Genomic DNA, 57,671 nt, shown 5'->3' on the forward strand with positions numbered 1-57,671 from the left:
CGAGCGTCAGCCGCTCCGCAGCACGTATCGTGGCTATGAAATTATCACCGTCGCTCCGCCGAGTTCAGGCGGAGTCGCCCTCATCGAGATGCTTAACATGCTGGAAGGCTACAATCTGGCCGAACTGGGGCATAACTCGTCAGCCTATCTCCACCTCCTGGTGGAGGTCATGCGCCGGGCTTTCGCCGATCGCGCTCAGTTTTTGGGTGATCCTGATTTCTCGCGCATTCCTGTAGCGGGACTCACCTCACGTCGCTATGCCGAACAACTGAGAAAAACAATTGACCTCACGCGGGCTACCCCAAGCGCATCCCTCCGTCATGGCGATCCGTTCCCGTACGAATCTGACCATACCACCCATTTCACCGTCGTTGACCGAGCGGGCAATATCGTCACCAATACCTACACGCTCAACGGCAGCTATGGCAGCGGTGTGACGGTCACCGGCGCCGGATTTCTTCTCAACAACGAGATGGATGATTTCACTTCCAAGCCAGGCGTGCCCAACATGTTTGGGCTCATTCAGAGCGAAGCCAACGCCATCGGCCCGCGGAAACGCCCTCTCTCGGCCATGACGCCGACCATAGTGCTCAAGGACGGCAAGCCGTTCTTTGCCCTGGGCAGTCCTGGTGGGCCGACCATCATCAACACGGTTCTTCAGGTCATCCTCAACGTGATTGATTTCAAGATGAATATCCAGCAGGCGGTTGACATGCCCCGCATTCATCACCAGTGGCTGCCGGATGAGATCGTCTACGAACCCTTCGGCCTCTCCCGCGATACGATCGAGGCCCTGCGCGCTCGCGGTCATCGGTTCACCGAGCGACCGAGGCTGCTCGGCGACGTGCAGGCGATCATGATCGAACCGGAGACAGGCGTACGATTGGGGGCGTCCGATGCGCGGATGGACGGTAAGCCCGTAGGGTATTGAGAGTTGCTTCCTTCTTGACTTCAAGGGCGAGATCGCTATAGTTTTCCGCCCATGAAAGGTCCAGGCAAGAGAATAGGTCTCGCCGTCATCGGCCTGCTTTGCGTAGGCAGTGTCGTCTCACCCTTGCCGATGCGGCACGCCGCTGCGGAGGCAGTAATCTATCGGGACGAGTTCGGCATCCCCCATATCTTCGCCGACACACTCGAAGCCGCCGCCTATGCTGTTGGTTACGCTCAGGCCGAGGATCGTCTCGAAGAACTGCTGAAGAATTATCGTCGGGCCACCGGAACGATGGCCGAAGTTTTCGGTCCCGAGTATTTCAGTTCAGATTACACGCAGCGCGTCTGGCGGCACGCCGAGGTGAGCCGTCAACGCTACGAGCAGGTCAGTCCAAAGATGCGGGCGGTCATCGAAGCCTTTATCGAGGGCGTCAAAGCCTTCATGAAGGAGCACCCGGAAAAAGTTCCTCAATGGGCCCAGGAGATTCACCCCTGGAATGTCATCGCTCTCTCGCGCTTCATCATTTTCGGCTGGCCGCTTGGCGAAGCGGCAGGTGACTTGCGCCGGGCGGGAATCCCCGTCCAGCCGCCGACTTATCGGGGATCGAACGAAGTGCTCATTGCTCCGCAGCGCACGGCCATGCGCGCTCCCATCGCCATCATTGATCCTCACCTCAGTTGGTACGGCGAGTTTCGTTTCTATCAAGTCCGCATCTATGCTGGCGATTTCAAAGTCTCCGGCGTGTCCATCCTCGGCGTTCCGATTCCGGCACTCGGCCACAGTCAGTACTGTTCGGTCGCCATGACGACTGGAGGTCCCGATACATCCGATGTCTACGAGGAGGAGATCAACCCGGAAAATCCTCGCCAGTATCGCTACGACGGGAAATGGCGCGATATGACCGTCCGCAAGGAACGCATCGGTGTGAAGAAGGGGGACCAGATTGACTGGGTGGACGTGGAAATCGAGTACACTCACCACGGACCGGTCGTTGCCCGGAAGGATGGAAAGGCTTATGCCATGGCGGTTCCTTACGCCGAGGAGGTGGGCCTCTCGGATCAGGTCTATGAGATGATGACGGCGCGGAATCTGGAGGAGATGAAGAAGGCCCTCGGCCGTCTCCAGCTTATGGCCCAGAACATCATGGTCGGCTGCGTGCAGGGCGATATTTATTACCTGCGCACCGGGCGCGTGCCGATCCGACCGAAAGGCGTTGATCCGAGCCGTCCAATTCCCGGCAATACCTCGGCCACCGAATGGCAGGGGATTCATCCGCTCAGCGATCTCGTGCAGATCACGAATCCCCCGTCGGGCTACATGCATAACTGCAACGTCACGCCCTTCGCCATGATGAAGGATAGTCCGCTCACGCCGGAGAAGTATGCTGCCTATCCTTATATCTACAATGCCAGTCGCACGGCACCGCGCCATCAGCGCGGCGAGATGATGACCGAACTTCTCGACGCTGCCACGAATGTCACCGACGAACAGGCCATAGAGATCGCTTTTAATACGCAAGTGTGGTACGCCGAATTGTGGCAGGCGCGATTGAAAGAGGCGTGGACGCGAACGCCCGATACCGACAAAACCGAGGACATGACGGTCGTCTACTCTCTCATTCAGGGGTGGAACCGGCGCAGCGATCCTGATTCTGAAGGAGCGTTGGCTTATTACGCTTTCAAAAAGGGATTGGGGCCGACGCTGGCGCCGCTGGTTGATCCTCCGGCGTCGGTGACGGATCAGGAATTGGTTCAGGCCGTAGCTCGTGCGGCTGAATGGCTGAAGACGACGTTTGGCTCGCTGCGCGTCCCCTACGGGTGCTATTTCCGGGTCGGACGGCAGGGCGGCAAACGAACCTGGCCCGTCGGGGGAGGCTCGCTCAACAGCGGTCCGAACAACGTCGGAATGGCGACGATTCGCGCTATCGGATTTTCGCCCGTCGGTAATGAGATGGTCGGTCGTAGCGGACAAACGTCAACCCAGATCGTCATCCTCACCAATCCTCCTCGATCATATTCAGTGGTCCCGCTCGGTCACAGCGATGATCCCAACAGCCCTCACTGGGACGATCAGGCGGAGAAACTCTTCAGTCGGGGCCGCGCCGCTCCCACCTATTTCATGCGGCGGGACGAGTTGCTCAAGCACGTCACCGCGCGAAAAGTCCTCCGCTATCAGGCGAAGTAACGACCACCCGCGCGGCTTATGGCTTCGGGCGCGGATGCGAAGCCTGCGACGGATTTGGTGCATATCGCGCGTCTCGCTTTGACAGCTGGAGGGGAGACGCTGTATAGTCCCATCTTGTTTTTTGATCTTTGACAGCTTTCTTTGCGCAGAGGGTGAACGGGAAGTGTGGTGAAAATCCACCGCTGCCCTCGCAACTGTGAGCGGCTACGAAATCCTCACAGCCACTGTCGGGAGATGGTCTCTTCAAGCTCTGAAGAGGCTGGCCCGGTGGGAAGGCCAGGAGAGTAGGCTCGATGCCGCAAGCCAGGAGACCGGCCCGCTGCGTTCCAAATTAACCTCCGTCTTACGGGGGTCGAGACAAGGAGGGATTATGATGAAACGTCTGATCGGTTACTCGCTCAGTCTATCCTGTTTCCTCTTCTCAGTCATTCCACTGCTTCACCCTGCCGTTGCTTTGTCCGCACCCTTTGCCCCGGGCCTCCGGGTGCGCGTCCTCGATCCGGCGGGCGATTCAATTCGAGGCGCGCGCGTTCGGCTCTTCTCGCGCGACGGATTGCAATGGACTGCTGTGACCGACGACAGCGGCATCTGCGAATTTGCCCGCGTCCGCTCCGGGGACTATCTTCTCGACATCGAAGCTCCGGGCTTCCGCCAACAGGTGATGACCCTGAGAGTGACCGGGGCTGAGGATCAAACGGTCGAGGTGACGCTATCGGCGGCCGGTGTGCGCGAGGAGCTGGTTGTCACGCCCAGCGGAACTCCACAATCGGTGGACGAGGCCGCCAAGTCTATCTCGGTTGTCAGCGCGGACGAGATCGAGCGACGAAACGAATACTCGCTCATCGAGTCGTTGCGTCCGGCAGCCGGAGTCCGGACGGTTCAGCTCGGCGGGCCCGGTGGGTTCTCGAAGATTTTTGTCCGGGGACTCCGCGTGGCTGACACGTCGCTTCTCCTGGACGGCCTGCGCGTGCGCGATGCCGCCGATTTCCGCGGTAGCGCCAATCCGCTTCTCGAGGACATTCTCGTCACGAATGTCGAGCGGATTGAAGTATTGCGCGGTTCCGGTAGCTCCCTCTACGGGAGTCATGCTGTCGGTGGCGTCATTAATATCGTCCCGGCGGGAGGAGGAGGTCCCTTCGGATTTGACCTCGGCTTCGAGGGGGGAAGCATGGGATTTTTCCGCGAGCACGCTCAGCTCAGCGGAGGTACGACGAACCTCGACTATAGCGTCGCCGCTACCCGGCTCGATGTGACTCATGGCGTTCACGGTCAGGACGTCTTTCGGACGACGAGCCTCGGCGGACGCATTCATTACACCATCGCTCCGAGTGCACATCTGCGCGGAACCGTTCATTTCAGCGATGGGATGAAACGGCTCAGCGAAAGCCCGTTCCCCATCGGACCGCCCGGCAATGAATTCGGATTTGCGACGGGTAATGGTCCGGTCGCCGGATGGGTCGAAAATCAGCCCGATCCGGATAGCTTCCGCGACGGCCGTATGTTTGTGGGCTCCGTCGTCTTCTCCGGACAGGTTGGTGGTTTCTATGGCTACTCGGCTTCATTCCAATCCGTTGTAACTGATCGGATATTCGACGACGGTCCGGCTCAGAGTGCGAGGGCGAAGGATCTCGGTCTCTTTGAGTTTCCCTCGATCTTTCGCAGCGATGGGCGGATCGAAACGTTCAACGTCACCAACACGATTCGCGCGGGCAGGACTCATCTTGTGAGCCTGGGCATCGAAGTCGAAAGGGAATCATACACGCAGGAATTTCAATCGCCGGGATTCTCCACGCCCGCGACGACTGACCGCCAGCGATCGCTCGCCTTCTTTGCTCAGAATCAGGCGAGGTTTTTCGATGGGCGGTTTCAGGTTGCCACCTCGTTTCGCACGCAGAGTTTCTCACTTCGCAATCCGCAGAGCGTGCCGGAAGTTCAGAATATCCCCATCCCTCGGGCCTATGTCGGCGACGGTTCGATCGCCTATTCCGTCGCCCGAACGGGAACGAAGTTCCGCGCCCATGTGGGGAATAGCTTTCGTGCGCCGAGCCTGAGCGAACGATTCTCCACCTTCCGGGGTCAACGGGTCGGAAATCCCTTCTTGCGGCCCGAACGTGCCCTCTCGCTAGATGGCGGCCTGGATCAAATCCTCTGGGGAGGGAAAGTGCGCGCGTCGGCGACCTACTTTTATACCCGATTGCAGGAAGTGATCGTCTCGACCGCGCTCTTTCGCACGGTGAATGCGCGAGGGGCGCTGGCTCGCGGGTTTGAATTCAGCCTGGAAGCGTCGCCCTCGAGCGGACTCGTTGTCAATGCTGCCTACACCTATGCGAACTCGGCTCAGGTGCTCCCCGGCACGACGTTGCTCGCCGATAATCGGCGACTTCCCTCAGGTGCAAGCCTTCAGTCTTTCAGCATCCCGCGTCACACCTTCAGCCTCGAGGTCAATCGCAGTTTCCGGCGCGGTTTGAACATCACCTTCGATTTCATTTCGGTCAGCCGCCATAACTTCCCGTTGTTTGATCCGCTCTTCTTCTCGCAGGTGATCTTCCCGTTCGACGGTTACTTTAAAGCCGATCTGGGCGCGAGCTTCACGAGGGCCGTCGGCGAGCGGTGGCGTGTGACCCTTTACGGCAAGGTGGATAATCTCTTTGACCGGAGGATTATCGAGGAAGGATTCCGTGCGCCGGGTGCTGTCGGAATCGGCGGCATCAAGTTCCAGTTCTAGGCGCAGGTGATCATCGCCGAGCGCGAGATACCCATCACCGCCGGTGGGCGGCGAAAGGCCCCACGAGGGCTGCCGCCGCCCCCGGCTGTCATCTTCCCTACGCGCGCTTAAGTCGTAGCCGCGTGCACGACCGGGGAGGTAACGACCCTGCGGAGTCAGGGACCCGGCCTATCAAAATCTACGGAAGAGGAAAACCGAACCAGGGAAATTTCATCCCTCCGGTCAGTGTTGCTTGGACGACGGGGACTTGAAAATGCGATCTCCTGCAAACGCATTGAGCGCGTTGTGGCGCAGCCGTGTGGCCGTTCGGATGGCGTCGCTCACGTCTCCGCTCTGACTCAGGGGAATGAGCCGCTCGATCTGTTCGAGCGTGCGAATCTGTTTACGAACTTCGAGATCGAAATCTCGGTAGGCGGATTTACGACGGCTCGGTTTGGGCGAAATCGTCTCGATGAGCGAGTAGGCGTAGGTGACGAGCACCTTGTACTCGTGACTGATCCGGCTGATTTCGCCGTATTCTTCGCGCAGAGCATGCTGGCGAATGAGGTCCAGTCGTTGCGCGGCGAACTTCAGCAGGAGCTTCATGCGCTTGCCGATATTGGACTGGCGACTGAGTTCTGCGCGCTCGCTCGGTGCGAGCAAAGCCTGAACCGTCTGCTCGTCCGGGGCAGTTTGACCTGTGACCTCCGACCCCTGCCGAAGCGAGATCGTGGACTCCATCCGCTCGCGTCCCGGCGCGGCCGGAGAGGAGGCCCCCGCAGGCCGAATCGGGAGGAATAAGTTTGCGACGATGCTCCAGACGAGAAAGCACGCAATCATGAAACGCCCCCCGTGATGTCCTCGCCGAGCGATCATCTCTTTGACTCCTTGCGTCGTCTCTTTGCTTCCTCAATGAGGCGTTTGAGCGCCGGGATGCGCAGACGCGCGTTCTCGATCTCGTTCTTGTGTTTGAGTGGATCCGCCAGAGCGATGAATTTCTCGTAAAGGGTCATGGCCGGCTCGTACTGCCCTAATCGGTCGTTGCAGATGGCGAGGAAATAATAGGCGACGGGTTGCTGCGGCTGTCGCTCAACAATCCAGCCGAAATGATGGGATGCTTGCGCATAGTCTTTCAGCTCGTAGAACGCCGTGCCCAGGCCGGCGTGGGCATGGGCATTCTCAGGGTCGCGGGCGAGCACTGCCCGGAATTGCTCGAGGGCATCGGTAAAACGCCGGCTCTTGAGAAGTGCCGATCCATAGTTAGCGCGAAACACAAGGTTGCTCGGCTCCAGCGCGACCGCGCGCCCGTAGGCGCGAACGGCTTCCTCCGCATCGGTGGAGAGGAGCAGTTCCCCTAACCGGCCCCAGGCGGTCGCATCAGTGGGGAAAAGTTCCGTTGCTCGCCTGGCTTCGGCGAGAGCGTCTGCGATCCGTCCCGATTTCGCCAGCCAGGCTATTAATCGCTCGCGGGCCGGACGATTCTTCGGATCCTCCAGCAGAAGCTTCTGACAGAGGGCGATAGCCTGATCGTCCTTGTTGATGTGCGCGTAAGCATCGGCCAGTTGCAAGGCCCGGTCGGGTGACGGATCAACTTTCTGAAGGATTTCCAGGTCCTCCACGGCGCGGAGATAATCCTTCCGCTGGAGCAGCAACCGGCTGCGTCCCTCTCGAGCCAGGCGATCGTTCGGATCGAGAGCGAGGGCTCGACTGTACTGCTCTATGGCGTCGTCCGTCCGACCGGCCTGTTCGTACGCCGCGCCCAGCAGACTGAAGGCTTCGGCAGGGGGCGCCTCACGGGCGATTACCTGTTGCAGTTCGGTAATGGCGCGATCCAGAGCGCGACGCGATAGAAAGAGCGACGCCAGATTCAACCGCACCCGGGGCCAGCCGGGATCTCGCGCGAGCGCCTTCGTCAACTCCTCTTCCGCTCGGGCCGGATCATTCTGCCGGATGAAAAGTTCCGCTTGGAGATTATGCACCCGCGCGAAGAAGGATCGGACAGAAGGGTCGGCTGCGGCGGGATCGGGCAAAAAGTCTTTTTCCAATTCGATCAGGCGTGCGAGGTCGCGAGCGGCTTGTTCCATCTGTCCGAGGGAAAGCTCTGCCAGGGCCCGCTGGTAGAGGGCCTCGGGGAAGTCGGGGATCAGCTCCAGAGCCCGGCTGTAGTGAGCAATGGCTTCCGTCAGATGGCCTTGGGCGTGAACCTTCTGACCCTCTTCAAATTCCCTTACCGCCTGCTGGCGCACATCGGCTTCGGCGACAGGACGCGGGGGCGACGACGGTCGAGAGGGTTTTTGCGGGCTCCCCCCGGAGCCCACCACGAGCGCGAGCAGGAGAAAGGATGTCCGCACACCCTTGCTCATCCCGATGACTATCCTCACTGTTTGTCGCCGGAGATGGTAGCACATTTTGCCACCTGATGCATCTTCCGTTCAAAGCCGGTTCTGTGATAGCATAACGGCACCGTCAGCGAATACGAATGTCGAGGAGGGATCAGAGGACAATGGGATTTGAAGCACTCGGAATGGTCGAAACGAAGGGGTTCGTCGGCGCTGTGGAGGCAGCCGATGCCATGGTGAAGGCGGCCAATGTGAGACTGATCGGTCGCGAGTATATCGGTTCGGGTTACGTGACAATCTTCGTGCGCGGGGACGTCGGGGCAGTCAAAGCGGCCACTGATGCCGGAGCCGCTGCCGCCCGGCGTGTCGGCGAACTGATCAGCGTTCACGTCATTCCCCGACCCCATCCTGAAGTCGAACGCATCCTGCCCAACGGCGGAGGCGTCATCGAGGGAGAGGCGCGTGAGATTCCCGTCCTGACCGGCGAAGGGGGACAGGCTCTCGCCGAGCGCAGCGCCAACGTTCTCGAATCGGAAACCGATACGGCCCGGCGTCGCAGACCAAACCGGAGTTGAACAGGTCGAGTCACGCTTTTCGGGCTGATAGCCGTATCCTATGCTCAGCGATCAGGATTTGGTCTCCATTCAACAAGCCCGCGAACTGGTCCAGCGGGCAGCCGACGCTCAGCGAGCCCTGGCCGAGTTCACACAATCCCGGGTTGATCGTGTCTTTGCCGCAGTGACCGAGGCCGCTCTGGCTCAGTCCGAACGACTGGCCGAGATGGCCCATCAGGAGACCGGCTATGGCAATGTGGCCGATAAGACGATCAAGAATCGTTTCGCGGCGCTCTGCGTCTACGAGGCGTTTCGTGATTTGAAGACCTGCGGCATCATCCGTGAGACGGAGAGCCTCATCGAAATGGCCGATCCGCGCGGTGTTGTTGCCGCCATCATTCCTTCGACCAATCCCACCTCAACCACCATCTACAAAATTCTCATTGCCCTCAAAGCCCGCAACAGTATCGTACTGAGTCCGCACCCGGCTGCCGTGCGCTGCATCAGCGAAACTGCCCGGATCTTGCGGGAGGCGGCAGTTGCCGAAGGTGTGCCGCCGGATGCGATTGGATGCCTCACGGTTCCCACTCTGGAGGGAACGCAGGAACTCATGAAGCATCGGCTCACCGCCGTCATCCTGGCCACCGGTGGATTGGGACTTGTGCGTGCTGCCTATTCCAGCGGCAAACCCGCCTTCGGCGTGGGGCCGGGTAACGTTCCCGCCTACATCGAGCGGTCGGCCGATGTTTCCAAAGCGGTCAACGATATTGTCACCGGGAAGTGTTTCGACAATGGAACGATCTGCTCTTCAGAACAGGCGATCATCGCCGATGCTGCCGTGGATGGTGCCGTGCGGGAAGAGCTGACGAAGCTTGGGGCATACTGGTTGAGCCCGGACGAGATTCGCGCTCTGGAGCCGCTGGTCATCTTACCGACCCACACGGTGAATCCTGCCGTCGTCGGTCGGCCTGCCACCCGCATCGCGGAGATGGCCGGGCTCTCCGTCCCGCCCTCGACACGGGTGCTGGTGGCTCCGCTCAAGGGCGTGGGCAAAGAATATCCGCTGTCGCTCGAGAAGCTGTCCCCCATTCTCGCCTATTACACGGTACCCGATTGGCGCGCCGCTGCCGAACTGTGCCAGGCGATTCTTCGCGCTGGGGGAACCGGCCACACGCTGGCCATTCACTCGCGAGATCGGCAGATCATCCGCGAGTTTGCCCTGCGTCAGCCGGCAGCCCGAATCGTCGTCAATACGCCGGCTCCCCACGGATCCGTGGGCTTGACGACCGATTTGCCTCCCAGCATGACGCTTGGCTGTGGATCGTGGGGCGGCAATATCACTTCGGATAACATCTCGCCGCTTCACCTTCTCGATATCAAGCGCATCGCCTTCGAAACCAAGCCATATGCCGCCGAGCGATTGGCTCAGGCGCGACCTCAGCCCGCGCGCGCTGCCATGGCGCCTCCGCCGGAACGTCTTCGGATTGATCGGGCCACTCTCGAAGCCCTGGTCGAACAGGTTTTGCTCTCGAAACTCGCTGGTCATTCGACCGTCCCGAAGAGTGTCCCTTCCGCTGTAGCCGAACCCGCGTCCTCGCCATCGTCTTCAGTGGGAGCAAACGTCCCGTCGGGAGGCTGCCCGGCGTGCGCTCCCGCCGGCTCGTCGAGCACTGAAACTCACCTCTCACCTTCGACGGCTCGGCCTGCGGTTGTGGATTTCGTCTGCGAAGAGGATGTGAAAAAGGCTCTTGCCGAGCGGCGAAAAATTTATATCAACAGTCGGACCATTATCACGCCGGCAGCCCGCGACCTGGGCGAGGCGCACGATGTTTTCGCCCGTGAGTGATCATACGGATGCCGGGATTGTGCCGCACACAGCCGCCGTCTTCCCTTCGCTCTTTCCAGAGGTTGGTGCGCCCTAGCATACTTTGTGCCGGTAGAGTAGCGTGGTGAACGAGGCCACCGTCACTGGAGCCGACATTTTCCAGGCACGACAACGCCTTCGCCCGTATGTGTGGGAGACGCCGTTGGTTCGCTCGTACGCCCTCTCGGAGGCGAGTCGCGCCGATGTCTATCTCAAGCTGGAAAATGTTCAATTCACCGGTTCTTTCAAACTGCGTGGCGCGATCAACGCCCTGAGCTTGCTGGCACGCTCCTCGCCGGGCCGTAACGTGCTCACCGTGTCGGCGGGAAATCACGGACGCGCGGTTGCTCTGGCGGCGGAGATTTTCGATCTTGCGGCGACGATCATCGTCCCTCGGTCCGCTCCCCGGACGAAAATCGAGGCCATCGCCCGCCATCGTGTGCGTTTGATCCTTCGCGGTGAGAATTACGATGAAGCCGAGCGTCATGCCCGTGAGCTGGCAGCGACGTCCGACGCTGTTTTCATCTCCCCCTACAACGACCGGGAGGTCATCTGCGGTCAGGGAACGGTCGCCCTGGAGATGCTGGAGGCTGTCCCCTCGCTTGACATCATCCTCGTGCCGGTGGGAGGCGGGGGCTTGCTGGCCGGAGTGGCCCTGGCCGCTAAATCTCTCAATCCGAAGATTGCCGTCTACGGCGTGCAGTCGGAGAATTCACCAGCCATGTATGAATCGCTCCGGGCGGGCCGCATCGTCCAGATCGTGGAAAAGGAGTCGCTCGCTGATGGGCTGGCGGGAAACATCGAACCCGGTTCCATGACGTTTCCTCTCGTCGAGCGGTATGCCGACGGAGTCATCCTCGTCAGCGAGCACGCCATTGCCGATGCTATTCGTTTTCTCCTCGAGCACGAACATCTGGTTGTCGAAGGAGCCGGGGCTGTTGCCGTAGCGGCTTTGCTGAGTCGGGCATTTGAACGTCCGGGGGCGCGGATCGGAGTCATTTTGAGTGGAAGCAATATTGATCTGGAACAACTTCTCCGGGTGGCAGCGGGGTGATCTCTTGCTTCCGTGCGTGAAAGTAGACTAGGCTATCGCCCCATTGAGGAGGAACGGCCATGCATACGCGAGACCTGTTCGATTTGACCGAGCGTGTTGCCATCGTCACCGGTGGAGCTGCCGGAATCGGTCGGCAGATGACCGACGCGCTGGCCGATATGGGAGCGCGCCTCGTGCTAGCCGCCCGCAAACTCGACCGGTGCCAGCAGGTGGCCGAAGAATTGAGTCAGCGCGGAGTGACCGCTCTGGCTCTGCGATGCGATGTCACCAGCCCCGACGACGTCCAGAATCTGGTCGCCGAGACACTGCGAACCTTCGGGCGCATAGACATCCTCGTCAATAATGCGGGTGTCACCTGGGGGGCTCCGGCGGAGGAAATGTCGCTCGCCGACTGGGACAAGGTCATCCGCACCAATGTGACGGGAACGTTCCTGTGCTCGCAGGCAGTTGGTCAGGTGATGATCAGACAGCGGCGCGGCAAGATCATCAACATCGCATCAGTCGCGGGACTCTTCGGATCGCCGCCGGAGATCGTGGATGCCGTGGGCTATAGCGCGAGTAAAGGGGCGATCATCAGCTTCACCCGCGATCTCGCCTGCAAATGGGCCCGCCACAACGTCCACGTCAACGCGATTGCGCCGGGATGGTTCCCCTCGCGCATGAGCCGCTGGATTCTGGAACACCGCGGAGAGCGCATCCTGCCGCATATTCCCCTCGGTCGGTTTGGCGGCGAAGACGATCTCAAAGGGGCTATCGTCTTTCTCGCCTCGGATGCCTCGAACTACGTCACAGGCCAGGTTCTCGTCGTGGATGGCGGAATCTCGATCTGGTGACGTTGTTGGGCCTGCGCTCTGGACCCAACCAGCCTGGCCCGGGCGCGAGAAGGAAGCGGGGAACCCGCCAGCAGTCGTCCCTCAAGAGGGCAACGCTGAGAATCAACCCCGGACGAGAAGTTTAATTTGCGCGGGCGAGTCGGCCTCACTCGCGGAGGCGCTCGAGATAAACTTTCACGGCCAGCTTGGCCAGATACCAGACCTTGCCCAAGGAGAGCTTGCCATCCTGGCCGCGAAACAATCGGCCGAGAAGCTGATCTCTCAGATGGCGCGTCTCGCGCTTGAAGAGGTATTCGCGGGCAAACGGTCGTGCGATCTCGATGAAGTTGAAGTCGGGATCAATCGCAATGCCGATCCCCTCGAGTTCCATCAGCGCCCGTATCATCCGGGTGAAACGCACGGGAATCTTGAAGGGATATTCGTAGACGACTTCGGCGACCTCGTAGGTCAACTCTTTGAAGTTCACCTCGCTCAACTTCAAACCCAGGTATTCGCGGAAAAGGTCTTCCACGACCGGACGGATCGTTCGGGGATCAACCTGGGGATCGAGAAATTCCAGGTGGATGAGATCGTCAACCAGGCCGGCGACATCCCGGTTGAGGATATGGAAGAAGGCGTCAATCATCAGCCCTTGAAGCCGTGCATCAATCGTTCCCGTCATGCCGAAGTCGAAGAAGGCGAGCCGCCCGTCGGGCATCACGCGAAGATTTCCCGGGTGTGGATCGGCGTGGAAGAATCCGTCCTCGAGCATTTGCTTGAGATAGGTTCGGGCCAGGAGCCGGTTGATCTTGTAAGGAGTGATCCCCTGGCGAAGGAGCGCCTCGACATCGGTCACCTTCCATCCGTGAATGAACTCCATCGTGAGAACGCGCTCGGTCGTATATTGCCAGTAAATCTTCGGCACATAGACCTCTTTCCACCGGCGAAAGTTTTCGCGGAAGCGATCGGCATTGCGCCCCTCCTGGATGTAATTCATCTCCTCAAAAATGGTCAGGCCGAATTCATCGAGGACGCCAGTCCAATCCACGCCGCGAAAGAGCCGGGGATAGCGTTTGAGGAATCGGGCAATGCGTTTGAGGATGATGAGGTCGAAGCTGATCGCTTTCTTCAGGTGAGGCCGCTGGACTTTGACGGCGACTTCCTCACCCGATGGGAGCCAGGCGTGATAGACCTGACCGAGACTGGCCGAGGCAATCGGTGTCCATTCTATCCGCGCGAAGATTTGATCGGGTGGTGCGCCCAGTTCCTCGGTCAGGATGCGGGCAGCGACAGCGTTGGGGAAGGGAGGAACTTCGTCCTGGAGTTTCGCCAGCTCGATCAGATAAGGGACCGGGAGCAAATCGCCTCGCGTGGCCAGGGCCTGACCGATTTTGATGAACGTCGGGCCGAGCTTGACCAACCGCTCGCGGAGCCAGATGGCCTGTCGGCGCAAACGCTCTTCTTTCTGGAGCGCTTCCTGAGCGAGAATTTTTCTCACGACGCGCTGGAGCAACCGCTTGATCCGCCCCCGCACTTTCTCTCGGTCCATCGCCGCCAGTGCGTCCAGGTAGATGTAGGCGGCAAAAAGAATTAGGACGCCGATGATTTGTGCGGCCCGCAGCCATCCCTTCACCCCGACCTTGATGGTGGAGTCGCCCGATGAAAGCTGAGCGGATTCTTCAGATCCCTCCGCCTTCAACCTCTGAGGAGAACGATGTCCATCAGCCCCCCAGAGCCGTTTCACACGATGTGCGATGGCAGCGCCACTCAGTGTTTTCTCCATTGTCTGCCCTCTCAAGTATATCCTTCGAGGTCGAAGAGGTAAATCGCGATAACCTTCGCATTTGCCGGTTATCTCGTTGTCCTGACATTTGAGCGCGTAGCTTTTCCCCGGAAGCAGGGATATAATTCAGGCCGGGTGGTGCACATCATAACACGATACGAGGATGTCTTTATGCGCTGCTTGCGAAAGGAAGCCCTGGATCGTGATGGATTGATCCTTCGCGACGTCGCCGAACCTGAATTGCGTCACGGAGAGGTGAAGATCAAAGTCCTGGCGGCTTCCGTGTGCGGGACCGACAAAAGCATTTATACCAGTACCCGTCATCGAGCCATCGTCGAGGAAATGATCCGCTATACTGGGCGGGTGGACCATTACACTCCCATTATCGTCGGACACGAATTCTGCGGCATTGTCGAAGACGTCAGTGATGATCCTGCCGAGCTGCACACACCGGGGCTCACACGGGAACTTGTCGTGGAAAAGGGCGATTATGTGACGGCCGAGATGCACATCCCCTGCGGTCACTGCCTGCTGTGTCGGACGGGAAGTGAGCACATTTGTCTCAATGTGAGGGTGAAGGGCGTACATCTCGATGGCTGTTTCGCCGAATACGTGGTTGTTCCCCGACGTAACGTCATTCTTCTGGGCAAGCAGGGGGACCTGTCGCAGGTCCCTCCTCGGATCGCGGCCTTTCTCGATGCCTTTGGTAATGCGGTGCACACTGTGGAAACGGCCCACGTCAGCGGGAAGACTGTTGCCATTCTCGGCCTGGGGCCGCTGGGCCTCATGGCGACGGCACTGGCGAGAATCTATGGAGCGGCGCGGATCTTTGTCACCGAGGTCGTTGATACGGAGCACCGCTTCGCCCTGGCCCGCGAGTTCGGCGCTGATGGATGTTTCGATACCGCCCGCTCCTCCGAAGAGCTGTACCAAATGATCCGCGACTCGGAAAAAGCAGCCGGCGGAGTGGATGTGGTCCTGGAGATGTCGGGCGCTCCCTCGGCCTATCGCGATGCGTTCGAGATTGTGCGCAACGGGGGAACAGTCGTTCTGCTCGGAATTCCTCGTGAGTCGGTTGACTTTGACTTCGCCAATTATGTCGTCTGGAAGGGAGTCACCATCAAAGGCGTCTTTGGCCGGCGGATGTTCCAGACCTGGGAGACCATGCTCAAGCTCTTGCGCAACGATATCGGTGGACTCAAGGAGAAGCTCGGTCGGCTCGTCTGGCCCCGGAGTTTCACCCTCGACGAATATGAAGCCGCGTTTGAGACGCTGCTCTCAGGTCAGGCGGAGAAGCTCATCTTCACGCCCAATCCCCGGGATTTTTCCGGCTGACGGCGACGAAGGAGAATTGTTCCTGCGGCTTGTCACAACGCCCGAGATGTTGAAAAAGAAGCCACCAGTGACACCAATTCTCACGAAGAGAAAAATCGGAGAGATTTTGCGAAATCAGTGGCTTTTCTGAGAGGAGGTGGGAGAGATGGTGACGATTGAAGAACTCTATCGCCTCATGGCCCGCGACGTTGAGACGCTGAAGGAGACTAAAACCTACAAATTTGAAGTTCCTCTGGAGAGCGAGCAAGCGGGGGTGGTGCGCGTCAACGGCCGGGAAGTCATCATGCTGGCCTCGAATAATTATCTCGGCCTGGCGAATCACCCAAAGGTCAAAGAGGCGGCCGCACGCGGTTTGCGCGAATACGGGTTCGGGCTCGCCTCGGTCCGATTCATCTGCGGGACTCAGAAGATTCATCGGGAGCTGGAGGAAAAGATCGCCGCTTTCGTCGGCTGTGAGGACGCGATTTTGCACTCGTCCTGCTTCACGGCCAACGAAGCCTTCTTTTCGGGTCTTCTCGCCAACGATTTCGGATTTCGTGACTACCGGGATGTGATCTATAGCGATCAGCTCAATCACGCCAGCATCATTGATGGGGTGCGCCTCTGTCGCATCATCGCTAAATCAACCGAGTCGAAAGTCTATGCTCATCGAAAGACCGATGAGTTGCGCCAGATGCTGGAAGCCGATCAGGCCGAGGGCTACCGGATCAAAATCATCGCCACTGATGGAGTGTTCTCGATGGAAGGGGACCTGGCTCCACTGCCGGAGCTGGTGGCGTTGGCGCGGCGTTTCCAGGCTCTTCTGATGGTGGACGACTCTCACGCCACTGGCGTGCTGGGGGCGCGAGGGCGGGGGACTCATGAGGAACTCGGCGTATTCGGCCAGATTGATGTGATCACCGGAACCTTCGGCAAGGCGCTCGGCGGAGCCTGTGGAGGATTCATCGCGGGAAAGCGAGAGCTGATTGATTTGCTTCGACAGAGGTCTCGACCCTATACGTTCTCCAATACGATGCCGCCAAGCGTCGTCTGCGGATCAATCGCGGCCCTCGACCTGCTCATGTCGGATACGTCGCTCATTGACCAGCTCCGGGAAAACACCGCCTATTTCCGGCGCGAGATCGCGAACCTCGGATACACGATCCTCGAAGGCCATCATCCGATCGTTCCCATCATGCTCGGAGAGGCCGCGCTCGCCATGGACATGAGCGTGGCGTTGCTCGACGAAGGCGTCTACATCAAGGGACTGTGGTACCCGGTCGTTCCCAGAGGCGAAGCGCGATTGCGAGCACAGATTTCGGCGGCTCACACGCGCGAGCATCTCGATCGGGCGCTGGAAGCCTTTGAGCGGGTGGGGCGCCGATTCGGCATCACACACTAGGGGTCGGGCGCCAATTCGGCATTGCGCACTGGAGGTCATCTCAGTAGGCGTCCCTGGCACCGACCGGCAAGGGAGGCTATAAGATCGCAGCCTCCCCTTCAGGGCAGGCTTTCGGACACCAGATGCCTTTTGAAAAACCCTTTTGAATTACGGATAATGGGTCGGGGGCTCGAAGCTTGGAAATCCGAAATGTGCCCATTCCGCAATTTGTAGGAGGCGATCTTCGTGAATCACCACTGGGATGAACCACCAAGGGCCATTGTCCTGCGCTTCGTCTCGTGAGACGATCTACAAGAATAAACGTCTTCTGCCCGACCAGCGTGCTGGTTTGAATAGGTGGCTCTGGTAAGCTGGTGGCGTGACTCGAAAACCCTCACGGGCGTTCCCAAGCTTCTGCACTTCGTCGTGCAGCTTCCCGCACCCCACTTGGCACCTTGCACACGACAAATGCCCATCGCCCAAACTCCCCATGATGGTTCACGGCCCGCACCCACCGCCGCGCCGCCGCCTCCTTCTGCCGATCCTGCTCGGTCTCAACCCTTTTACTTCCAAAATGACCTTGACTTCGCTGCCGTCCGGCAGCCGCCAGCGAATGAGATAATCCGGGCGATACTCATGTCTCGCGCCGAGCCATTCATAAGGAATAGTGAAATCGAGGTGGTCATTGCGCGCGTAGGCGATGACCTCCGGGATTCGCTCCAACTGATACGCTACGCTATGCTCCCATTTTGGCGCATCCAGCACGACGTGGCTGATGTGGCTTTTCGAGGTCCCCACCGTCGGGCGCACCGTGCGGAAAAGGGCTTCCGATGTGGAACCGATGGGGCGAAACCGCTCGATCACTGGCAGCAAAGGTGGCTCGCCAGCTTCCGTGTCGGGCTCGATCGCCTCAGTCAGTCGCTCGATGATGCGTTGCTTGTATTTGAGCAGAGCGATTTCTTCCAGCGGCACATCTGGATCCGCGAGGATAACACGCTCCTCCAAATACTGCCAGACGATGTTCAACACCTGCGGGAAAAGAATGTGCCGTGCGATCCAGTGGTCGCGTTTGTCCTTGAGGCGATGGGTGAGTTCAGCGGCAATTTCGTAGACCGTTGCTTGCAGGCGCTTTTCGCGGTGAAACGGATTGCGGTCATGCGAGACCTCCGGGCCCGGACCGAGGCGATCAGGGCGACCAATGCGAAAGCCCGCAGCGGGCTTCACAACCACTTCCGTCGGCTCGTGTGCCGGGTCAATCTTCAGGTAAGGCACATCCTTGAGGTTCACTCGAATCTTCTGACGCACGTCAAACACGTAGCCTTCCACGCGTGGGAAGGTGATTTCCAGATGCTTGCGTTCAGGTAAGGCTCGCACTAATGTGGAAACCTTTTGCACTTCCGTGCGCCCAAGTGGTTTCTTCTTGACAGGAATGACTTCAAATGGGACGCCGTAAATGTCCACATATTCGGGCTCGGTGAAATCATCGTAGTTCATCCTTCTTAAGCCTCGTCCCACAACCTGCTCACACAAAAGCTGCGAAGTGAAGGCTCGCAATCCCAGAATCTGCGTCACATTTTGTGCGTCCCAGCCTTCATTCAACATTCCGACCGAAACTACACATCGGATATCCTTGCCCGGTGGGTCACCTTGTCCTTCCCATTCAGTTTTGCCGATGGTATCCACAGTTTTTCGCAGCCGTTCAGCGGTCTCTTGCTTCGTCTCTCCGTCCACCGCACTTTCTGCTTCCGCAAGAAGTTTGGAGTCAATGCGGAAGGTGTATTCCCTATCATCCTCATTCTTCAATTCGGGCAGCACATTCCCGTGCGCAATGTGCTGGTGCACGAGCTTGGCAAGGTCAGTGTTATCACAGACGACGATGAGTACAGGAGGCACGGGCGATTTTGCCCTTTGAAACTCTGCGAAGGTCTTCTTCCACTCTGATGCCAGTGTGACCAATGCGCCTTCGGCTTCACGCAGCACGGATTCTGGCTTGGCACGGCGACGGGCAGTCTGCCGCTCGGAGGCGGGGAGTTGCCGATTAATGTGCTCCCACAACCGAAAGTATTTGGGAATGAGCGCGCCAGTATTATCATCCACTGGCACACGCGGGATTTTCACAATGCCCGATTCAATCGCATCTACCAGGCCAAAATCAGAAACGATCCATGGAAACGGCGCGCCCTCTTCGTAGCCGCTACCTTTGATGTAGAATGGTGTGGCAGAAAAATCGGCGCAGAAGTTAATGCCGCGCACGGCGTTGATTTTGTCCAGACCGCTGACCCAGACAGTCGCCTCCTCCCGTTCCGCGATCTCCTCCGCCGAGAGCCGGCTTCGGAGTTCTTCAGGCAAGGGCGCCGGGCGATAGGCGTGATGGGCCTCATCGTTGATGACCAGGATGTTCTGCTTGGCGCCTAACTCCCTCAGCACGCGTCGGCAAAACGCCGCGTCGCTTTCCACCCCGCGTTGCACAACGCTTTTTGAGCGGCTATCGTCCTTGGGTTGAAAGAGGTGCCAGTTCGTGATTTGAAACCTGCCCTGCTGCAGACGTTCCATCAACCCGCGCGGTATGAGGTCAAATTTCTCGTAATAGTTTCCCGGCTTCCAGGGCAAAAGCACTTGCAGCCGTTCCCGGATGGTCAAGTTCGGGCAGACCAGGAGAACGGCATCGGAGAAGCGGCGGTCTTGAGGGCGGGCGAGCTTATTGAGCACCTGCCAGGCAATGACCATGCCCATTACGACCGTTTTGCCGCTGCCGGTGGCCATTTTGGCTGCATAGCGGGTGAGAGCATTGTCCTTTGGGATGGCGATGCCCTGTTTTTCGGCCGGGGATGCTTCGATCAGCCAGATGAACGTTTCCGCAGCTTCACGCTGGCAGAAGAAGAGCTTGCGCTCCCGGTCGGGATTGTTCCAGTGATGGAGCAGCTGCCGCGTGATAGGCGTTACGCCCGGGTACCCTTGCGCGCGCCAGGCTCTGACCCGCTCGCGGATGGTATTGACCACCTCCAAGGGAACGAATTCTTCCTCAAGGATCGCCATCTGCGGCCCGCGCGTGCGCGCCTTCAGGTAATAACCCGCCGGCCGCCGGCCCTCCCGCAGGACGGGCTGCCTCTGTTCATATGCCCAGTAACGGGTGGGTTCTTCAAAGGGGGAGTTGATAATGGGATTATCAACCAGCACCGGGCGTGTCTCCCTTTAAACATTCTATTTCGCTGAGTTGCCGGATGTAATCCTGCGGAAGATTGTGCTCTTTGGCGCCCTTAATTAAACACTCGAGGTAATCGCAGCGTGGCCTAAGGCCCTCTTTAACCTTGCTGTCCGCAGCGATGTATGACATAGCCTTTATCACGTCATGTTCTGTTTCTACTTGCAATCTAACACACTTATAATGTTCTGGTACGCCTTCGTAGCGGTTCAATTTCCGAAGCTCCTGCTTGCTGAGTAAGTAGAGAACCCCGTATACGATGCCTCGCTCACTCGGTCGAATATTGGCGTACCCGCTTTCATCATTGGCAACCTTGTTGAAAACCAGTTCGTAGCCGCGTATCATACCAACTGCCCATTGCATACTGCTCCGACCAATTCGAGCCTCAAGGCGCTTGGAGTCCATGTTCGATCCATAAGCGAAATACCAAACGAGGAATTTCATGAGATTACCCTCTGGCTAAGGTCCATCAGCTTCACTACTTCCTTGCCCCATTAATTACTTGAATGCGCATACCCAAGTCTCATGGTGAACTTATCCTCTTCTCCCGGTCCTCGATTTCTTTCAATTGTTCTTTTGATACTGATGGCCCTGACAGCTTTTTTTCGATTCCTTCTAAAATATCTTGCAGCGTAATAGGCAACAAATGATCCTCTTTTATTTCTTCATCCGGATCCCTTCCTAAGCTTGGATTCCTTTGTATTTGTCGCATAAACACCTCATGAGCCACTCGATCAATCAGAAGTCGAATATCCGCTCCTGTCCACCCATCCAACTTGTCGGCTAATTCCTCAAGGGTCTTATGGTCTCGAAGTTCACGACTAATTGGTCTATTTGCCAAAGCTGAGCGTAGCAATTCCATACGTGCTTCTCGGTCAGGTAAAGGAACCTTTAAACACTGATCAAAACGCCCAGGGCGCAAGAAGGCTTCATCAATGTTTCCAGGCTTATTTGTAGCACCGATAATGAGGACCGGCGCATTTTGCTCAAAAACTTTGGTAAAAAGACGCAGAAAGGCGGGTATAATTCGTTGCATGACCGTAGACGTTTGCACGATTTCTCTAGCAGCAAGCAAGGCATCCGCTTCATCAATGAAGATGACAACGCGAGGTTTCTGAAGGGCTTCCTGAAATATCCGTTCCAGGTGCTGCTCGGGTTCACCGGGAAAACCTCGCACAATGGAAGGACTAATTTCGATGAACTCCGCATCTATTTCCTTGGCAGTTGCTTTGGCAATAAGGGTCTTACCCGTACCTGGAGGTCCATACAGAAGTAAACCTCCACCCACTCGCAATCCGTATTTTTCCGCAACCCTGGGGTTAAGGAACGGTTCGATCATCCGTTCTCGTATAAACCTCTTCACATCCTCTAGTCCTGCGACGGATTGAAAACCCTCTTTCGGTCTATAACTAACCAGCGCCTCCTGAGAAGGGAGCTCCTTGATGGGAAAATGCGCAAGAAGTTTACGAGTTATATCAGGGCCATAGGATGCAAAAGCTGGAATTTGCCACCCAGCCCTTGTTCGGGTCATTGTGAGACCGGTTGGTTTGAAGATCTTCGTTCTGGCGTCGCTAACGGCTTTGATCTCGCCTGCAGGTTTTACTCGTATTTGGTAAGGAAATGCCCCACCCCATGCCTCGGGTTCCAAGTTCCAACCAGGGTCTGACACGGCAACGAAAATGCCGAACAGCACGTCTGCCTGACAGTTGTAAAGGAAGCAGATATCTCCTTCCCTTACTCCTTTCCGATAATAATCAATTTTATCACCAAAAAGATTACGTTCGAGGCACTCATCTTGAGTTTTATTGGAACAGATCCAGATCGAACAATTTATTTCGTTGCTCATGTTCTCCTCCTTTTGATGTCTTATCATTTTTCCTTTCGTCAGCCAGAAGGGGAGGGAGGTGGTGCCGAGCACCCTCCGCCCATTGAGGCAGTCCGAATAGCTTCAGTACCGTTTGTTCTGTCGGACCAAGAAAGGGCATGTTGTTACGGTCGTGCCCTGAGAGACGGACCGATTTCAAAGCCTGTCTATTGTCTCTAACGGCATCACCCTCACCGCCTCGTTCCCTCGGGAATCCATCACCTTGATGCCGGTGCACCTGTGCTCGCCGGATTTGAAGCGGAACGAGACAGTGCCGTGCGTGCGCTCAAATGCTTCAGGTTCAATTGTAGCACGAAAGGCATTCTGAAGTTTTCCCATGCATTCGAGTCGCCGGGGAAGAAGGCCCGCTGGATCTGCAAGGACGAGTAACCATCTCAGCTCAGTTTTTCTTCCTCCCACTCAAAGGAAATGCCGTAGTCTCGAAGTAGCTTCTCAATCTCCGCTTTCTTTTTCGCCAGCTCTCCGGTAGGCTCGCGTAGCTCGACGTTAACCTGTGCGCTTGCGTTCCTCAGCAGATCAACGACCTTTTGGACGGGGTAAAAATGGCTGGTACTTGTCTGTAGACGAAGGCCTGATACTACTGGTCGCTGTCCCTCACCCGCAGGTTCGACCTTCTCCAGTCCTATATGTTCCTTCGATACGATCGTGACACGGTCCTCTAGAAGCACCCCCGCAGGGACCAATTCACCGAAGTAAACCCGCCCACCCACTTTTACCCCGAACCTCGCCTGTTTGACGCCTTCCTCAACGGCACGGGAGATGGCTTGCTTCGGCTCGGTGAGCAAGGGAGCCCCCGGTGTGCCTACAAAGGCACTTGCCACCTGGTCCAATGAAATTTCCCTGTCCTTCGCAAGTATTTTTTCCGACAAATACTCCGGACTCACTTCCTTCAGGAGGAGTCCCTCCTTTTCCAAACGGGCATATACGGCTTCTGCCAGGGTCTTCGCCTTAACCCCTTCAGGGATAGGTCCGGCAGGCAATTCGGAGATGCCTTCGGGGCTGGGGCGATAGATGCGACTGTATGCAGTCAGCAAAAGCCCCTGAAGCCCGGTCGAAGCGTCCTTGCATTGGGCATCCATCTGCTGGCGGTCTTCCTCGTCCATCTGCCTGAAAGACCCGGAATTTCGGATGGCTTCCAATGCCAGCACACGACGCATTCTGGCCCTAAGTTGTGAGAGATTGCCCGCCTCGGGCACGAGAAAGACCAGCATGTTCTTGTGACTGCGGTAGGCTTCACCCGCCTGTTGGGTCACCTCTTTCATCCAGGCTTCCGCCCGGGATCGCTCATGCAGCTCCAGGGGCAAAACGACAAGCGTTGGCTCTGCGCGGTCCGGCACGCCACGATGATCGAGAGGGGCGACGATGACGGTCAAGGGTGTCTTCCCTTTCCCGGCGATCTTCTCTAACTCGTTCTTGAGTCCTTCTTGCACCTGCTCTTCGGTGATATCGGACTCATAATCAAGAATAATCTTGTTGAGGTTGGGCTTCGCCTGGAAGCGATAGCGTTTGTCGCGATAGACCAGATACCAGAGGCGTTCGCGCAGGTGGCTCAACACCTCTGAGATCTGCGCCGGATTGATGTCCGGACGTAATAAAGCTGTTCGGATTTCCTCCTCGGTCGCCCCCATATCCCGAGTTGCTGCGGAGATGCTGAAAAGAAAAGCACAGGAAGCCGCCCCTTGAGCCAGTTTTTCCCGCCGATACTCCTGACCCAGGTCTCTATCAATCTCATCCGCCCGCTGAAGCACATCTCCGGTCACAACTGCATCAAAGCCGCTATCCAGGAGTTTGACAACCTCCGCCCGTATGTGCCGGTCCGCAAGGTCTGTATGATGCGGCTGTATGAGAAACGCCGAGCCAGGCCGTTGATTCCAGAGCCTTCTAATCACCATCGCCAGCAATCGCAAAGCGCCTCGGGTCCGCTGAAACTGCGGATGCGGACCCCAGCGTTCGTAAAGCAAACCGATCAATTCAGGATGGAAGGGATAAGCCTTAAGCATCCGCCCCCTGTAATCGGATGTGCGCACACGGTCGGGAAAGAAGCGGGCATATTCGTTGTAGTAATCTGCCATAGCGTTGACGACGCGCTTGATCTCGCGTTCTTCGCCCAACCATTTGAAGAGCCGCCGTTGCAGGACTCCAAAGATTTCATCTTGAGCGACGGGAGTTTCGACCAGCTCGACCCGCCCCAAGACCTTCTTCGCATACTGGAAGAGACGCTCGGCCGCCTCTTGATTCTCTTCGGGAATCTCCAGAGATGACGCCGGCAAAGAAACCACCAGCACGGCTTGAGGAGAGGCGCTCACCGCCGCCGTCAGCTCCTGCAGAAAGACGCCGGTCTGCTCCATCAAGTTACTGTCGCCAACCTTCACCGCCTTTGCTTTCACCAGGTAGTCCAGGAGTTCGTCCATAAGAATGAGCGCCGGCTGGGATTCGTTAAGCAGCGCGGAGAGTTTCCCTGCCCCCGGCGCTGTGCGCGCTTCATCGGAGTCGCGCATGCGCTCATAGAACGCCTTGCCCCCGAGCCGAAACGCCAGTTCGCCCCAAAGCGTGAGGATTTTGCGCCCCTCCACCTCGCGGCCATTTCTGGCATCCAGTTCCCGACAATCTAAGACCGCTACGCGGATGCCCGGCGGAATCGTCCGCAGGTTGAGACGTTCTAAGATCGGGCGCACCGCCTCGGCCTCTCCGGAGGCGTCAGGATGCTTGCAGAGATGGTAAAGCGCCGCCATCGTGTGCGTCTTGCCTCCGCCAAAGGGCGTTTCTAGCCTCAATATGGGAGCGCCAACGCCGCCTGCAGCGCACAATCGCCCCAAGACGCGCTCCATCAAATTCGCCAGGCTTCGGGTCATGAAGGTTTTGACGAAAAATCGCTCCGGGTCGGTATAATCCCTATCGGCAGTCCCTTGCTCCACATGGTGCAGGCTGACCGCAAAAAGCGATGGGTCAAGGTCTTTCGCGAACACATCTCCATGAGGTTCACAAATCTCCCATACTCGCTTTATGTTTTTGCTTGCCATCTCGGCACCCTCCTATATCGGTAAACTCAACTGCCGGCGCTCTTCAATGGCCCGCATCGCCTGCTTGGTCAAAGTGGTCCGCGCCGGAAGCAGTTGCCCAAGCGCAGTAACTTCATCCGACAACCCGCTTTTCTCCCATTCGCGCTCGCTTTCGTAGAGCGCCTGAGCAGCTCGCCAGAAAGCGTGGTCTTCATCGTGAAAGCCCCCGAGGGCCAGAAAACTCGTCAAGCCCTCCGTTTCGCCGCGCTTCCAGAAAAACAGCGCAAGATGCAGCACATCAATCAGGGGAAGGGTATGAACTTGCCCGTCTTCGAGCGCCTTCCTTAGCGGGCGTAACGAGTTTTCATCCCGTAGCCTTTCCCAGAACGTGGGGAGTGTCACCTGGTCTCCCTTGCGGGATACCAAGCGTTGCTCGGTGCTCAGCCGATCCAGTTCGGCTCCGAGCGATTTCGCCAATTTGTTCGCCTCATCAAAGGAAAGCGTCTGGTCACCGTAAGCCCAGCGATAGAGCACATAAAGGCGCGTGGGAGCATCAACCAGCCCCAGCCCTTGACCCAGGCGTTCCAGAGCATAGTTGGCTACCAGCGTGCGCACTTCATCGAGGAGCTCTTCCACGCCGACCTCGCGGCCGTCGGGTCTGAGCACCTTGCGGTAACGCCCGAAGACGCCCACGGCCGGACCGATGGCGGAGATGAAAAAGTCCGCACCGCGAATCCCCGCATCCCAGAACTGCATAAGGCGCTCGCGCACGACTTCTCTCAGCTCGCCTCGCACCTCGTGATACCAGCCGGTGGGTGCCTCTGGGGACCTTCGGCGACAGGTCATCAGGATGGTGCTTTGCACCGCGCCTTTGCCCCGTTGATGGGTGGAGGCTTCCATCTCCGTGTGCACGGGCCAGGAGGCTGTGGGATAAAGCCCCGCATCCAGAAGGCTCTGGATGAGGCGTTCCCAGGCGGCTGTGGAGCGATGGGTGAACATGACCACGCAGATCCCTTCGGGCTTGAGGACGCGGTAGATCTACTTGAAAGACTGCTGCATGAGCCTCCGGTAATGGGCTTCGGCGATCTGCTCGCCTCTTTTGCCGCCGCCGAAGCGGGCGGGGTTAACGACCGCTTCCTCGTCCTTTGGCGTAAGTTCCGTCTGGAAAGCCTCAGGGTAAAGATCGCCCACCGCGCGCCGCAGCCAGACATAGAAGAAGTCGGAAAGATCCGCATAGGGCACATTGTCCGCATAGGGCGGGTCAATAACGACGGCGTCAAAGGTATCGGCGGCAAAGGTAAGGGAAGTTGCCGATCCCAGATGGGCACTGCCAATTTCAGGGGTGTGGCTTTCGCGTTGACAAACCGTCATAATCCGCTCTAAAGATGCCTGCCAACTTCCAGAAGCGCCGGCGACAGTATTCGCTTCCGCGTATGACCACTGCATATGCAAGTTGTGTCCAGAGAAGGTGTTCCACATCGTCTCGGCTCGGTTATCCCATCCTGACAGGAGGCCGTTGTAGTTCTCCACATTTCCCATCGCAAGCCCCAGATATGTCCCCACCGCCTTCGCGAACTCAGCGTCGCCGGTCTCACGCAAGATTTCCTGATGTGCCGCCCGCACCCACTTGCCGAAGGTGCACAGCGCCAAAAGCTGGCGGGGATTGAAAAGTTCGTACCATTTTTGAAATCCATAGCCACGGCCACTTACGATATTCGGATTGTGCTGATCCATCGGCTCCTCTGGTACCCAGGATAGACCGAATGCCCAGGGGGAGGGTGTCTGGAGGAGTTTTTGCAACGCTTCTTCCGCTTTCTGGAAAGCTGCCAGGTCCACATCAGTTGCCAGGCGATAGTTTCGCCCTTGCCCTCTGCCCCGTGTTGTCACCACTGCCACCAGGCGATGACCCATCCGTCCGGCTTGCGCTTCCGCCTTCACGTATTTGTCCTTCGCTGCGCTGCCGCAGAGGAGACAGACGGCATTAGCACGCCGCACCGTGCCCTCTGATGGGTCAAAGTCGAGCTTACGGTCCTGTACCACGGTGAACTCCACCCGCTTTGCCTGGCGGTCTACGAGGGGCTTTAGCGCCACCCGCTTGTTGGCTTTGCGGGCCAGCCAGAATTGACGGAAGAGCTGGATTTCCGCGCCGCACGAGGGATTGGGACAGCGAATGGTGCGGGACCAGATGTAGGCGATTGGCGTCTCACTGTTGACCTTCGGATAAAACTCCGCCAGTTCCTTCCGCGCCTGCTCCAGCACCCATTCACCCCAGCGCTTCACTGCTTCCACAAGCTTGTGTCCATAGCGCTGAGGGTATTCGATCGTCGCCTTCAGGATGAGGTAGGCGACAGGGTTATATTCCCCGGCATAGGCTTCACAGCCGAGCCTCAGGGCCTCCAGGGGAATGGAGCCGCCGCCGGCAAAGGAATCCAGCACCTTCGGCCGGGAATCCGGAAAGCGCTTGCGGACGAGGGCTCGCGCCTGTTCGAGGAGGTAACGCCCCGCCGAATCGCCGTCATGCACCCCCCACTTGCAGAGGTTCGTAATGAACTCTTGCGTAACGTCATCGCTTTCAGGGAGAAGGGCTCCCAGCACGGCAGCGCGGGCGACTACCAGAGGTCGGCGTGCCCACCAGACATGGAGCGTGGAGATATGCCCATGCCTGATAGCTTTCTCGCGTCTCGCCTCTTTGGAGAGGTACTGAATTGGCAAAGCCGACTCAATCAAAAATCGCTGTTCCATGACTTTTATCCTCCTTTTGCTGATGATTGCGCCCAGCCTAACCCCGTTGGTTGTGGTTCAAGCCCGAGTTATTGACCTCTCAATTATTGACTCGAATTGAATGAGGAAGGTCAATAATTTTCTCAGACGGGTCAATAACTCTCTTTCGTAAAGAATACCGCCTGCCGCGTTTTTCTCCGTGGGGCTTCAACCACCCTAGTGCAACAAGTCGTTGGGCGATTTTTCGAGCCTTAATGAGCGATACTCCAAGAGCCTGGCGAATGTCCTCGTTTTTGACAAACCCTTTCTTGTGCAAGATCGGTTCCAGCGCCACTAACTCCGGAGGCTTTTCCACAGGCGTTTTGGACGGCTCCTCCACCACTGCATAGATACGACCTTTCGGCCTGGTGAGGCGAACAATGCCTTTACGCATGAGTTCCTTGATGTCGCGGGCAGCGGTGTAGATGTCTACGCCCACGAGTTTTTGATAGGCCCTGCTGGTAAATCGGCCGCCGTGCTCATGGGCATAAGCCAGAAGCCGAAGTTGATTACGACTCAGGGCTTGACCTTCAAATCGTTTTAGCCATCCTACGGTCTGGGGGCTGAAAATCGGTGTGCTTTGCAGGATGACGACGAATCGGCCGCCCTCCAATCGGAACTCGGGCGGCTGCAGCCATTCCTGTTGCATTACTTCAAACATGCGGGGAATCCCCTCGCCCAATTCTCGCATGTAGCCGAACTCCGTTAGCACTCTGACGACGCGCGGGTTGCGGGAGGCATGAACCCGATTCCGTTTGAGTAGCTGTTCCAGTGTGACGGGTTCAACTAACTCTCCCGGGCTCGAAATTTCCATTCGGTCGTCAAAGAGATGGACTTCAATTTGTGCGCCCTCGATGCCGTAATCGCGGTGGGCAACGGCGTTGACGATGGCTTCCTGCCATGCGAATTCGGGATAGGCTAACCTTTCCTCAAAGAATAGGTCCACGAGATGTTGACGCTCGGGTATGTGCTGACGGATTTGTGCGTGAGCATTTTCAATGAGGCGAACGAGCGGCATTCCCTCTATCCGAAAGCGCTTCTCAATGTTCAACTCGGCGCCCGTTCGTCTTTCGGTGCCTCGCCAGCGAATAAATTCGATCCCACAGCGAGGGTGCCAGCGAGAAGGGTCTTTCCCGAACAGGAGCAAAGCAGCCAATGTCAAGCGAAGTTGCCCATTAACCCTTTCAGCCAGCCGGTAGTGAACAAGGGTATCCTCAGGTGACAGGTTCACCTTCCCTCGCTGTGCCAGCTCCTCCACTAAGGGAAGGTCTAGATCGTTAAGAGTGGCATTCGCAACAAATTGGATTTCTCTTGCTCGCTGTAAGCGAGAAGCTTTCATTGCATCTATGTCCTTTGCTGAGAACGGCAGATTCTGCGCCCCTATCCGGAGCAGGTAGCGGCCGTCGGTCAGTTGGTGCACCTGAGCGCTCCAATCGGTCTCAAAGACCCAGACCCGTTGACCCTCTAAGGTAATTTCTCTTGGGCAGAACGATAGGCGTGGTTGGATCAAGCCCCTCACTTGCTGCGATGCCGTGGAAAGATCGTACCGCGAAGGGACTCCTGCGTCGGTTCCATCGTCCTCCAAGCCGAGGACGACCGTGCCGCCATCAGCATTGGCCATGGCAACCAGAGTCTCGGCGACATCTCGCAAAGAATCTTTGAATGAGCGGGGTTTGAGCTGTCCAGTAGAGCGGTCATAGCAACTCTTGCGCTCTAAAAATTGACCTTCGGGTTGCTCCCTTAGCCAATCCCATCTGCTGGACATCGGCTACTCCGTCCCCTTCCATTGTTCAATGACAACCTTAATGACATTTACGACGGGTTGAGCACTCAGGCGAGTTGGGTTCTGAACGGCGTGTAATTTGGGTTCGGTCAGAGCGTTTTCCACGACGTAGAGCCAGTATGAATTGCCAAGGCGCTGCGCCATCTGCCACTCGTGGGCTGTCAATTCTACAGGTCCTGTTTCGCTAAAGGCTTTGACCTCTATGTAGCGGATTTCTTCAGTTCCGACAGACAAAATATCATATCCCAAAAACTTCTCGGAAACATCTTGGGGTTCCCGTCCATGCTCCCGTTCGTAACGCATTGCTTCGGCCATGCCGGCCTGCTCCACCTGCCGCTTGAGGTCTTCAGGTTCCGGAGGCGGTCCGGGAAGTTCCACGATTTGTTTGGGCACGATGAGAGCAACGGCAACCAGTTCCGGTTCTAAGAGCATAAGGGTTCGCTCTTTCTCCAGGGCCTTCAAGCGTTCTCCTCTTTCACGGACCAGCGCTTTGAGGTTCTCTTCCTCTTGGTGAATGGCGATACGCATATCCTCGCCCGCCTCGGCTCGTCGGTGGTATTCAAAGAGTTTCGCGTTGGATTCGGAAATCAATTGATCAAAGGAATGCTCCAACCACCTCCTTTTGATTTGGCACTCACGGTCGCGGCGGGCCTGGGCTTCGTCCTGCAGTTCCCCTATCTGCTGGGTCACGTACTGCTGGACGATCCTCTGGACGGCCTCCAGGTTATCCACGGTTTCTGGGGGAGGCGACCAGCCGTCAGGGACAGCCCGTAGCTCCCATAGCATTCGGGGGTCCACCTCACGGACTTCTTTGGAATGTCGGTCATAGAAGAGGGCCAATAGTCTTTCAATGACAGGTTTCCCATGGCCGTCCTGGACCCGCCCTCGAAAGAGCCAGAGTTGACCATCACGTCCCTTTTCATCGGTGAGCACCCCCTTCACGGGGAGGGACGATTTGTTCAGAAAATGCTCGCAGAGGGCTTCGAAGAGTGGATGTCCTGGTGCGAAGAACTCTGCGTTGCCCTCTCGTGCCTTAGAGCGTTCAAAGGCAACCCTCAGACCTCGCGCGTAGCTTTCCCCTTGCAGGTGATGCTGGCGCACAAATTCGCGAGGGACGCTTATGTGAAAGATACCGTCTTTCTTCCGATCGGGGTCCAGGCGCCCACCGACGATGCTCACCGCTAACTGAGTGAACCGCTGAACGTCCCAAGGCACCAGGCGCCTCAGTCGGGAGTCCTGGTCGTCCCGGAGCACAGCCGATCGGTCAATGTGATGTCCCGCCAGGGCATTTTCCTCCAAGGCCCGGCGGAACTCTTCTAACCGCTTTTCCACATCTATGTCAGTTACCCGCTCAATTTCACCAGTCCTCTCCTCCACGATGGCTCGCATAATCATCTCTTCCAGTCGCACACCCTCCAGGAGCATTCCGATGACGTCGTATACGGTATCACCCAGGCGCTGGCGCATCAGCTCCAGCTTCTGCAGTAGGCGTTGTAAGACCGTCCCCTCACGGGTCTCCGGGTAGAGCAGGTTAAAGACAAAGCACTCACGGGTCTGTCCGTAGCGGTGGATCCGTCCCATCCGTTGTTCCAGTCGGTTGGGGTTCCAGGGCAAGTCAAAGTTGACCATAAGGCGACAGAACTGGAGGTTGATACCCTCGCCGGCGGCATCTGTGGCCACCATGACCTGGACCCGATCGCGGAAGAACCGCTCCTGCTCCACGCGGGCTTGCAAGTTCATATCCCCGTGGATCACGGCCACAGGGAATCCCCACTCCTGCTCGAATTTGCGCTTGAGGCCATTTAAGGTGTCTTTGAACTCAGTGAAGACGAGGAGCTTTTCTTCCGGATTATGGCGCAAGTGCTCCTCGACCACGCGGCGGAGTTCCTGGACCTTCGCCTCTTCGCCAGCCTTCTCCGCCTGGATGGCCAATTGAATGAGATCATCCAGTTCCCCGATTTCTTCCCGGAGTTCCTCCGGTGTCTCAGCGGCGGTCACGCCCTCGAGGCGTTCCTGAAGGCTCTCCCATTCGGCATCTGTCAGATCGGCCAGCTCAGCCAAGTTTTCCTCGTCTAACGCCGGCAGGGCTATTTCTTCAGCCAATCGCCTCTCCCACTCCCTCAAGAGGTTCTGCAATTTGGTGCGCCGACGGTGTAGCGACTCTCGGATGGCTGCAAGGCTTGATGAAAGCCTGCGTTGCAAGACCGTTAAGGCCAGGGCAACATTGCGACTTCGGCGGTCCGTTTTACCCGATACGGTCCTATACCAGCGCCGCACGTAAGCCGTGACACTTTCGTAAAGTTCTCGCTCGGCTGCTGTCAGGGTGATACTCAGTGTGCAGACCTCACGTTTCTTGAAGATTTTGCTCCCGTCCAGGTAAGTCACCTGCTCCTTGGACCGGCGCAGCACAAAGGGCAACCCATTCCCCTCTCGGGCTGCTTCCTTGAGTTGGGTTTCATTAAAGAAAAGCCGGGGTTCTAAGAGTTCTAACAGCAAAAAGTAAGCTGAATCATCGCCTTTATGAGGAGTAGCTGTCAAAAAGAGAACGTTTGTCGTCCGTGGGGCAAGGGCTTCGCCTAACAGGTAGCGTTGACTCTTGGCGATTTTACGACCGTAGCGGGTCGCCGAGAGTTTGTGCGCTTCATCAACGATTAATAGATCCCATTGGCGCCGAGTGAGCACGTCCATAATCTCGCTCTTCTTAGCGAAGTCCATCGAGGTTATCAATTGAGGATTACGCTGGAAAAACTCGTCCGAATAGATATTGGAGAACACCCCTCGATCCAGGATCGTGAAGTCTTCTCGGAACCAATCCCCCAGTTCGCGGCGCCACTGGTCCTGCAGGTGAGCGGGGACGACAATCAAGACCCGTTGTGCCAGACCTCGCGCCTTCAACTCCTTAAGCACCAGCCCCGCCACAACGGTCTTACCCAGGCCGGGGTCATCTGCCAGCAAGAAGCGGATCCGGGAGCTTGGAAGGATATACCGATAGACAGCATCCACCTGATGGGGCAAAAGGTCCACCTGGGTCACGCTCACTGCATAATGGGGATCGAAGGTGTAGGCCAAGCGCATACGCAGGGCCTCAGCATAGAGTAAGAAGGGGTCACGCGGCAAGAAGTCGGCTCGTAGAAAATCTTCTTTGAGCGTGGGCAACCGCTTTACTCGTTGGGCGAGTTCTTCAAGCGTGAGGACGAAGGTTTGCGCCTGTCGGCTCTGGCTGGAGATGACCCCAAGGGTGATCCGATCCGTGGAAGGTTCGGCTCTATAGACCTCGAAAACTTCCGGGTACGGCTCCAGGCGAATTCGCTCACCAGGTTTCGGTAGATCGTGGTTCATCAGACCTTCCTAATTCTTTTTCTTTGTGTTTAGTAATCGTACCAGATTTTTCGGCCGAGGTTCGCAAGTGAAGGAATCTTCTGATTTTGGACTTTGATTTGCTCTGGGTCGTGGGGTTTGTCCTTCACGTCGCCGCGGTCAGTGCCCAGTTGGAAGTTAGAGGCATATTTGATGCTGTAGGGCGGATTAATGTAAATCATCTGCACTTTGTCCGTCAGATCCCCTTTGACAAGGAGCGAGTTGATCACGGTGGGCGAATCGCCCAGAAGCCGGTTCGCCCGGCCAAGCTCGCGTTGATAGAATTCCACCAGCTTACCGGCGGACAAAGGCGTTTCGTCAAAAAGGTTGAGCTTTAGTGGCTCGGGACCGCGTTTGGTGTAGAGAGTTGCCTGTGTGGGAGCGGGTGCGCATTGCGAGCCCAACGGCCGTCTGGCGTTCGGGTACTTCTGCAACAGCGCATGAGGAATGACCACCGAGCCTCGTCCTTCAGCCGGGTCCTTCTCGCGCCCGTTTCGCTTCACGTTCTCTCGAAGCCTCTCTTTCATGGTGAGTGATAGGACAGCGACCCGTTGCTCCCGATCCTTTCCGCCACGAATTGTAATTGGAGTCACCCCAAAGTCAATAACTTTGATCCCCAAACACAAACATCCGTCAGACCGGTCAACGGAATCTCCCTCGAACGGCTTTGACCCCTGCGCGTTCCGTACCCGATCTTTCAGTCGGTCAGGTGAGTTTTCGAAATGCCCACATTCCCTCCTTAAAGAACTCCTTGATCCGGTCCAGGGTCGAACAACGTGATTGCAGGGTCTTTGCCGGGACATACCGGGACTCGCTGACCCTCCCACGTCGGATCGAACGACGCGTTTCCAAGGTGTTCGCCGGGGTATCTCTGTGCGCGACGAAGTGTCATGGGCAAACATCTTCACGGCGCGACTCATTATGGGACGGGATGATCATATCCGATTTCCTCAGGAATGGCCTGGTTGGCTTCATTGACTTCGGCCTTTGCGGTCGCCTATAATGCGGCCTGTTTTCATCCGTAGGGATCGCAGGTAGGAAAAGCAATGAAAGCATCGAGGAGGAAACCGTAAGATATGACCATCAAGGAACGACGAGTCAATGATGTTGTGATTCTGGATATCGAGGGGAAGATTCTACTTGGCGAAGGCGACGTCCAGCTTCGGGAAGCAATTCAGCGGCTGTTACAGTCCGGGGCGAAGAAGATCCTCCTGAATCTGGCCGATGTGCCCTACATTGACAGTGCGGGATTGGGCGAGATCGTTCGATGCTATACGACGACCCGACGTGAAGGGGGAGAATTGAAGCTTCTGAATCTCACCAGCCGTATCCGGGATCTGCTCACGATTACGAAACTGATCACCGTCTTTGAGAGTTTCGATACCGAGGAAGCCGCGCTGAAGAGCTTCGCCAGCTAAGCTCCTGTTTTCACCCGTCGGAGCGGGCGGCGTATCCTATCGTCCCGAAAGGATTCGCCACCGCTGCCGATCCATCGCTGTGGGAAGGGAAATTCGGCTAGCCCCTGCGAGTTTGGCCTCATCGAAAGCGGCAATCATTGCTTCGAATGGAGCTTCGGGTTCTGTATCAATGATCACGGGAGTGTTTTTGTTCTGTTCGATCCGGGCCTTGATGGCCGGCCCGAGATCCTCGATGCGAATCGGTTGGTCGTTCAAACGATAGTCCGATGGACCCAGTACCCGGATGTAAAGCGCTTCTTCGGGCCGTACATTCACGATCAGGTTCGGGTCTTCCGGGGGCAATCCGAAATTTATTCCCTTGATGGCAGCAAAGGCCGCCGTCAGCATGAAGAAGATGATGAGCAGGAAGGCGATGTCGGCCATCGAGGCCGTGGGAATTTCGGCATTGACTTTTCGTCGAGGAACTTTCATCGTCTCATCCTTGTCTCCGGGGACCCCGGGCTTCGGTCAGGAAGTAGACGTTTCGCGCCCGGCTTAAGCGAAGCCGTTCCAGGCAAAATTCAATATAGCGGTAAGCGGCCCGTCGGTCGCCTTTGACGACGAAAGATCGAGCAGGATTTTGACGGAGCACCTCGGCAATAAACCGATCGAGCTGATCCACATTCTCAATCGTCTGAGAGACCTCTCCGTCGGTTGCTTTGATCACTCCTTCCGCCGTGACCGTCAGCAAGGCGCTGTTTCGGACGATTTCTTCCCGGTTCACCGACGCGGGCAGGTCCACGACCGTTTGATCGGTGGAGAAGACCGTCGTGACCAGGAAGAAAATGATGAGCAGGAAGGCGATGTCGGCCATCGAGGCCGTAGGAATGGTGGCACTCAAGCGATGGACGTGCCGTCGGACGCGAATCATGATATTTCGTCTCCGGTTGCCACTCCGACGCCCGGATCTCGCGCCATCCGGGGCCGGGACTTCTTAGTTCGCTGCCGCCGCATAACTGGACGGCCCCTGCTCGATCTCCTTGATCGTTTCCAGGAGCATCGCTCCGGCCGTCTCCATGTTGAGCGAGATCTTGCCCACGCGCGTCACGAAGTAGTTGTAGGCGGCTTGAGTGGGGAGTGCGATGATCAACCCGGCGGCGGTCGTGATGAGGGCTTCAGAGATTCCGCCCGCGACAGCTTTCGGATTTCCCAGGCCCACTTCCGCCACCTTGTCGAAGGCGTTGATCATGCCGGTGACGGTTCCAAGAAATCCAAAGAGCGGAGCAATGTTGGCGACCGTCGCCAGGATCCAGAGAAATCGCTCCATGCGAGCGACCTCCTGGGTGGCCACGGCTTCCATGGTTCGCTCGATCTCCTCGATGGGCTTGCCGATCTGAAGCAAACCCGCTTTTATGGTGTTGGAGATGGGGCCTCCCATCGCATCGCAGATTTTGGTCGCCGTCTCCAGATCTCGCGCATGCAGGGCTCGACGCACCCGACCGACGATCTCCGCCATATTGTCCTTGATGCGATGGAGCGCCCAGGCGCGTTCGATGATCACCACCAGGCCTGCTAGCGAGCACAAAAGCAGCGGCCACATGACCGGCCCGCCGCGCACGAAGTAATCTTTCAGTGTTCCCCAGCCAAAGAGTAACAGGGGAGTGTGAAGAACCTCAGGTCCGATGTTCACCGTTTCCTTCTCCCTTCGATTTTTAGCACCGATTTTAATTTAGCGTGCTCCAATGAAAAGTCAAGCAACGCCATTCGATGATGAGAATGTCCCCCTCCGGGTGCGATCGCGTTTTCGGTGTTTCCCTCTTACCGCGCGTCTTTCTCTTAATCACCCGTTCTGACCCGGGGGACTTGACGTGGGGAAACGCCAACGTCTCCGATCTCCTTCGGTCACTCACCGATGATTTGCACGATGATGCGTCGGCGTCGGGGACGAGTATCGAAATCCACAAGCACAATCTGTTGCCAGGTACCGAGGAGCAGCTCCTTTTTGCGAAAGGGGACCGTGAGCGAAGGGCCGATGAGCGATGCCCGCAGGTGGCTGTGTCCATTATCGTCAATGGTGTTGTGCCGATAAGGGTGATTTTCCGGTATCAGCCGACGCACAGCATCCACCAGGTCGGCGACGACGTTCGGCTCGTATTCGATCGTCGTAATGCCTGCGGTCGAACCGGGAACGAAAATCGTCACGATACCTGATCCTGCCGAGCTTGAAGCGACGATCCTCGCAACGTCCGCGGTGATGTCTTTAACTTCGTCCCGACCGCGCGTTTCGTATGTCAGCTCCCGTGTTTCGACCGTCATAGAGAGCCTAATGCTACGTGATGAAGCACAGGTTTTCAAACCGCTCCCGCCCGACTTCTTCGTCAGGGGCAGACCGACACCATCCACCCGACAAGACCTCCTCGCGTGGGTTGGAACACGGAAATGGGGTAATCGGACCGATCTCCACCTGGCCCATCACCGAGAATGTCTACAAGCAGTTAGTCCCGGTTCGAAGGTAAACGCCAGGGAGCGTCTCTGGGGAGAGCGGGCCACTACCCGGAGAGGGAGCGCGGAGGTTCACCCTTTTGCGGCGAGTCAGGCTGGGAAACACGGGCCTGCACTCGTCCCCGGTGAATTTCCGGCTGTCCTGACCGCTTGGGGTTGCCGAATGTCTTTTCTCCCCCGGCGGATTCCACCTATAATGACCGGTCAATCGGAGTGAAAGCGATGACACATCCGCGAGTTTACAATTTCTCGGCGGGACCGGCGATGCTCCCTCTTTCCGTGCTTCAGCAGGCACGGGAGCATCTCATCAGCCTTCCAGGGGTCGGCATGTCCGTTTTGGAGATCAGTCACCGGTCGAGATGGTTCGAAGAGATTCTGGAGGCCGCGGAGGCGAATCTGCGTAAGCTCCTTGGTATACCGCCCCACTATCACGTGCTCTTCCTTCAGGGAGGGGCCAGCCTCCAGTTCTCCATGGTGCCGATGAATTTTCTCCGGGGACGTGGATCGGCTGATTACATCGTGACGGGCTCCTGGGGCGAGCGAGCTGTTGCCGAGGCCCGTCGCGAAGGACGTGTGCGCATTGCCTGGAGCGGTCGGGACGAAGGCTATGTCCGCGTACCCTCTCCATCGGAACTGGCGGTTGATTCCTCAGCCGCGTACGTTCATTTCACGTCAAACGAGACGATTCACGGCGTTCAGTTCGCATCCGAACCGGAGGTCGGCGATGTCCCGCTCATCTGCGACGCCTCTTCGGATTTCCTTTCGCGTCCGCTTCAGATCGAGCGATATGCCCTGCTCTATGCGGGGGCGCAGAAAAACGCGGGGCCGGCGGGGCTCACCATCGTCATCCTCCGGGATGACCTGCTGGAAGCAGCCGCCCGCAATCTTCCATCCATGCTGGATTATCGCGTTCATGCGAGCCACCGGTCGGTATACAACACACCTCCGGTCTTCGCCATTTATATCACCAAGCTTGTCACCGACTGGTTATTGGAGGAAATCGGCGGCCTGGAAAAAATGGCGGCCCGTAACCGGGAAAAGGCGCGTCTGCTCTACGACACGATTGATCGTAGCGATGGCTTTTATCGCGGCCACGCGCGACCCGACAGTCGCTCGATGATGAACGTGACCTGGCGATTGCCCTCTGTCGCTCTGGAAAAAGAGTTTCTGCGCCAGGCCGAGCAACGGGGACTCTATGAGCTGAAAGGACATCGCTCCGTCGGGGGATTGCGAGCGTCGCTTTACAATGCCATGCCCCTGGAGGGTGTGCGCGCGCTGTGCGACTTCATGAAGGAGTTTCAGCACGCTCACTCGGTCGCTCAATGATGGAGTCAGTGCGGTCCTCTGCGCCGCATAGAGCGTCGCTGAAGAGCTGAACCTGATCGAATCATTAGCCGACGTTCTTCAATCCGGCCGCTCTTAGAAACGCCCCGATCCCTCTGGGTATATTTGGTAGGGGTTCCCCTGTGGGTTCTTTCCCCGCCTTGGAAGAAACGGTCAATCCCGGCTGTTCGATGGTCACTGGTTTGAGGCTCACGCTCCTCATGTGCATCTCGACACGGCCGAGCGTCCCATCGTAGATAGCCTGGTGACGAAAGCCGGTGAGATGTGTCCGCCAGGTTCTCGATTGATGCGCACCGGGAGGTTGAGAGCGAGCGGAGCCATCACGCCCCCGCCATCATTGTAAGTTCGTTCGAGAATCGTCCGGTTCTTCCGCGGATCAATCCCGGTCGCGAGTCGGTCATCAGTATGACTCTGGCGGTAGGACCGACTTTCGAAGTGAACGAGCCGATGGGTAGATGGCCCGCAGTTTCTCCTGAAAGGGTTCGGGTAGTTTCTGCTGCGAAGGGCCGGAGGACGATGATGGGACCCGCCCATCGCAGTGCCCGTTACGCATTCGTATCGTTCCGATTGAAGCCTCTCCAGAACCGCACCCCGCTCAGGTAATGGTAAGTTTCCTCGCGCAACGGTATAGCAAGGTCTCAGCAAATATCATGCGGAATGGCGATCGAATCCGAGAGAGTACCGGTATCAACGCGAAAGAGTGAGAGAGTATGTCCTCTTTGAACAAAGAGCCCCTTCTCCTGGTGCCGGGCGACATGGCCGACCTCCCAGCAGAAGCGGATTGACAATAGGCAGTCGGGATGGGGGGAGTAAATCACCGTTCAGATCGTGCAAAGGATCGAACGTGCACTGTTGGGGTTCGTGCACCCACTCACAGAAAGTTTGGGTTGAAGAAGGAAGCCATTTCCGTCGGTTTCGTCATCATACGACCCGATGCCATAAAGCGGGCACTGGCGTTGCCGTCGGTCTCCATCCGCTCCCCGTGTGCTTCCCGCGCGACGTTACGTTCGTTGCCGATGCCATTGGCCTGTCGAGGAGGGAGGACCATGTTAATCCACATATCCCGTACAGCCGGTAGTGGCTCTTGCTTCGATCTCCGACCTAGGCTAGTCTGATGCCATCATGATTCTGGCGCGAGTCATCGGAAACGTCGTGGCGACGCAAAAGAACGAGCGGTATCAGGGGGCGCGCATCTTGCTCGTTCAACCCATTACGCCTGACGGGAAGGATCATGGTCACCCCCTGGTTGCGCTCGATGCGGTGCAGGCCGGGATCGGGGATACCGTGCTGGTCGTTCAAGAGGGATGGTCGGCATCAACGGCGGCAACGGGTGAACCGGGTGCTGCTATTGATTCGACCATCGTGGGGGTGGTTGATACAATCGAGTTCGTTGCTGACGAAAAACTGTAATGCCATTGGGGTGGCCGCGCCGCATGTGTTATCTCCGGACAGGGGTGCGGTCCTCTTTTTGCTATCCCGGTGATACTGTGGCCCATAGACCACACACGTGATGCGTAAGTGCAACATGATTAGGGGTCGCCCGGAAGTGCGCAAGCGAGAGGGCACTCCCGAAAGTGTTTGAAAACCAAGGGGTCACGCCGAGCCTCATTCCGCGCGCAGGCGGCGGCACAGGAATTGCTAACATATCTGTTGCTATGCTCACGAGGCAAACAACGATCAAGCGGCCGGTCGAAGTCAAGGGGGTGGGATTGCATACGGGCGTCAGCGTGCGCTTGCGGCTTTGTCCGGCACCGGCGTACACCGGGATTGTGTTCTGTCGTACTGATCTGGATCGGTTCGAGATTCCCGCTCGGCCCGAGCACGTAGCGCATGTGAGCTATGCGACAACGCTCGTTCGCCGGGGAGTCATGATCAGCACGGTCGAGCATTTGCTCTCGGCTCTAGCAGGGTGTGGCGTAGATAATGTACTCATCGAGATTGATTCGCTCGAGGTGCCGATCCTCGACGGGAGCGCTCTTCCATTTGTCGAGATGATCGAGGCCGCCGGGAAGGTCATTCTCGATGCTCCCCGTTACTATCTCCGCGTGCGCAAGGTTCTTTCGGTCGAAGAAGGGGACAAGCGGCTGACCCTCAGTCCCCACACGACTTTCTCCGTGTCGGGGACGATTGATTTTCCTCATCCGTTGATCGGGAGACAAACCCTCACTGTGACGCTTGATGAGCCGACCTATTCGCGTGAGATCGCTCCGGCGCGCACCTTTGGCTTTTTGCGGGAGGTTGAGGGGCTTCGGCGGATGGGCCTCATCCGTGGCGGGTCACTGGAAAATGCCATTGTTCTTGATGGGGAGAGAATCCTCAATCCCGAAGGGTTGCGCTTTGCCGACGAATTCGTCCGTCACAAGGTGCTGGATCTCATCGGTGATCTCGCGCTGCTTGGCCATCCTCTGCTCGGTCGGATCGAGGCCGAGCGTCCTGGCCATGCCTTGAATACGACGGCCGTGCGGAAACTGTTGAGCGATCCACAGGCCTGGGAACTCACGGAGCTTGATGCTCTGGGTTCCGCCGGCCCCTCGGTAGAGAAGCCGGCCATTATCCATGCCGAGACAGCTCACCCCGAAGCCGCTTCCGGTTCGAGAAGTTGGTTGATGGCGTTTAAGAGTTCCTCGATGACGTAAGGTTTTTGGACAAACCGGATGTTTGGCGCCGTCAGAATGTCCTGATCAATGTTTTCGCTGTTATAGCCACTGCTCAAGATGACTTTCACCTGAGGATTGATCCGCGTCAGCCACCGATAACACATAATTCCGCTCATCTTCGGCATGGTCAGATCGAGGATGACGATATCAATGTCGCTCACCCTCTGCTGGTACGTCTCAAGAGCTTCGGCTGCGTCCGATGCCGTCAAGGTCTGGAAACCGTAACGGTGAAGGATGGCTTGGGCAACGCGCACAACGGCTGGTTCATCGTCTACGATGAGGAGCGTGCGCCTGGCCGACGATGAGCCCGGATCAGGCATCGGACTATCAGGTGTACCGGATTCAATCGGAGCGGCGGGAAAAAGCAGCGTGATGCGGGTTCCGGCACCCGGTTTGCTCTCGACGTCAATGAGCCCTTCAAAGCTTCTCACCACGCCGTAGACAATCGCTAAACCCAATCCCGTTCCCCGACCGACCTCCTTGGTGGTGAAAAAGGGATCGAAAATACGTCGCAAGTTCTCTTCGGCGATTCCCACGCCGGTGTCGCTGACGCTGAGGGCAACGAACTCGCCCGAACGCGCTTCCCCAAGCAGTGGACGGAACGTGTGCGCGTCAATCAGCCTGTTCTCCGTCTCCAGCGTGAGGGTTCCTCCTAGCGGCATGGCGTCGCGGGCGTTGATGCAAAGGTTGACCACCGCCTGCTCGATCTGAGCCGGATCGGCTACGATTGGCCAAAGGTCATCGGCTTTTTTCAGATGGATCGTAATGGTGGGATCAAAGGTCGGGCGGAGAAACCGCACCACTTTCTCGACGATCACATTGAGGTTGATCCGCGCCGGGCGGGTCGAAATCTGGCGACTAAAGGTGAGAAGTTGTGTCGTCAACTCAGCCGCGCGTTTAGCTGCCTGCTCGATCTGCATCAGAGCCTCCCATCGGGGATCGCCCGGACTGGCTTCCCCAAGGAGCAGGGAGGCGTATCCGAGAATCACCGTCAGTAAGTTGTTGAAGTGGTGGGCGACACCCGCTGCCAGTGTCCCGACGCTCTCCAATCGCTGGGCCTGAACCAACTGTCGCTCCAGCGCTTTTTTCTCCGTCACGTCAATCAGCGTCCCTTCGTAATAGAGAACTTTTCCCCGGCGATCTGTCACCGCACGGGCATGTTCTTCGACAATGACAACGGTCCCATTTTTTCGTTTGAGGGCGAACTGAACTCCGGTCAATCTTCCCGTTCGATGCAGTTCAGCGATATTCCTTCGCCGCACGGCGGGATCGAGATAGAGCGTCCGCTCAATGTCCACCTGCAGTAGCTCATCCAGAGAATCATATCCGAGCATTTTGACGAGAGCGGGATTGGCGGCGAGGATTTTTCCCTCCGGCGTGCTTTGATACATTCCGACGACGGCTTTTTCGAACATCTCGCGGTATCGCTCTTCGGAGCGGTGGAGGTGTTCGATCAGCTCGGCTTGCCGCAGGGCAATACCGATGTGATGGGTAACGGTCCTGACCAGATTAATCTCGGAGGGATTCCAGGAGCGCTGACGGTTCACGATGCCGATGCAGGTGATAGCCTTGAGCACTCCGTCTTGTTCGACCGCGGCATAGAGGGCGGATCGTGTCCCGAGGGGCTGATACACGCGGGAATAGTAGGGGCGGGTGAGGGGATCATTCTCCACGTCAGCGATGGCGAGAACTCCCTGATCGCGGACGACCCGAACCAGTTCGCGGAATTCGGACAGCGCATATCTCCGGAGAGCCGAGGGAACACCCGGTTTAAGAAACTCATGCACCGGTTCGATGATATCCTCGGCTTCTCGCACTGTGAAAAACAGGCAGCGATCGGCGTCCAGCAAGCGAGCGAGGGCCTCGGTCGCCGCCCGCGTGACGGTGCGCACATCGGATGACCGATGAATCTCCAGAGCTAGCCGATCGAGAAGGGCGTCTCGTTCCTTCAGGGGAGACGACTCGGTGATCTCGTGAGATTCGGCGGTATCGGTTGTGGGGTCAGGCTCTTTCATTGCATCGTCACCTCGCAACCTCAAGATCGTTGACGACCTCCCTGACGCCCTCCACCTCACGAGCGATTCTCTCAGCCAGCAACTTTTCCGCGAGATTTCGCACCGTGCCACTGAGTCGTACCACGCCTTCCCGACTGGTGACCTTGATGGTCCTGATGTCAAATGCATCCGTGCGATAGAGGGCGAATTCCACTTCCTTGGAGAGTCGAAGATCCGGATCTTCCTTCGCCGGTGCCGGGGAGCGACTCGGTGCGGCTGTTTGCGAGATCGCAAGATGCAGGCTAAGTGTCCTGACGCCTGCCACACTTTTCACCAACCTCTCCACCGCCGCCTGTTCTGCTGTAGTGGGAACAATCCCCGTGACGGTGACAGCTCCCTCGGAGACGACGAACTCCAGCGGAAGATTTCGCAGGGTCGGATCCTTGAGTACGGCCTTCAGGATGGCTGCCTCTATTTCCGCATCTGACGGTTGGCGGAGCCTGGTCCCTATCCTTCCTCCGGTCAGCCTGCCTACCCTCTCCCTGAGATGGAGCGAACTGAGGTCAGCGTAATGAGAGAAAGCTACCAGGGCTGCCCCTGTGAGGATGAGGATGATCAAAACCCATCCTTTAGCCGTCAATCGTACCATGCCTGAAGCCTAGCGAAACTCCGTTGCCTCGTCAATTGGCCTGCCTGAAGCGAAAAAGTCCGATATTCTTGCAGGCCGGGGTGGGAGAGACTCCCCATCTTTCGGACTCAAAAGGGCCGATCCGTCCCTCCGTGCGTAGCTGCCGTGCATGAAGGGGGAGATCGCTCGGCGGGAGCATTTCAGCAAAGAGAAGAAGTGGTGCACCCGGCGTGATTCGAACACGCGGCCTTCGGATTCGTAGTCCGACGCTCTATCCAACTGAGCTACGGGTGCACCATGTGGCGACCCAGCGGCACACAGAATAACATCGTCACGGCTTTCCTGTCCAGACCGACAGGCCAACCTAACCGGCTCGGCTTCGGTTCGGGAAAATCTCGGGCTTGACTATGAGCCAATAAAAGAGATTCGATGCCCAATGGCTAAGGCTGATGGCGTTTCTCCTGGAGGCGATCGCAAGAACCTAACGGCAGGCACTCACCTCTTCGGGAAGGTCCTCTGAAAATCCTTCCAGAGGGCCTCCCCACCCTTGAGGGAAGAGTTCGCAATGACCTCCAAAAGCTCGCTCATGGGCCGTTGGGCTTTTCTAGAGAGCTGATCTTTGCCCTGAGCGCGCAGGCCAGTCGCTAGCGACACTTCAGGCATCGGCAAGGCGAGGGGAGAATCAGGGGGGTGAAGATACGTCCCGGCCATAAGCTGCCGTCCTTATCGAATTGAGCCGCACGAGCCCCCCGAAGGGAATCAATACCTTCACAGGTTCCCGCGGGACGGTATCTTTCACCCGAACCAGTCAAGTCTGTCGCTTCCCGACCAGGGGGGATTCAGTGAACAGCCAGAGGCTTCGGCCATCCCTGACGCGACCTATGGATGACACAGCAGATCACCGCCTCGCCCGGTCGGGATCCGAAGCGATCTATGGACTTTTCTCCATCGCTTGCTATCATTGCTGGCCTATCATGTCAGGGATCGGGCACGATCATATCCGGATAGCACTCCTTCTGTTGTGGGGATGGTCGGCAGCGAGCCGGCGACGGCAACGCGCTCAGTCGGCAGGCGGCCTCTGCATGATTGACCTCGAATCAGAACTTCATCTCTTTGGCATCCATGACGTGTTCACACCGAACCGTCAACGAGCCCGCAAGACGCGGGCGCTTGCAAGAGATTTTTGGAGGAAACAGGAAGATGAGACGGAGAACCCTTAGCGCTCTTGTACTATTTGCGGTGACGTTCGTTTCATGTCAGCAGCAGCCCACGGAAGCTGTACTCGATGAGGCGCTCAACAGCATCACCGTTGAGAGTCTCGCCGCTCACATCCGGCGTCTTGCTTCGGACGAATTTGAAGGTCGCGCTCCGGGGACGCGGGGAGAAGAACTGACGATCAATTATCTCGCCGAGGAGTTCAAGAAACTCGGTCTCGCTCCGGGTAATCCCGACGGGACCTATTTCCAGAAGGTGCCGCTTGTTGGCAGTAAGGTTGATCCATCTGCCGAACTCGTCTTCAGCGTCGGCGGACAAAAAAGGACCTTGCGCTTTGGCGATGACTTCGTCGCCTGGACCCGGCGCGTCACCGAAACCTCAAGTATCAACTCGGAGCTGGTCTTTGTCGGTTACGGGATCACTGCGCCGGAATTCGACTGGAACGATTTCAAAGACGTGGATGTGGCCGGCAAGGTGCTTGTCGTGTTGATCAACGATCCTCCCATCCCCGATCCGACCGATCCAACCAAGCTTGACGAGAAAATGTTCGGTGGAAAAGCGATGACGTACTACGGGCGGTGGACCTACAAGTTCGAATCGGCAGCCGAGCGAGGGGCTGCCGGAGCCCTCATCATCCACGAGACGGGACCGGCGGGCTATCCCTGGGAAGTGGTCAAAGGCAGTTGGAGCGGGGAGCAGTTTGATCTGGCTTCACCCGATAAGAATATGTCCGCGTGCGCCGTCGAAGGTTGGATAACCTGGGATCAGGCGCGTGCACTCTTTCAGATGGCTGGCCGGGACCTGGAGGCGCTCAAGAAGGCCGCCGTCAGCCGCCAGTTCCGCCCGGTGCCTCTCGGCGTGACAGCCTCGCTCACGCTGAGGAAGACACTGCGGACGATTGATTCCACCAACGTCATCGCGCGATTGGACGGTAGCGATCCCAAACATAAGAACGAATACGTCGTTTACACGGCGCACTGGGATCATCTGGGGATAGGCCCCGAGGTGAAGGGAGATCGCATATATAACGGGGCGCTGGATAACGCGTCGGGGACAGCGGGATTGCTGGAGATCGCCAAAGTCTACAGTCGCCTGCGCCCGGCCCCGAAGCGATCCATTCTGTTTCTCGCTGTGACAGCGGAAGAGAAGGGGCTGCTCGGTTCGGCCTATTACGCCCGGAATCCGCTTTATCCGCTGGAGAAAACGCTGGCCGTCATCAATATGGATGGATTGAACGTTGACGGTCGCACACGAGACATCACGATCATCGGGTTGGGGAACTCGACGCTCGATGATCTGGTAAAAACTGTAGCCGCCGAGCAGGGACGGACAATTCGCCCCGATCCGGAACCGGAGAAAGGATTCTTCTATCGGTCCGATCACTTCAGTTTCGCCAAACAGGGCGTGCCCGCGCTCTTCACCGATTCGGGAATTGACTATGTGGGCAAGCCCGAAGGGTGGGGGCTGACCATGCGCCAGCGATACACGGCGGAGCGCTATCACAAACCCCAGGATGAATTCGATCCGGCGTGGGACCTGAGCGGGGCGGTCGAGGATTTGCGATTGCTCGTGAAGGTGGGATACCTGGTGGCTACTGGCGACCGCTGGCCCGAGTGGAACCCGGGGACCGAATTCAAAGCGATCCGCGAGAAAATGCTTCAAAAGAAGTGAGACCCGCGGACGTCGCGCGAAAGGTCCTCAACGGAGCCCTCGCCTCACGCTTCAGCCGTAGAGGTCGGGTTCGCCCGGTGGGCGCGTCGCCCACCGTTTGTGGACCCAAACCCAGTGATCGGGATACTGACGCACGAAGGATTCGATCACCTCGTTGAGCCGTTCGGTGTTCACTACGAGATCCTGTGCGTGGTCACCGGTGCGCACGAGATCAACCGGCGGATCAAAGCGAAGAGTATGCCGTCGCGTCCGCTCGTCCCAGATGAGAAATCCCGGAATGATCGGAGCGCCGGTCCTCAGGGCGAAACGAGTGAGTATCGGGGAGGTGCAGCAGGTGATGCCGAGGAACTTACAAAAGACGCCCTCCTGAGGCTGAGTGTTTAAATCCATGAGGACGCCTACAGCTTCACCGCGACGCAGAGCTGCCAGAACTTGCCGCGCGGCATCCTTCTTATCAATTGGGTGATTGCCGCTGAGCGTGCGGTAGCGCTCGATCAATCGGTCCAGCAGAGGATTGTCCAGTCGTCGCACGAGGAAATTTAACGGATGGCCGTAGAGGGCATGAGCGAACGGACTCAGTTCCCATGCCCCGAAATGCGCCGTAAGGATTAACACGCCACGCCCCTGACGGATCGCCTGCTCATAATGCTCCAGTCCCGCGTACTGAACGACCTCGGCGATATTCTCGCGGTGCAACTTGGGGAACTGACTGAACTCGGCAAGATGCCGGCCAAGCATTCGAAAGACGCGCCGGAGTAAGTCCCGGCGCTCAGCACGATGGAGATGGGGGAAGACGAGTTCGAGATTTCTTTCTCCCACACGCCGCAGACGTCGCCAGCCGACATAGACGAGCAAGCCAATGCCTTCTCCCAGCCGCAGGGCCCACCGCCGCGGCAAAAGGCCTAAAAATTTCACCACCATCAGTGCGGGGATGTACTCAATGAGGTCACGAAGCCAGTGCCGCCTGCGCATTCCGAAGGGCGCCAAAGTAGCACAGCTTCTCATGAGCTGTCAAATGGCTCCTCTGGCACGATCCGGCATGGGAGCAGATCGCGGAGTGCGTCGCTTGAGGAAGCGGATCAGGCTTGGAGGGCGTGGTTATAGGTGCCGACTGAGGCCAGATCGTGTTCATCCGGGGTGATGTATTTTACAGATCAGGACGTCCCCTCAAACTGGTTCGACGTGAATAGTAATCTGGCAGTGCCCCAGCTTATCCATCAGGCGGTGCTCGATCTCTTCGGTCACCTGGTGGGCGCGACGGAGGTCATAATGGTCAACTAAAACGCGAAGTTCAATGAAGAGCTTCTCCCCGTCGCTCCGGGAGCGAATATCGTGAACGCTACTGACGCCGGGCACCTGGCGCACGATCTCTTCGATGATTTCCGGACGCACCATGGAGGCGTCAACGAGAACAGGCACCGACTCGGTAAAGATTTGCCATCCACCGTAAGCGATCAATCCAGAGATCGCCAGGGCAAACAAGGGATCGAGGGTGGGCATCCCGAGGCGAATGAAAAACAGTCCTCCCACCAGTGAGCTGCTGACGAGAATGTCGGTGCGGGTATGGAGGGAGTCTGCCAGAAGGAAACTGCTCCCCAACTGTCGGCCTCGCTGGCGTTCGTACAGGTAGACGATGACATTGATGACGATCGTGGCGATCATGACAACAAGTGTGAGGTGCGAAACCTGAACCCTGATCATCTCCGGATTAAAGAGTCGTCGGATCGCACTCGCTGCGATTTCAAAACAGGTGAACAAAAGCAATCCCCCGAGCGCAAAAGCTGCCAGGGATTCAATCTTCCGATGACCGTAGGGGTGGCCCGTGTCGGGCGCTGCCGTTGCATACCGAATGATGATGAGTCCGACAATATTATTGAGCGAATCAACGGAAGAGTGGGCAGCATCGCTGAGGATACTGAGCGAACGCGCTTTCCACCCGATTACAAGCTTCCCTACAACGACCGTCAGGTTGAGACCGAGGACCTGGAGGAGCACCCGGCGGACTTGCGTTTGGTAGTTCTCCCGGACCGATGTCCTCAACCGAGGGTCTTTCTCAGGCATCGTTTTCATTCACGCCAACGTACTGTTTAGGTTCGCCCCAAGTATAGCCACTGGTAGGAAAATGCTCAACAGGTTCTCCGGTTATGTTTCGCGCGAATGGTTTGCCAACAACTACTGACGACGAAGAGGGAACAAAGAAAAAGGGTCTACGAGCCTCGTTTTTTTCTCCCCCCTCAGAGCAATTTCCGTTCCTCGGACGTGCCCCCAGGTCAATGTCTCACCTGCGCACGCAGGCCCTCAGAGGGGGTGCCGGACGTGAAACACCCGGAAGTAGTGCAACGTGGCAGCTTGTTGTCGAGACGCGCCCAGGCAAAGCCTCGTAGGACTTAGGCCGCTCGGTAGAGGGCATAAGCGGTCTGATGCAACCGTAGTGTCGGAAAATTTCTCGCCCGATAGTCTAGGTTTCAGCGTCTGTCAGAGTGCGAGGCTGCGCACGCGGGCGGCCCACCTTCTGAGCAGTTGAACCACACTACCGCGAAAAAGGTCGAGGGAGGGTGCTTCTCGACACCACCGCTTCTTCTCGGAAAAACCTGCTCGAGACTATCATCGTTTGTTTACCGCCGCAGGACGATCTCCCGAGGAGGATACGAAACTCCACGCGGTCAGTTGCTTGGCTGATCTATTTTGAATTTCGCAATGAGAAGCTCGCGCTGCGGCGACCCCGGCCTGACACCTATGACTCCGTACCCGTAGAAGTACCCATCTGGACCCCTTACCATAGGGGAAAGGCGGCCCATTACCTCCACACCGCATAAGTGTTCTCCGCGTTCGTTGAAGATGGCAAGGGATCGCTGCTGGGTGTGAACGTCAACTCGGCGCGCCAGGATCATTCCGTCCTTCCAGCCGATGATGTCATCAAACCTCTGGTCACCGGAGAGTGTGCGGATGGGGGATCCCTTGTGATCGAAAATCCGGAGCGCTCCATCAGGAAGAAGAGAAAGAATGCGGCCTTTTCCGTCCATTGCGATCTGCGGATGCGTAGGTGAGATCCGCCCAAATAAGGCCCCTTCGACATCCGTTACGAATGGGGTGATCTCCCCCGACCGTGAGATCTTGAAGATCATGAAGTCCGTCCCACCTCGAGTGCCTGCCGCATAAATCGTGTCATCTGAGCAGGAGAGAATGTGATAGGCGTAGAATCCATCGGGGGTAAAAACATGCTCTAATTTCCCCAACGTGTCAAAGACCAGAATCTGATTCCGCCACTGCAGCCCGTACCAGAGCGCCGACAGGTAGATTCTCCCGGAGTGATAGTGGAGCGATGATACATGCGCCGCCTTGGTATTTTCACCAAAGGGACTCTCCAGCGGCAACAGCCAAAGGATCCGCCCCATGGGGTCAGATTTGAGCAAATAGGCGCGCTCGCCTCTTGTACCATCTCGGACGGAGAAGCTCGCGTAAATATTCCCGACCTCATCAACGGCTATCTTCACCAGGCTAAGACCCGCAGTCGGAGATATGTCCAGAGGGAGAGACATACGGATGGAAGCAGTCTCTCTCACCTTGCAGGTCGGTGGTTGTCCCCTGATTGACGTCGCTATAAGAAGCACGCTGCTGAGGATCATAACTGACAATCTCTTCATAGGCAGTCCCTCCTCTTGATGTTAATTCTCATCAAAGGCGGTCTCCAGCATCACATTACGGATCATGCCGGTGGTGGTTACTCAATACCGCAAGGCACCCACCAGTTGCAAAGCTGCACCGGACAGTTGCCAGATTGTCCTTGCTCGGGTGGTGTGAAACAGTCGTACGTAGTCAGATAAATGAGAAAATTCCCGGGCCAGGTGACTGCGTCGGTGCACAAGACACACTCTCCCCTGGTATTGCAACATTTGATAGCGTAATCGAAGCACTCCTGACACAATCCCTACCCTCCTGAGCAAGTGGCCGCGAAGTGCGAAGGGCGGGCAGTGACAACTCTTCCTCCCCTCACTATCTCAGGCGGTGCGGTCAAGAGGGCAAGCCAAAAGAAGACTGACCCGATGGGGTAAGCTCGCTTTCCCATAAGCCTAGGCCTCCTTTGGCGGACCGCATTTTACTCCCTCTCTCTGTATCTGTCAAGGAAGAAATTTCCGCACACGTCCTTTCACTCTGGCCGCCCCCCGTGGGCCATTCCTCCGTCGGAGTCGCTGAGGGGAAGGCGACTTTGGCGACGGATCATCTTACAGATACGCTCCTCCTGCCTGGCGATCTGGTCCCGAGTTTTCGGCGGGCCATCATGGCAATCATCATGCCTGCTCGTTGGGGGGCATCTGTTGCCTTGAACTATAGACGGATGAGACATCGAGCAGAATCCCCTTGACCTGACCTTCGGAGTTGGTCATTGATGACTATGCCTTCGGTCAAGGGCTGCAGTGGTCCCCCCACATAGATATAGCAGCAGAGTAAGCCGCGGGCCTGTCGTGATTTGACTCTGGAGGTGAGGGCTTCTATAGTTGCTGCCTCATGAGACGCGGATCCTGGAGGCGGTGTTCGTGAAGATGCGTCCAAGTCATACTGTGGAAAGTTCAAAAAGCGGAGCTTCCCTCTTGACAGTCAGTGGAGTCATGCGGCATTTGAAAGCGCGAGGAAGGGATGAAAATCGGCAGGCCGGTAGTGAGAACGTGTGCGCCGAACCGGCGTCATCGGGGTGGAGAAGGGAATGATCGCGCAATTGACGGGAAAGCTTCTCCAGAAACATCCCACAGCCGTTGTCATTGACGTTCAGGGCGTCGGCTACGAGGTGATAATCCCGCTTTCGACGTACTATGAGATTGGCGAGGTGGGATCAACCGTTTCGCTTCTGACCTATACTTATGTCCGCGAGGACGCGCTCCAGCTCTACGGATTCCACACGGCGAGAGAAAGGGATTTATTCCTGCGGCTGATCTCTGTCTCCGGGGTGGGGCCCAAGCTGGCCATTACGATCCTATCGGGTTTGAGCGTTGACCAGCTCATTCCCGCCATCCGAACTAACGATGTTGCGCGTCTGATGGCTATCCCCGGAGTGGGGAAGAAAACGGCGGAACGGCTCATCGTTGAATTGCGCGATAAACTCGTCGCCCTGTCGAGCGACGAAGCCGAAGCGGCTTATCGGCAGATGAGCGCCGCTGAAGCCGCCGACGAAGAGGTCAAGCGGGATGTCATCTCAGCGCTCATGAACCTAGGCTATCCCCGGCCTCTCGCCGAGCGAGCTGTGACGGCCGCTCTGGAGAGCGAAACTGATCACTCCACCGAATGGATTCTGAAGCAGGCATTAAAACGCCTGTTCCGGTGATGGGGCGGACGAGACGAATTCCCTTTATGCTTTTTCATTCGATATTTGCTGAGCGTTCGCGCGTGTGGGACGTACGCACTTACTGCCGGTAGACTGCTTGACGGCCACGGAAGCGGGAAACTACAATAAGGCCGCATTTTGCACAGACGCCGGAGTGGCGGAATTGGCAGACGCGCCAGACTCAAAATCTGGTGGAAACTGAGCTTTCCGTGTCGGTTCGACTCCGACCTCCGGCACCATTCCCCTGACGAATTAAGCTGCCGAAACTGATTCTGGTAAGAGATGAGACTGGCAAAGGGGAGTAATGAAGCGTGCATGATTATCTCGCTATCGAAGGCGTGCTGCCGGTTCGTCGTGCACGATGATGGTCGGTAGCTGATCATGGGGATGTACGGTCCCAGCGGGCTTGTCGGCGCTACTGCCTCTCTCATACAGCGTCCGGCTCCGGCAACGGCTGTGACGATCACCCGCTGTCGCGTACGCCGGAGGGTGGCTGAGGAATTCCTCCATCGGGTCGAACAGACAGATGACTTCTTGCGTCTTCTCATTCAAATGGTCAGCCGGGAAGCGTATGAGCAAGCTCTGAACCACGCCACACTGGAACTGCTTTCAAGCGAGAGCGTTTGGAGCAGTTCCTTTGGGAGTGGATTTCCTCAATGGAAGGAGTCAAGGAGCAGAAGCCCATTCCCCTGCACCTTTCGCTCAAACAGTGGGAGCTGGTCGAAGTGATCGCCGTCACATTGGGACACTTGAGCCGAATTCAGAAGAAGATAGAGCAGGGAAGGTATCATTCGCCGACAGAAAGGGTGGCTGATTGTCTTTGATCCTCAACGTCTTTGGCATCGGCTTGAGTTCTAATCACGGATAAGCGGGAGGGAATATGCTCCTCCCCGCCTTCCGCTTTCCGACTGCTGATTTCTGACTCTCACTGTCTTGACCTATATCAAGAACGGCCTTGATCTCGATCAATGGCACGAAGGGTTGAACTCAATATAATTGCAGCAGGATCGTGCTGAGGAACCGGAGTTCACAGGCCACTGCGTACTCCTTGGAGCGGTATAGGAGAAACTAACCAGAGTGGCTAACAGCGCGGCGAAGTGTGTCCTGGCCCTTTCAATGGCTGCGGCTTGGACCGGCCCATTTCAATCGGCGGAGATTCGGGCAAACCGTCTGACGTTGGCGCCTGTGCTCGGGTCTTCACAGTCGGGCATAGAACCGAAGATGATCGAGCATCTACAGTAAAGCTAGTGACCCTTCTTTGAATTACGCCGGAAGCCTCAGCGGGCGAGTTCCAGTTCGAGGTGGAGGATTTCAAACGGCCCATTCTGGCTAGAGCCGGTGGAGGCGGTAGGGTTTCAGATACAGACAGGATAGTAGGGAGAGTAAGGGATGAAGCGGGTGGAAGTGGTGTCGGGGATGAAGCTCAAAGGGATTGGGGGTCGGGGTCGAGAAGAGTCTCACCCTGCTGCGAAGGGGCTCTTCATCTATCTGGGTGGTGAGCGAAGCGACTTGGCGGGGACCAGGGTCGCTCAGCGATCGGGGTTAACCTGACGACTGTGGGGCGAGGGTATGAATGGACGCAGCAGCGAATGGAGGCTGATGAGGCGTTGGGGAACTCGGTGAACCGCATCCTGGATGAGGAGATGCGTACTACGCATGTCTGACCCCCTCCGGTTGACCGCTCTTTCACTTGCGCATGCCTGACTGGCTCCGGTTTGACCGACTGTTGGTCCCAGCCCAGACCCGCATGAATGCCGAAACTCAATCCCGACGGCCCCTACTGACGGTGGGCACATTGAGTGTCTCGCCACGGACAACGGCCTGACGGCCGTCGCCTCAGACCAATCTGTCTGGGCGAATCATTCGTCGGGGCTGCTCAGGAAAGTTTCACCTTGGCATGTGGTTTTGCTCTATATAATATCGCGGCAAGAGGGAGGTTAGGATTGCAAGGTGAGTGGAAGAACCGATCGAGATTGCTCCTGTTGACTGACCCTTTGCAAGGGGACTGTGCGAGCGCCAGGCTCCAGCGGAAAGTCAGGTTGATCCCCTAAAGGTCAAATGATTATTTGAAGCGGCAGAGTGAGACGGGTCTCACGATCTGGACAACCTGAGATGTCTCGGACCTCCGCCAATTGAGCGGCTATTCAGGTAAATGGAGGTGGAGTATGAGCCGTTTTAAGAAGCTCCGCTATCTGTTACCCGGCTCCAGCCCCTCCAAGCGTTTAGGTTAGATCACGATTATACAAAGACTCTTGCGAACGAAGGATTGGAGACCAGGCTATGACCTGTCTTAAGATTCCTCGCACTTACTTAACGCTGGGGGTACAAGCCTTTCATTTATCGGTGAGGGTGAATGTCTTGAGAAGCCATAAGATTCCACTCCTTGGGGGCCTTGGTCGTGTTTCCCTGCTTGCTTCAGCGGGTATCAGTTTCGCCGAATTCGGCTTTTGTGTAATACACTGCTTTATTTGGAGCTGAGCTATGGTGTGCCTTAGAAATCTCTGCCATTGGGTGGTCCGGATATTCAAAGAAAAAAATGATGAGCAAATTCATGCGCTTGGGGCTGTTGATGGGGATCATCTTAGCCACCCTTTGGACAGGTGGTCCCGGCTTCGAGCCACGATCCTTTTCTCAGTTACTGGGTCCGGCCTCGCGATCCTTCTCTGCGGTCTCGCCACCACATTGTGGCTCGCATCAGGGAACGGATCGCAACGCGATCCCTGTCAGGATTGGAATCCGAGATTTCAGCCGTCGAGTGCGCCCGTCGGACAGCCGGAGGTTCAGCTTTCCGTTTCGGTCACCCGCCCGCCGACCCTCCCGCCGGAGTCCTTTCTCGGCGTGGAGTTACAGCAAGCGCCGGAATTCCCCAGCAATTCTGGAATCATCGTCCTTGGGTGGTCTGGACTCATGGTCCGCATCAGCACATCAGGAGCCCGTCCCGGTAATTACAATGTTCGTGTGATTGTGAGTCTCAGACTCTCTACCGGCGTGTTCCCTCTCGATTGCCCCGTTCCGTTCACGGTAGGAGGGCAACCACCCGTGGATAATGGCGTGCTGCGGTTCACCAATTTCATTGATCCGGTTCAAAAACCTCCCTGTGGCTGCACCGACGGATCGCGCATGAGTTTCACTGCAGGCGAATGCGCCAAATGCGCGACCATTGGCTCATATCCAGGAATTGATCAAGATACTGGCGGCAAAACCGTCTATCTGCATAACGGGGAGTTCGTCCTCCACGAAGTGGACCTGGAGATTCCTGGACGCGGCTTCAACTGGAAGCACGCCCGATCCTATCGCAGCGGCATCCTCTTCAACGGGCCACAGGGGCAGAGCTGGGAGTTCAACTACAATCGGCGGCTGGTCGTGATGCTCGGCGGAGAGGTCGTGAGGATGGACGGCTTCGCCCGCGCCGACCTGTATGCGCGAAATCCCGACGGGAGCTATGCGGCCCCTCGGGGATTTTATATCTCCTTGATCAGAAATCCCGATGGCAGCTTCATGGAGCGGGAGCCCAATGGGACGAAGATCTTCTACAGTCAGGCTGATCGCCAGGGCATCGCCCGGATGACACAGGTGGTGGATCGCAACGGCAACACCATGCGGTTCATCTACAACGAGCAGAACCAACTCATCCGAGTCATTGATACCCTGGGGAGGCCGATTGAGTATCGTTACAACGACCAGGGGCGGCTCAGCGAAGTGCAGGATTTCATGGGTCGCTCGATTCGGTTTGAGTATGATGGCAACGGCGATCTGGTGGCGGTGACTTCGCCTGCCGTCACCGGCACGCCCACCCGAAACGACTTCCCGCAAGGCAAGACGACCCGCTACACCTACTCGTCGGGATTTGCCGATGAACGGCTCAATCACAACCTGCTTACGATCACCGCACCCAACGAGGTGGCTTCTGGGGGTGAGCCTCGAATTCGGATCGAATATGACACCACCCCCGCGTCGCTCACGGTGGATCGGGTGCTGCGCCAAACCCTCGGAGGCACCAATCGGCCCGCTCAATTCGTCGGCGGAGGAATTCAATTTCGCTCTGATATGCGCATGCCCGCCGGAGGCACGATCCGCTATGAGTATCGCTTCTTGGGCATGGTGCCGCCAGGCGATTTCACCTCGCCGGTCAGCCAGACCACCGTCACTGACCGCAACGGCAACCGAACCGAGTATCAATTCAATCAACTGGGCAACATCGTGCGCATCCGGGAATTCACCAACCGTGACGTCAGACCAAGCGATCCCGATTTCTTCGAGACGCGCTATGAGTATAACCGGGATGGAGAGTTGCTTCGCCAGATCCATCCCGAAGGGAACAGCGTGGAATACGTCTATGATGATCGGAATGCGGATCGCTTCCAGCAAGGCAACCTGCTGAGGGAAGTCCGACGGCCCGATAGCAAGCGTGGTGGAGACCAGGAGTTCATCGCGCGGGCGATGACCTACGAGCCGATCTACAACCAGGTGCGGACCGTGACTGAAGCCCGTGGGAATGATCCAACTTATGTCCCACAGAATGGCGGAGCCAACAGCCCTGAGCGATACACCACTGTTTACATCTTCGATTATCAGGAAGGGACGAACTTCGCCGCGCTCGCTCGCGAACTCGGAGTAAGCGAGAGTGAGGTGCGGCGACGGTTGCAGGATATTCCCATGGGGCTGGGGGATGTGAACGGTGATGGGCGGACGGATCAGATTGCGGGCAACGTGGTGAAGGTGATTCGTCCGACAGCTAATCTGCTGCCTGATTCCAACATGGCGCGGATCGAGCGGGACACGCAACAATCCATCGAGGAGACCTACACATATAACCGCTTTGGGCAGTTGATCCGCCAGCGCGATCCCGAAGGCAACGTCACGGTTTACAACTATTACCCCGAGAACGATCCCGATGGCGATGGCAAGGATCTGACGCCAGGCGTGAGCAGCGAGCCGTTTGGGTATTTGAAGGAGGAGATGCGCGACGCCGTGAGTTCGCCGGAGCGGAATTCGGGCACTAACCCCAAGCCGTCTGAAATTCAGCGGCAGTATTTTTATGATCGTGTGGGGAACGTGATCGGCGAGCTGGATGGTCGCGGAATCTTGACGCGGTATGTAGTCAATCAACTGAACCAGGTCGTTCAAATCATCCGCGCCGCTGATGTTTCGGAGGCGCGGCGCAATGCGGAAGAGCCGAACTGGGCTGGCTGTGGCGATGCCACACTCGTTGAGTGCAGTCGGAGAATGGTGGCGTTCGGCTATCGCACGAACATATTCTACGACTTTAACAACAATGTCATTCGCCGCGAGATCGAAAATCGGGATTCCAACAACGAATCGCTCGCCGGGCAGTTCGTCGAGTACACGATGGCTTACGACATCTTGGATAACGAGATCGAGAGGATGGAGGAAGTGAGCGAGAACCCGCGCGAGATTCTGGTCACCCGCTATCGGTACGACCGGAACGAAAATCGCGTGCTGGAGATCAGCCCCGTCGCCGTAGCCGGCGACCAACCAAGCAACGTGGTCTCGTACGTCTACGATGAGCGGGATTTGCTGTTCACGTCAACGAGAGGTGGGGTGACGAATCAGTTCCGAAGTTTGGAGGCGCACGCCGACATCCCGGAGCGGAACCGCATACCGAATAGCCCTGACATCTCCACCTTTACCCGCGCCTATGATCTGAACCGCAACTTGATTCAGCTCATTGACGGCGCTGATAACAATGGCGACGGTCAGCCAGAAGTGACGACGTACCTCTATGATGGCTTCGACCGGCAGGTGAGCGTCATCGACGCCGTGGGCAACCAGAGCTTCACGCAATATGATCCCGCTGGCAACGTCGTGCGCGTGTCCAACTTCGGGCCGGTGGGCGGCAAGAGCCCGACGAGCAATGCCGCCGCCACGTTCGCCCAGCCGCTGACATTGCAAAGTTTCCGCCAGCCGCTCCTCAGTCAGGTCGAGTACAAGTACGATGAGCTGAGCCGGATGTTCGAGCGCAACGACCGGCTGTTTGTCTACAGCGGAGTGACCTATGTGCGGGCACCGGTGCTCCAAG

39 protein-coding genes, 2 tRNA genes, 1 pseudogene and 1 riboswitch (1 of these 43 running past the window's edge) are annotated in these 57,671 nt (G+C 57.4%); of the genes and pseudogenes, 19 read left to right on the plus strand and 23 right to left on the minus strand.

Annotation, left to right across the window (positions count from 1 at the left end):
• From VNM72_09185 to VNM72_09195, 3 genes are all read left to right on the plus strand, one after another.
• Positions 1 to 931, plus strand: a 931-nt coding sequence (locus VNM72_09185) for a gamma-glutamyltransferase family protein (GenBank protein ID HXF05577.1), incomplete at its 5' end; no start/stop codon positions are given.
• Positions 932 to 1,060: 129 nt separating this feature from the next.
• Positions 1,061 to 3,115 (plus strand): penicillin acylase family protein, encoded by a 2,055-nt coding sequence (locus VNM72_09190; GenBank protein ID HXF05578.1) that lies wholly within the window; start codon positions 1,061 to 1,063, stop codon positions 3,113 to 3,115.
• Between the two features lie 115 nt (positions 3,116 to 3,230).
• Positions 3,231 to 3,450: riboswitch (cobalamin riboswitch) on the plus strand.
• A gap of 35 nt (positions 3,451 to 3,485) precedes the next feature.
• Complete coding sequence (locus VNM72_09195; GenBank protein HXF05579.1) at positions 3,486 to 5,840, plus strand: TonB-dependent receptor; 2,355 nt, start codon at positions 3,486 to 3,488, stop codon at positions 5,838 to 5,840.
• 222 nt (positions 5,841 to 6,062) lie between these two features.
• Here VNM72_09195 and VNM72_09200 read toward each other — a convergent pair whose 3' ends face one another.
• Entirely contained in the window at positions 6,063 to 6,560 is a 498-nt protein-coding gene (locus VNM72_09200) for a hypothetical protein (GenBank protein HXF05580.1), read from the minus strand.
• A gap of 131 nt (positions 6,561 to 6,691) precedes the next feature.
• Positions 6,692 to 8,182: a tetratricopeptide repeat protein gene (locus tag VNM72_09205; GenBank protein ID HXF05581.1), complete on the minus strand. Its 1,491-nt coding sequence runs from the start codon at positions 8,180 to 8,182 to the stop codon at positions 6,692 to 6,694.
• A 140-nt stretch (positions 8,183 to 8,322) separates the two neighbouring features.
• Between VNM72_09205 and VNM72_09210 the strand changes: the two are divergent.
• From VNM72_09210 to VNM72_09225, 4 genes and pseudogenes are all read left to right on the plus strand, one after another.
• Positions 8,323 to 8,589: pseudogene (locus tag VNM72_09210) on the plus strand (BMC domain-containing protein).
• 184 nt (positions 8,590 to 8,773) lie between these two features.
• Positions 8,774 to 10,558 (plus strand): aldehyde dehydrogenase family protein, encoded by a 1,785-nt coding sequence (locus VNM72_09215; protein HXF05582.1) that lies wholly within the window; start codon positions 8,774 to 8,776, stop codon positions 10,556 to 10,558.
• 166 nt (positions 10,559 to 10,724) lie between these two features.
• Positions 10,725 to 11,630 carry a threonine/serine dehydratase gene (locus tag VNM72_09220; protein ID HXF05583.1) on the plus strand — a complete coding sequence of 302 codons (906 nt, stop codon included), beginning with the start codon at positions 10,725 to 10,727 and terminating at the stop codon, positions 11,628 to 11,630.
• Positions 11,631 to 11,689: 59 nt separating this feature from the next.
• Entirely contained in the window at positions 11,690 to 12,463 is a 774-nt protein-coding gene (locus tag VNM72_09225; protein ID HXF05584.1) for an SDR family oxidoreductase, read from the plus strand.
• A gap of 145 nt (positions 12,464 to 12,608) precedes the next feature.
• Here the strand turns inward: VNM72_09225 and VNM72_09230 are convergent, their stop codons facing one another.
• Positions 12,609 to 14,225, minus strand: coding sequence for an AarF/ABC1/UbiB kinase family protein (locus VNM72_09230; GenBank protein ID HXF05585.1), 1,617 nt, complete (start codon positions 14,223 to 14,225; stop codon positions 12,609 to 12,611).
• A gap of 171 nt (positions 14,226 to 14,396) precedes the next feature.
• Here VNM72_09230 and VNM72_09235 point away from each other — a divergent pair, with 171 nt between their 5' ends.
• Positions 14,397 to 15,560 (plus strand): zinc-binding dehydrogenase, encoded by a 1,164-nt coding sequence (locus tag VNM72_09235; protein HXF05586.1) that lies wholly within the window; start codon positions 14,397 to 14,399, stop codon positions 15,558 to 15,560.
• 145 nt (positions 15,561 to 15,705) lie between these two features.
• Positions 15,706 to 16,941 carry a glycine C-acetyltransferase gene (locus VNM72_09240; GenBank protein HXF05587.1) on the plus strand — a complete coding sequence of 412 codons (1,236 nt, stop codon included), beginning with the start codon at positions 15,706 to 15,708 and terminating at the stop codon, positions 16,939 to 16,941.
• A gap of 477 nt (positions 16,942 to 17,418) precedes the next feature.
• Here VNM72_09240 and VNM72_09245 read toward each other — a convergent pair whose 3' ends face one another.
• The 9 genes from VNM72_09245 to VNM72_09285 form a co-directional block, all read right to left on the minus strand.
• Positions 17,419 to 20,097, minus strand: a complete 2,679-nt coding sequence (locus VNM72_09245) for a DEAD/DEAH box helicase family protein (GenBank protein HXF05588.1) — start codon at positions 20,095 to 20,097, stop codon at positions 17,419 to 17,421.
• Positions 20,087 to 20,566 (minus strand): gamma-glutamylcyclotransferase family protein, encoded by a 480-nt coding sequence (locus VNM72_09250; GenBank protein HXF05589.1) that lies wholly within the window; start codon positions 20,564 to 20,566, stop codon positions 20,087 to 20,089. Before VNM72_09250 ends, VNM72_09245 begins: the two co-directional genes overlap by 11 nt.
• A gap of 79 nt (positions 20,567 to 20,645) precedes the next feature.
• The gene (locus tag VNM72_09255) at positions 20,646 to 21,968 is read right to left on the minus strand and encodes an AAA family ATPase (protein ID HXF05590.1); all 1,323 of its coding nucleotides are present in this window, start codon (positions 21,966 to 21,968) and stop codon (positions 20,646 to 20,648) included.
• A 413-nt stretch (positions 21,969 to 22,381) separates the two neighbouring features.
• Positions 22,382 to 25,027: a DUF499 domain-containing protein gene (locus VNM72_09260; GenBank protein HXF05591.1), complete on the minus strand. Its 2,646-nt coding sequence runs from the start codon at positions 25,025 to 25,027 to the stop codon at positions 22,382 to 22,384.
• Positions 25,028 to 25,039: 12 nt separating this feature from the next.
• The gene (locus tag VNM72_09265) at positions 25,040 to 26,005 is read right to left on the minus strand and encodes a hypothetical protein (protein ID HXF05592.1); all 966 of its coding nucleotides are present in this window, start codon (positions 26,003 to 26,005) and stop codon (positions 25,040 to 25,042) included.
• 39 nt (positions 26,006 to 26,044) lie between these two features.
• Positions 26,045 to 27,748: a DUF1156 domain-containing protein gene (locus VNM72_09270; protein ID HXF05593.1), complete on the minus strand. Its 1,704-nt coding sequence runs from the start codon at positions 27,746 to 27,748 to the stop codon at positions 26,045 to 26,047.
• A 79-nt stretch (positions 27,749 to 27,827) separates the two neighbouring features.
• The gene (locus tag VNM72_09275; GenBank protein ID HXF05594.1) at positions 27,828 to 29,531 is read right to left on the minus strand and encodes an ATP-binding protein; all 1,704 of its coding nucleotides are present in this window, start codon (positions 29,529 to 29,531) and stop codon (positions 27,828 to 27,830) included.
• A gap of 3 nt (positions 29,532 to 29,534) precedes the next feature.
• Complete coding sequence (locus VNM72_09280; protein HXF05595.1) at positions 29,535 to 32,888, minus strand: helicase-related protein; 3,354 nt, start codon at positions 32,886 to 32,888, stop codon at positions 29,535 to 29,537.
• Positions 32,889 to 32,917: 29 nt separating this feature from the next.
• A complete protein-coding gene (locus VNM72_09285; GenBank protein HXF05596.1) occupies positions 32,918 to 33,409 on the minus strand; it encodes a hypothetical protein in 492 nt (163 codons plus the stop codon).
• 573 nt (positions 33,410 to 33,982) lie between these two features.
• Here VNM72_09285 and VNM72_09290 point away from each other — a divergent pair.
• Entirely contained in the window at positions 33,983 to 34,324 is a 342-nt protein-coding gene (locus tag VNM72_09290; GenBank protein ID HXF05597.1) for an STAS domain-containing protein, read from the plus strand.
• Between the two features lie 36 nt (positions 34,325 to 34,360).
• Here VNM72_09290 and VNM72_09295 read toward each other — a convergent pair whose 3' ends face one another.
• The 4 genes from VNM72_09295 to VNM72_09310 form a co-directional block, all read right to left on the minus strand.
• Positions 34,361 to 34,795: a biopolymer transporter ExbD gene (locus VNM72_09295; GenBank protein ID HXF05598.1), complete on the minus strand. Its 435-nt coding sequence runs from the start codon at positions 34,793 to 34,795 to the stop codon at positions 34,361 to 34,363.
• 4 nt (positions 34,796 to 34,799) lie between these two features.
• Entirely contained in the window at positions 34,800 to 35,234 is a 435-nt protein-coding gene (locus VNM72_09300) for a biopolymer transporter ExbD (protein ID HXF05599.1), read from the minus strand.
• Positions 35,235 to 35,297: 63 nt separating this feature from the next.
• Positions 35,298 to 35,993 (minus strand): MotA/TolQ/ExbB proton channel family protein, encoded by a 696-nt coding sequence (locus VNM72_09305; GenBank protein HXF05600.1) that lies wholly within the window; start codon positions 35,991 to 35,993, stop codon positions 35,298 to 35,300.
• A 212-nt stretch (positions 35,994 to 36,205) separates the two neighbouring features.
• Positions 36,206 to 36,619 (minus strand): secondary thiamine-phosphate synthase enzyme YjbQ, encoded by a 414-nt coding sequence (locus VNM72_09310; GenBank protein HXF05601.1) that lies wholly within the window; start codon positions 36,617 to 36,619, stop codon positions 36,206 to 36,208.
• 408 nt (positions 36,620 to 37,027) lie between these two features.
• On the opposite strand from VNM72_09310, the gene serC reads away from it, so the two are divergent.
• Entirely contained in the window at positions 37,028 to 38,131 is a 1,104-nt protein-coding gene (gene serC / locus VNM72_09315; protein ID HXF05602.1) for a 3-phosphoserine/phosphohydroxythreonine transaminase, read from the plus strand.
• A gap of 889 nt (positions 38,132 to 39,020) precedes the next feature.
• On the opposite strand, the gene VNM72_09320 is transcribed toward serC, so the two are convergent.
• Complete coding sequence (locus VNM72_09320) at positions 39,021 to 39,209, minus strand: hypothetical protein (protein ID HXF05603.1); 189 nt, start codon at positions 39,207 to 39,209, stop codon at positions 39,021 to 39,023.
• A 62-nt stretch (positions 39,210 to 39,271) separates the two neighbouring features.
• Here VNM72_09320 and VNM72_09325 point away from each other — a divergent pair, with 62 nt between their 5' ends.
• Entirely contained in the window at positions 39,272 to 39,559 is a 288-nt protein-coding gene (locus VNM72_09325; protein ID HXF05604.1) for a EutN/CcmL family microcompartment protein, read from the plus strand.
• A 245-nt stretch (positions 39,560 to 39,804) separates the two neighbouring features.
• Positions 39,805 to 40,785, plus strand: coding sequence for a UDP-3-O-acyl-N-acetylglucosamine deacetylase (gene lpxC / locus VNM72_09330; protein ID HXF05605.1), 981 nt, complete (start codon positions 39,805 to 39,807; stop codon positions 40,783 to 40,785).
• On the opposite strand, the gene VNM72_09335 is transcribed toward lpxC, so the two are convergent.
• The 3 genes from VNM72_09335 to VNM72_09345 form a co-directional block, all read right to left on the minus strand.
• Positions 40,719 to 42,821 carry a response regulator gene (locus VNM72_09335; GenBank protein HXF05606.1) on the minus strand — a complete coding sequence of 701 codons (2,103 nt, stop codon included), beginning with the start codon at positions 42,819 to 42,821 and terminating at the stop codon, positions 40,719 to 40,721. The genes lpxC and VNM72_09335 overlap by 67 nt on opposite strands.
• 7 nt (positions 42,822 to 42,828) lie before the next feature.
• Positions 42,829 to 43,449, minus strand: coding sequence for a BON domain-containing protein (locus VNM72_09340; protein HXF05607.1), 621 nt, complete (start codon positions 43,447 to 43,449; stop codon positions 42,829 to 42,831).
• Between the two features lie 196 nt (positions 43,450 to 43,645).
• Positions 43,646 to 43,722 (minus strand) — tRNA-Arg (locus VNM72_09345).
• A 906-nt stretch (positions 43,723 to 44,628) separates the two neighbouring features.
• On the opposite strand from VNM72_09345, the gene VNM72_09350 reads away from it, so the two are divergent.
• The gene (locus tag VNM72_09350) at positions 44,629 to 46,314 is read left to right on the plus strand and encodes a M28 family metallopeptidase (GenBank protein ID HXF05608.1); all 1,686 of its coding nucleotides are present in this window, start codon (positions 44,629 to 44,631) and stop codon (positions 46,312 to 46,314) included.
• 51 nt (positions 46,315 to 46,365) lie between these two features.
• On the opposite strand, the gene VNM72_09355 is transcribed toward VNM72_09350, so the two are convergent.
• The 3 genes from VNM72_09355 to VNM72_09365 all read right to left on the minus strand — a co-directional run bounded on the left by VNM72_09355 (position 46,366) and on the right by VNM72_09365 (position 49,958).
• Positions 46,366 to 47,286, minus strand: coding sequence for a lysophospholipid acyltransferase family protein (locus VNM72_09355; GenBank protein HXF05609.1), 921 nt, complete (start codon positions 47,284 to 47,286; stop codon positions 46,366 to 46,368).
• A 195-nt stretch (positions 47,287 to 47,481) separates the two neighbouring features.
• Positions 47,482 to 48,375, minus strand: a complete 894-nt coding sequence (locus tag VNM72_09360) for a cation diffusion facilitator family transporter (GenBank protein ID HXF05610.1) — start codon at positions 48,373 to 48,375, stop codon at positions 47,482 to 47,484.
• Between the two features lie 602 nt (positions 48,376 to 48,977).
• Positions 48,978 to 49,958, minus strand: a complete 981-nt coding sequence (locus tag VNM72_09365; protein ID HXF05611.1) for a hypothetical protein — start codon at positions 49,956 to 49,958, stop codon at positions 48,978 to 48,980.
• A 1,058-nt stretch (positions 49,959 to 51,016) separates the two neighbouring features.
• Between VNM72_09365 and ruvA the strand changes: the two genes are divergently transcribed.
• From ruvA to VNM72_09390, 5 genes are all read left to right on the plus strand, one after another.
• Positions 51,017 to 51,631, plus strand: a complete 615-nt coding sequence (gene ruvA, locus VNM72_09370; GenBank protein HXF05612.1) for a Holliday junction branch migration protein RuvA — start codon at positions 51,017 to 51,019, stop codon at positions 51,629 to 51,631.
• Positions 51,632 to 51,779: 148 nt separating this feature from the next.
• Positions 51,780 to 51,870: transfer RNA gene (locus VNM72_09375), tRNA-Leu, on the plus strand.
• 417 nt (positions 51,871 to 52,287) lie between these two features.
• Positions 52,288 to 52,455: a hypothetical protein gene (locus tag VNM72_09380; GenBank protein ID HXF05613.1), complete on the plus strand. Its 168-nt coding sequence runs from the start codon at positions 52,288 to 52,290 to the stop codon at positions 52,453 to 52,455.
• Positions 52,456 to 53,020: 565 nt separating this feature from the next.
• Complete coding sequence (locus VNM72_09385; protein HXF05614.1) at positions 53,021 to 53,182, plus strand: hypothetical protein; 162 nt, start codon at positions 53,021 to 53,023, stop codon at positions 53,180 to 53,182.
• Between the two features lie 1,488 nt (positions 53,183 to 54,670).
• Positions 54,671 to 57,671, plus strand: part of the annotated coding region (locus tag VNM72_09390; protein ID HXF05615.1) for a DUF6531 domain-containing protein (this coding region is incomplete at its 3' end). The annotated region continues 1,677 nt past the right edge of the window; 3,001 of its 4,678 annotated nt are in view.

The sequence above is a fragment of the Blastocatellia bacterium genome (genome assembly GCA_035573895.1).
Lineage (GTDB): Bacteria > Acidobacteriota > Blastocatellia > HR10 > HR10 > DATLZR01.

Excerpts from the sequence above, each read along its gene's own strand:
- VNM72_09260 (HXF05591.1), bottom strand. The coding sequence starts at position 25,027 with ATGGCAAGCAAAAACATAAAGCGAGTATGGGAGATTTGTGAACCTCAT.
- VNM72_09310 (HXF05601.1), bottom strand. The coding sequence starts at position 36,619 with ATGACGGTCGAAACACGGGAGCTGACATACGAAACGCGCGGTCGGGAC.
- VNM72_09340 (HXF05607.1), bottom strand. The coding sequence starts at position 43,449 with ATGGTACGATTGACGGCTAAAGGATGGGTTTTGATCATCCTCATCCTC.
- VNM72_09280 (HXF05595.1), bottom strand. The coding sequence starts at position 32,888 with ATGAACCACGATCTACCGAAACCTGGTGAGCGAATTCGCCTGGAGCCG.
- VNM72_09335 (HXF05606.1), bottom strand. The coding sequence starts at position 42,821 with ATGAAAGAGCCTGACCCCACAACCGATACCGCCGAATCTCACGAGATC.
- VNM72_09190 (HXF05578.1), top strand. The coding sequence starts at position 1,061 with ATGCGGCACGCCGCTGCGGAGGCAGTAATCTATCGGGACGAGTTCGGC.
- VNM72_09235 (HXF05586.1), top strand. The coding sequence starts at position 14,397 with ATGCGCTGCTTGCGAAAGGAAGCCCTGGATCGTGATGGATTGATCCTT.
- VNM72_09385 (HXF05614.1), top strand. The coding sequence starts at position 53,021 with ATGAAGCGGGTGGAAGTGGTGTCGGGGATGAAGCTCAAAGGGATTGGG.
- VNM72_09300 (HXF05599.1), bottom strand. The coding sequence starts at position 35,234 with ATGATTCGCGTCCGACGGCACGTCCATCGCTTGAGTGCCACCATTCCT.
- VNM72_09250 (HXF05589.1), bottom strand. The coding sequence starts at position 20,566 with ATGAAATTCCTCGTTTGGTATTTCGCTTATGGATCGAACATGGACTCC.
- VNM72_09225 (HXF05584.1), top strand. The coding sequence starts at position 11,690 with ATGCATACGCGAGACCTGTTCGATTTGACCGAGCGTGTTGCCATCGTC.
- VNM72_09200 (HXF05580.1), bottom strand. The coding sequence starts at position 6,560 with ATGGAGTCCACGATCTCGCTTCGGCAGGGGTCGGAGGTCACAGGTCAA.
- ruvA (HXF05612.1), top strand. The coding sequence starts at position 51,017 with ATGATCGCGCAATTGACGGGAAAGCTTCTCCAGAAACATCCCACAGCC.
- VNM72_09320 (HXF05603.1), bottom strand. The coding sequence starts at position 39,209 with ATGTGGATTAACATGGTCCTCCCTCCTCGACAGGCCAATGGCATCGGC.
- VNM72_09380 (HXF05613.1), top strand. The coding sequence starts at position 52,288 with ATGGAAGGAGTCAAGGAGCAGAAGCCCATTCCCCTGCACCTTTCGCTC.
- VNM72_09350 (HXF05608.1), top strand. The coding sequence starts at position 44,629 with ATGAGACGGAGAACCCTTAGCGCTCTTGTACTATTTGCGGTGACGTTC.
- VNM72_09275 (HXF05594.1), bottom strand. The coding sequence starts at position 29,531 with ATGTCCAGCAGATGGGATTGGCTAAGGGAGCAACCCGAAGGTCAATTT.
- VNM72_09365 (HXF05611.1), bottom strand. The coding sequence starts at position 49,958 with ATGAAGAGATTGTCAGTTATGATCCTCAGCAGCGTGCTTCTTATAGCG.
- VNM72_09195 (HXF05579.1), top strand. The coding sequence starts at position 3,486 with ATGATGAAACGTCTGATCGGTTACTCGCTCAGTCTATCCTGTTTCCTC.
- VNM72_09325 (HXF05604.1), top strand. The coding sequence starts at position 39,272 with ATGATTCTGGCGCGAGTCATCGGAAACGTCGTGGCGACGCAAAAGAAC.
- VNM72_09255 (HXF05590.1), bottom strand. The coding sequence starts at position 21,968 with ATGAGCAACGAAATAAATTGTTCGATCTGGATCTGTTCCAATAAAACT.
- VNM72_09205 (HXF05581.1), bottom strand. The coding sequence starts at position 8,182 with ATGAGCAAGGGTGTGCGGACATCCTTTCTCCTGCTCGCGCTCGTGGTG.
- VNM72_09290 (HXF05597.1), top strand. The coding sequence starts at position 33,983 with ATGACCATCAAGGAACGACGAGTCAATGATGTTGTGATTCTGGATATC.
- VNM72_09230 (HXF05585.1), bottom strand. The coding sequence starts at position 14,225 with ATGGAGAAAACACTGAGTGGCGCTGCCATCGCACATCGTGTGAAACGG.
- VNM72_09240 (HXF05587.1), top strand. The coding sequence starts at position 15,706 with ATGGTGACGATTGAAGAACTCTATCGCCTCATGGCCCGCGACGTTGAG.
- VNM72_09215 (HXF05582.1), top strand. The coding sequence starts at position 8,774 with ATGCTCAGCGATCAGGATTTGGTCTCCATTCAACAAGCCCGCGAACTG.
- VNM72_09355 (HXF05609.1), bottom strand. The coding sequence starts at position 47,286 with ATGCGCAGGCGGCACTGGCTTCGTGACCTCATTGAGTACATCCCCGCA.
- VNM72_09265 (HXF05592.1), bottom strand. The coding sequence starts at position 26,005 with ATGTTCACCCATCGCTCCACAGCCGCCTGGGAACGCCTCATCCAGAGC.
- VNM72_09360 (HXF05610.1), bottom strand. The coding sequence starts at position 48,375 with ATGCCTGAGAAAGACCCTCGGTTGAGGACATCGGTCCGGGAGAACTAC.
- lpxC (HXF05605.1), top strand. The coding sequence starts at position 39,805 with ATGCTCACGAGGCAAACAACGATCAAGCGGCCGGTCGAAGTCAAGGGG.
- serC (HXF05602.1), top strand. The coding sequence starts at position 37,028 with ATGACACATCCGCGAGTTTACAATTTCTCGGCGGGACCGGCGATGCTC.
- VNM72_09295 (HXF05598.1), bottom strand. The coding sequence starts at position 34,795 with ATGAAAGTTCCTCGACGAAAAGTCAATGCCGAAATTCCCACGGCCTCG.
- VNM72_09270 (HXF05593.1), bottom strand. The coding sequence starts at position 27,748 with ATGGAACAGCGATTTTTGATTGAGTCGGCTTTGCCAATTCAGTACCTC.